At 38.1% G+C, this 57,671-nt stretch carries 54 protein-coding genes and 2 other annotated features (1 of these 56 only partly in view); of the genes, 49 read left to right on the plus strand and 5 right to left on the minus strand.

From position 1 onward, the window contains the following. The first annotated feature begins 273 nt into the window (after positions 1–273). From leuC to ASU02_RS05065, 11 genes are all read left to right on the plus strand, one after another. A complete protein-coding gene (gene leuC / locus ASU02_RS05015; RefSeq protein WP_057761614.1) occupies positions 274–1,686 on the plus strand; it encodes a 3-isopropylmalate dehydratase large subunit in 1,413 nt (470 codons plus the stop codon). An 18-nt stretch (positions 1,687–1,704) separates the two neighbouring features. After that, positions 1,705–2,295, plus strand: coding sequence for a 3-isopropylmalate dehydratase small subunit (leuD, locus tag ASU02_RS05020; RefSeq protein ID WP_057761616.1), 591 nt, complete (start codon positions 1,705–1,707; stop codon positions 2,293–2,295). A gap of 105 nt (positions 2,296–2,400) precedes the next feature. Beyond that, positions 2,401–3,423, plus strand: coding sequence for a tetratricopeptide repeat protein (locus ASU02_RS05025; protein WP_057761618.1), 1,023 nt, complete (start codon positions 2,401–2,403; stop codon positions 3,421–3,423). A 161-nt stretch (positions 3,424–3,584) separates the two neighbouring features. After that, entirely contained in the window at positions 3,585–4,868 is a 1,284-nt protein-coding gene (gene tig, locus ASU02_RS05030; protein WP_057761620.1) for a trigger factor, read from the plus strand. Positions 4,869–5,301: 433 nt separating this feature from the next. Next, complete coding sequence (gene clpX / locus ASU02_RS05035) at positions 5,302–6,567, plus strand: ATP-dependent protease ATP-binding subunit ClpX (RefSeq protein WP_057761622.1); 1,266 nt, start codon at positions 5,302–5,304, stop codon at positions 6,565–6,567. 332 nt (positions 6,568–6,899) lie between these two features. Beyond that, a complete protein-coding gene (gene lonB, locus ASU02_RS05040; protein ID WP_057761625.1) occupies positions 6,900–8,567 on the plus strand; it encodes an ATP-dependent protease LonB in 1,668 nt (555 codons plus the stop codon). 447 nt (positions 8,568–9,014) lie between these two features. Beyond that, positions 9,015–11,342, plus strand: a complete 2,328-nt coding sequence (gene lon, locus ASU02_RS05045) for an endopeptidase La (RefSeq protein WP_057761626.1) — start codon at positions 9,015–9,017, stop codon at positions 11,340–11,342. After that, a complete protein-coding gene (gene yihA, locus ASU02_RS05050) occupies positions 11,339–11,920 on the plus strand; it encodes a ribosome biogenesis GTP-binding protein YihA/YsxC (protein ID WP_057761629.1) in 582 nt (193 codons plus the stop codon). Before lon ends, yihA begins: the two co-directional genes overlap by 4 nt. A gap of 130 nt (positions 11,921–12,050) precedes the next feature. After that, positions 12,051–12,833 (plus strand): transporter substrate-binding domain-containing protein, encoded by a 783-nt coding sequence (locus ASU02_RS05055; protein ID WP_057761759.1) that lies wholly within the window; start codon positions 12,051–12,053, stop codon positions 12,831–12,833. A gap of 75 nt (positions 12,834–12,908) precedes the next feature. After that, entirely contained in the window at positions 12,909–13,556 is a 648-nt protein-coding gene (locus tag ASU02_RS05060) for an amino acid ABC transporter permease (protein ID WP_057761631.1), read from the plus strand. 16 nt (positions 13,557–13,572) lie between these two features. Next, positions 13,573–14,310, plus strand: coding sequence for an amino acid ABC transporter ATP-binding protein (locus ASU02_RS05065; RefSeq protein ID WP_057761633.1), 738 nt, complete (start codon positions 13,573–13,575; stop codon positions 14,308–14,310). A 40-nt stretch (positions 14,311–14,350) separates the two neighbouring features. Here ASU02_RS05065 and ASU02_RS05070 read toward each other — a convergent pair whose 3' ends face one another. Further along, complete coding sequence (locus ASU02_RS05070; protein ID WP_057761635.1) at positions 14,351–14,836, minus strand: LiaI-LiaF-like domain-containing protein; 486 nt, start codon at positions 14,834–14,836, stop codon at positions 14,351–14,353. Between the two features lie 244 nt (positions 14,837–15,080). Here ASU02_RS05070 and hemA point away from each other — a divergent pair, with 244 nt between their 5' ends. The 8 genes from hemA to ysxE all read left to right on the plus strand — a co-directional run bounded on the left by hemA (position 15,081) and on the right by ysxE (position 24,153). Next, a complete protein-coding gene (gene hemA / locus ASU02_RS05075) occupies positions 15,081–16,427 on the plus strand; it encodes a glutamyl-tRNA reductase (protein ID WP_057761637.1) in 1,347 nt (448 codons plus the stop codon). Between the two features lie 14 nt (positions 16,428–16,441). Then, complete coding sequence (locus ASU02_RS05080; protein WP_057761639.1) at positions 16,442–17,275, plus strand: cytochrome C assembly family protein; 834 nt, start codon at positions 16,442–16,444, stop codon at positions 17,273–17,275. 24 nt (positions 17,276–17,299) lie between these two features. Next, positions 17,300–18,235 (plus strand): hydroxymethylbilane synthase, encoded by a 936-nt coding sequence (gene hemC / locus ASU02_RS05085; RefSeq protein WP_057761641.1) that lies wholly within the window; start codon positions 17,300–17,302, stop codon positions 18,233–18,235. Then, entirely contained in the window at positions 18,232–19,005 is a 774-nt protein-coding gene (locus ASU02_RS05090) for a uroporphyrinogen-III synthase (RefSeq protein WP_057761643.1), read from the plus strand. Before hemC ends, ASU02_RS05090 begins: the two co-directional genes overlap by 4 nt. A gap of 17 nt (positions 19,006–19,022) precedes the next feature. Continuing rightward, the gene (gene hemB, locus ASU02_RS05095; protein ID WP_057761645.1) at positions 19,023–20,000 is read left to right on the plus strand and encodes a porphobilinogen synthase; all 978 of its coding nucleotides are present in this window, start codon (positions 19,023–19,025) and stop codon (positions 19,998–20,000) included. Positions 20,001–20,063: 63 nt separating this feature from the next. Further along, positions 20,064–21,353 (plus strand): glutamate-1-semialdehyde 2,1-aminomutase, encoded by a 1,290-nt coding sequence (gene hemL, locus ASU02_RS05100; protein WP_057761647.1) that lies wholly within the window; start codon positions 20,064–20,066, stop codon positions 21,351–21,353. A 294-nt stretch (positions 21,354–21,647) separates the two neighbouring features. Next, positions 21,648–22,784 (plus strand): stage VI sporulation protein D, encoded by a 1,137-nt coding sequence (spoVID, locus tag ASU02_RS05105; RefSeq protein ID WP_057761649.1) that lies wholly within the window; start codon positions 21,648–21,650, stop codon positions 22,782–22,784. 310 nt (positions 22,785–23,094) lie between these two features. Next, positions 23,095–24,153 carry a spore coat protein YsxE gene (gene ysxE / locus ASU02_RS05110; protein ID WP_057761651.1) on the plus strand — a complete coding sequence of 353 codons (1,059 nt, stop codon included), beginning with the start codon at positions 23,095–23,097 and terminating at the stop codon, positions 24,151–24,153. An 18-nt stretch (positions 24,154–24,171) separates the two neighbouring features. On the opposite strand, the gene ASU02_RS25690 is transcribed toward ysxE, so the two are convergent. After that, a complete protein-coding gene (locus ASU02_RS25690; RefSeq protein ID WP_082631697.1) occupies positions 24,172–24,363 on the minus strand; it encodes a hypothetical protein in 192 nt (63 codons plus the stop codon). Between the two features lie 193 nt (positions 24,364–24,556). After that, positions 24,557–24,793: a binding site (T-box leader), on the plus strand. 67 nt (positions 24,794–24,860) lie between these two features. Here ASU02_RS25690 and ASU02_RS05115 point away from each other — a divergent pair. From ASU02_RS05115 to ASU02_RS05125, 3 genes are all read left to right on the plus strand, one after another. Next, positions 24,861–27,506 carry a valine--tRNA ligase gene (locus ASU02_RS05115; RefSeq protein WP_057761654.1) on the plus strand — a complete coding sequence of 882 codons (2,646 nt, stop codon included), beginning with the start codon at positions 24,861–24,863 and terminating at the stop codon, positions 27,504–27,506. Between the two features lie 69 nt (positions 27,507–27,575). Next, positions 27,576–28,883 carry a bifunctional folylpolyglutamate synthase/dihydrofolate synthase gene (locus tag ASU02_RS05120; RefSeq protein WP_057761655.1) on the plus strand — a complete coding sequence of 436 codons (1,308 nt, stop codon included), beginning with the start codon at positions 27,576–27,578 and terminating at the stop codon, positions 28,881–28,883. Between the two features lie 97 nt (positions 28,884–28,980). Further along, a complete protein-coding gene (locus ASU02_RS05125) occupies positions 28,981–30,696 on the plus strand; it encodes a sensor domain-containing diguanylate cyclase (protein WP_082631698.1) in 1,716 nt (571 codons plus the stop codon). 220 nt (positions 30,697–30,916) lie between these two features. On the opposite strand, the gene ASU02_RS05130 is transcribed toward ASU02_RS05125, so the two are convergent. The 3 genes from ASU02_RS05130 to ASU02_RS05140 are packed head-to-tail and all read right to left on the minus strand — an operon-like array spanning position 30,917 to position 33,063. Continuing rightward, complete coding sequence (locus ASU02_RS05130) at positions 30,917–32,185, minus strand: type II secretion system protein (RefSeq protein WP_057761657.1); 1,269 nt, start codon at positions 32,183–32,185, stop codon at positions 30,917–30,919. A gap of 4 nt (positions 32,186–32,189) precedes the next feature. After that, a complete protein-coding gene (locus ASU02_RS05135; protein ID WP_057761659.1) occupies positions 32,190–32,624 on the minus strand; it encodes a prepilin-type N-terminal cleavage/methylation domain-containing protein in 435 nt (144 codons plus the stop codon). A gap of 10 nt (positions 32,625–32,634) precedes the next feature. Then, positions 32,635–33,063 (minus strand): type IV pilus modification PilV family protein, encoded by a 429-nt coding sequence (locus ASU02_RS05140; RefSeq protein WP_057761661.1) that lies wholly within the window; start codon positions 33,061–33,063, stop codon positions 32,635–32,637. Between the two features lie 274 nt (positions 33,064–33,337). On the opposite strand from ASU02_RS05140, the gene ASU02_RS05145 reads away from it, so the two are divergent. The 27 genes from ASU02_RS05145 to ASU02_RS05275 form a co-directional block, all read left to right on the plus strand. After that, on the plus strand, positions 33,338–34,285 hold the full coding sequence (locus ASU02_RS05145) for a hypothetical protein (protein WP_057761663.1): 948 nt from the start codon (positions 33,338–33,340) through the stop codon (positions 34,283–34,285). A 5-nt stretch (positions 34,286–34,290) separates the two neighbouring features. Continuing rightward, positions 34,291–35,628, plus strand: coding sequence for a G5 domain-containing protein (locus ASU02_RS05150; RefSeq protein WP_057761665.1), 1,338 nt, complete (start codon positions 34,291–34,293; stop codon positions 35,626–35,628). A gap of 26 nt (positions 35,629–35,654) precedes the next feature. Then, complete coding sequence (locus tag ASU02_RS05155; protein WP_057761763.1) at positions 35,655–37,316, plus strand: GspE/PulE family protein; 1,662 nt, start codon at positions 35,655–35,657, stop codon at positions 37,314–37,316. Positions 37,317–37,327: 11 nt separating this feature from the next. Then, on the plus strand, positions 37,328–38,368 hold the full coding sequence (locus ASU02_RS05160) for a type IV pilus twitching motility protein PilT (RefSeq protein ID WP_057761666.1): 1,041 nt from the start codon (positions 37,328–37,330) through the stop codon (positions 38,366–38,368). A 1-nt stretch (position 38,369) separates the two neighbouring features. Next, positions 38,370–39,575: a type II secretion system F family protein gene (locus ASU02_RS05165; protein WP_057761668.1), complete on the plus strand. Its 1,206-nt coding sequence runs from the start codon at positions 38,370–38,372 to the stop codon at positions 39,573–39,575. A gap of 131 nt (positions 39,576–39,706) precedes the next feature. Next, positions 39,707–40,153: a type IV pilin protein gene (locus ASU02_RS05170; protein ID WP_057761670.1), complete on the plus strand. Its 447-nt coding sequence runs from the start codon at positions 39,707–39,709 to the stop codon at positions 40,151–40,153. Between the two features lie 12 nt (positions 40,154–40,165). Beyond that, a complete protein-coding gene (locus ASU02_RS05175) occupies positions 40,166–40,933 on the plus strand; it encodes a prepilin peptidase (RefSeq protein ID WP_057761672.1) in 768 nt (255 codons plus the stop codon). A 15-nt stretch (positions 40,934–40,948) separates the two neighbouring features. Then, complete coding sequence (pilM, locus tag ASU02_RS05180) at positions 40,949–41,938, plus strand: type IV pilus biogenesis protein PilM (protein WP_057761674.1); 990 nt, start codon at positions 40,949–40,951, stop codon at positions 41,936–41,938. 2 nt (positions 41,939–41,940) lie between these two features. Continuing rightward, positions 41,941–42,591, plus strand: a complete 651-nt coding sequence (locus ASU02_RS05185; protein ID WP_057761676.1) for a hypothetical protein — start codon at positions 41,941–41,943, stop codon at positions 42,589–42,591. Then, positions 42,591–43,592, plus strand: coding sequence for a LysM peptidoglycan-binding domain-containing protein (locus ASU02_RS05190; protein ID WP_057761678.1), 1,002 nt, complete (start codon positions 42,591–42,593; stop codon positions 43,590–43,592). Before ASU02_RS05185 ends, ASU02_RS05190 begins: the two co-directional genes overlap by 1 nt. A gap of 143 nt (positions 43,593–43,735) precedes the next feature. Continuing rightward, on the plus strand, positions 43,736–44,833 hold the full coding sequence (locus ASU02_RS05195; protein ID WP_157684481.1) for a stage II sporulation protein B: 1,098 nt from the start codon (positions 43,736–43,738) through the stop codon (positions 44,831–44,833). A gap of 294 nt (positions 44,834–45,127) precedes the next feature. Continuing rightward, positions 45,128–45,700, plus strand: a complete 573-nt coding sequence (locus ASU02_RS05200) for a Maf family protein (RefSeq protein WP_057761682.1) — start codon at positions 45,128–45,130, stop codon at positions 45,698–45,700. 53 nt (positions 45,701–45,753) lie between these two features. Beyond that, positions 45,754–46,443: a RadC family protein gene (gene radC / locus ASU02_RS05205; RefSeq protein ID WP_057761685.1), complete on the plus strand. Its 690-nt coding sequence runs from the start codon at positions 45,754–45,756 to the stop codon at positions 46,441–46,443. Between the two features lie 145 nt (positions 46,444–46,588). Then, the gene (locus ASU02_RS05210) at positions 46,589–47,605 is read left to right on the plus strand and encodes a rod shape-determining protein (protein WP_057761687.1); all 1,017 of its coding nucleotides are present in this window, start codon (positions 46,589–46,591) and stop codon (positions 47,603–47,605) included. Between the two features lie 117 nt (positions 47,606–47,722). Next, a complete protein-coding gene (gene mreC, locus ASU02_RS05215) occupies positions 47,723–48,607 on the plus strand; it encodes a rod shape-determining protein MreC (RefSeq protein ID WP_057761689.1) in 885 nt (294 codons plus the stop codon). Next, positions 48,604–49,119 carry a rod shape-determining protein MreD gene (gene mreD, locus ASU02_RS05220; protein WP_057761691.1) on the plus strand — a complete coding sequence of 172 codons (516 nt, stop codon included), beginning with the start codon at positions 48,604–48,606 and terminating at the stop codon, positions 49,117–49,119. Before mreC ends, mreD begins: the two co-directional genes overlap by 4 nt. Positions 49,120–49,428: 309 nt before the next feature. Next, on the plus strand, positions 49,429–50,106 hold the full coding sequence (gene minC, locus ASU02_RS05225; RefSeq protein ID WP_057761693.1) for a septum site-determining protein MinC: 678 nt from the start codon (positions 49,429–49,431) through the stop codon (positions 50,104–50,106). Between the two features lies 1 nt (position 50,107). Continuing rightward, positions 50,108–50,911, plus strand: coding sequence for a septum site-determining protein MinD (gene minD, locus ASU02_RS05230; protein ID WP_057761695.1), 804 nt, complete (start codon positions 50,108–50,110; stop codon positions 50,909–50,911). 414 nt (positions 50,912–51,325) lie between these two features. Further along, the gene (locus ASU02_RS05235) at positions 51,326–52,108 is read left to right on the plus strand and encodes a M23 family metallopeptidase (RefSeq protein ID WP_057761697.1); all 783 of its coding nucleotides are present in this window, start codon (positions 51,326–51,328) and stop codon (positions 52,106–52,108) included. Next, on the plus strand, positions 52,101–52,967 hold the full coding sequence (locus tag ASU02_RS05240; protein WP_057761699.1) for a M50 family metallopeptidase: 867 nt from the start codon (positions 52,101–52,103) through the stop codon (positions 52,965–52,967). The genes ASU02_RS05235 and ASU02_RS05240 overlap by 8 nt, the downstream gene beginning before the upstream one ends. 20 nt (positions 52,968–52,987) lie before the next feature. After that, positions 52,988–54,424: an Rne/Rng family ribonuclease gene (locus ASU02_RS05245; protein WP_057761702.1), complete on the plus strand. Its 1,437-nt coding sequence runs from the start codon at positions 52,988–52,990 to the stop codon at positions 54,422–54,424. A gap of 70 nt (positions 54,425–54,494) precedes the next feature. After that, positions 54,495–54,590, plus strand: a sequence feature (ribosomal protein L21 leader region). Positions 54,591–54,603: 13 nt separating this feature from the next. After that, the gene (rplU, locus tag ASU02_RS05250; RefSeq protein WP_053477160.1) at positions 54,604–54,912 is read left to right on the plus strand and encodes a 50S ribosomal protein L21; all 309 of its coding nucleotides are present in this window, start codon (positions 54,604–54,606) and stop codon (positions 54,910–54,912) included. Positions 54,913–54,923: 11 nt separating this feature from the next. Further along, the gene (locus tag ASU02_RS05255) at positions 54,924–55,268 is read left to right on the plus strand and encodes a ribosomal-processing cysteine protease Prp (protein WP_057761704.1); all 345 of its coding nucleotides are present in this window, start codon (positions 54,924–54,926) and stop codon (positions 55,266–55,268) included. Then, on the plus strand, positions 55,269–55,562 hold the full coding sequence (rpmA, locus tag ASU02_RS05260) for a 50S ribosomal protein L27 (RefSeq protein WP_053477159.1): 294 nt from the start codon (positions 55,269–55,271) through the stop codon (positions 55,560–55,562). It begins immediately after the preceding gene. Between the two features lie 165 nt (positions 55,563–55,727). Then, positions 55,728–56,261, plus strand: a complete 534-nt coding sequence (locus ASU02_RS05265) for a sporulation initiation phosphotransferase B (RefSeq protein WP_057761706.1) — start codon at positions 55,728–55,730, stop codon at positions 56,259–56,261. 57 nt (positions 56,262–56,318) lie between these two features. Further along, positions 56,319–57,608: a GTPase ObgE gene (gene obgE / locus ASU02_RS05270; protein ID WP_057761707.1), complete on the plus strand. Its 1,290-nt coding sequence runs from the start codon at positions 56,319–56,321 to the stop codon at positions 57,606–57,608. A gap of 26 nt (positions 57,609–57,634) precedes the next feature. Further along, a protein-coding gene (locus tag ASU02_RS05275; protein WP_053477156.1) for an ACT domain-containing protein crosses the window boundary here: on the plus strand, positions 57,635–57,671 show its 5' end (the start). The gene runs 419 nt beyond the window's last position; only the first 37 of its 456 coding nucleotides appear in the window; the start codon lies at positions 57,635–57,637; its stop codon lies beyond the right edge, outside the window.

Raw genomic sequence — 57,671 nt, forward strand, 5'->3', positions numbered from 1 at the left:
CCCTTATTGAGTCTAGTTCGAGCTAAAACTCCACAATAAGAGGAATCAATAACCCCTATTAAGTCCAGTTTTATCTATTATTACTTATTAACTGGAATCAAGGTAAGCGAGGATTTACTTGATAGTTGTTCTCCCCTTCAAGTTGACTGCTTTGCTGATCCTAAAGGGGCAAGATAAGTAGTGTAGCTGCCATGCCAAAAAAGAGATTTATTAATAGGAAACACGACCAAATATGGTCGTGTTTCTTTTAAAAAAAGAAAGCAGGAGGAAAAAATGGGGAAAACTATTATAGATAAGATATGGGAAAAGCATATTGTCCATCAAGAGGAAGGGAAGCCTGAATTAATTTATATTGATCTTCATTTAGTACATGAAGTGACGTCGCCACAGGCATTTTCTGGATTAAGAATGAAAAACAGAACAGTAAGAAAACCTGAGAGAACGTTTGCGACAATGGATCATAATGTACCAACCGATAATCGTTATAAGATTGATGACCCAGTTGCACTAAATCAAATGACGACTTTAGAAAAAAACTGTTTGGAATTTGGTATTCCACTTGCTGGAATGGACAGTCCAGAACAGGGAATCGTTCATGTAATAGGTCCAGAACTTGGACTTACACAGCCGGGGATGACCATTGTTTGCGGCGACAGTCATACTTCTACACATGGGGCATTTGGAGCAATTGCCTTTGGGATTGGTACGAGCGAAGTGGAGCATGTGTTAGCAACGCAAACGCTTTGGCAAACAAAACCGAAAACATTAAAAATCGAAATAACTGGACAGCTTCGGAAAAGAGTTACGTCTAAAGATGTCATCCTTTATATTCTATCCCAACATGGTGTTAATTTTGGGCAAGGGTACATTATTGAATATTGTGGAGAGGTTATTGAAAGGATGACAATGGAAGAACGGATGACCATTTGTAATATGTCAATTGAAGGAGGTGCAAGAGCTGGTTTAATCAGCCCAGATGAAACGACATTTTCTTATTTAGAAGGCAAGAAGCACGTACCAAAAGGAGATGCGTTTAAAAAGGCTGTTATGCAGTGGAAAGAGCTTGCTTCTGATAATGATGCTGTATTTGATCGTACGATAACAGTTGATGCGAATGCAATTACACCGATGGTAAGCTGGGGAACAAATCCTTCCATGACATCCAGTATAAAAGATTCTATTCCATACGTAAAAGATTGTAAGAATGAACTGGAACAAAAGTCGCTAGAAAGAGCCATTGATTACATGGGTCTAAAAGAAGGTCAGAACATTGCTGACATTGAAGTACAACATGTGTTTATCGGTTCATGTACAAATTCACGTTTAGAAGACCTGCGTCAAGCAGCTGAGATTGTAAAAGGAAAAAATGTTCACCCAACTGTAAGAGCTTTAGTTGTACCAGGATCTCAGCAGGTTAAGAGACAAGCTGAATCTGAGGGATTAGATGCAATCTTTAAGAAGGCTGGGTTCGAATGGAGGGAATCGGGCTGCAGCATGTGTTTAAGTATGAATAATGATATTGTTCCAAGCGGGCAGCATTGCGCATCCACTTCGAACCGAAATTTTGAAGGGAGACAAGGAACAGGCGCTAGAACGCATTTAGTCAGTCCGGTGATGGCTGCTGCGGCTGCTCTATATGGACGGTTTGTAGATGTAAGTGAAAAGGTAGCTGTTGAAGTCATTTAAAATCGAAAGGAAGATAGTATGAGTGGATTTAGAACGATAGCAGGTAAAACAGTTGCGATGGATCGGGCGAATGTGGATACAGATCAAATTATTCCGAAGCAATTTTTGAAAAGAATTGAGAAAACAGGGTTTGGCCAATTTTTATTTTATGACTGGCGGTATACACAGGAAGGAGAGGAGAATCCGAATTTCGAATTGAACCAGCCGGCAAATCAAGGTGCATCGATCCTGATTGCCAATGAGAATTTTGGGTGTGGATCCTCAAGAGAGCATGCTCCTTGGGCCTTATCGGACTATGGCTTTAAAGTCGTGATTGCTCCATCATTTGCAGATATTTTTCATCAAAATTGCCTAAAGAATGGAATGCTTCCAGTCAAGCTGCAAGCAGAAGAAGTAGCCTATTTATTAGAAAAAGCAACAAATCAGCCGTACCACTTAACAATTGACCTCGAAAAGGAAACAGTAACAGATAACAATGGCTTTTCAGCCTCCTTTCCGATTACGGCGTATTGGAAAAGGATGCTTTTGAATGGGTGGGACGAAATTGAAATTACCTTGCAATTAGAAGGAGAAATAGCACAATTTGAGTGTTCCAATGCGGTCAAATGATAATTGACAAAAGGTTCACAGCAAAGGCAATAGCTGTGGATCTTTTTTGTTTTTTTTAAGTTTTCATGCTAAACTTACTTCAAAATTAAGTAGGGCGTGGACTGCATGAAGAAACGAGATCGGAAAAAATTAAATGATAAAGTAATCCTTTTTCCTGATCTGGAAAAAAGGCTTCTTGAAAAAGGGCTTGAGAAAATGCAGCAGAAAAGATTTCGAGAAGCGGTCGAGCACTTAGAAGAAGCAAAACGACTAGACCCAGAAAATAGCGATATATATATTGGATTAGTACTCGCTTACTTTGAATGGGGTTCATTGCAAAAAGCAAAGGAAATAGCAGCGGATATGCTGCAAAAAGGAATTGGGGAATACATTCAAATTATTGATCTTTATTTAATGATTCTCGTCCAGCTGCATCAATATGATGAAATTGTGGCCACGATAGAGATTCTATTAGAAGAGAAAGAGATCCCAACGGAAAAATATGAAAGCTTTACCCGAATGTTAGAATTTAGCCGGAGAATGGCAAAGGAAAAGCCTGAAATAGAATATGAAGAAGCGGCAATGGAAGAATTGGATAAAGACATTGATTTGTTTGCTTTCAAGACCCAGCAAGAGCAAATGAATTTGGCTGCCCAGTTAGCAGAGAGAAATATTCGCTCATATATTGCTGAAATAAATACATATCTCCACTCGGAGGAAGGATCTCCGTTCTTCAAGACGATGCTGCTTAATGTTTTAATAGAGCATGAATATGACAAAGAAGTCCTTATTGAAAAGTTGGGAAGAAAACTCTCAGTCATACCGGTTCAGCTTCCGCCTGTTCATAAGCAGCCAGAGATAGAGTCGCTACTTCGCGTTCTAAGCCGCCAAATTGAGCATGAGGACCCAATTTTGTTTGAGAATATAAAAAGTCTTATAAGCCGCCATTCTTTTATTCTCTATCCATTTAAGCTAGATACGTATGAGGAAAAGGTTTGGGCAGCTGCGTATCATACTCTCATAGCTGAATACTTAGGTTTAAGCATGGGAGAAGACCTCGTATTGCTATATGATGTAAAAATGGAAGAATTAAAAGATGCACTGGCAGAGTTAAAACAGCTTGAAGAAATTTCATCTTCCGATTTTTAGCTTCCATGTTGAAAGAAAAGGATCGTGTGGTATAATATAATGGTTGTATATGTAGATGGTATTTTTTATGTTAAAAATGTATAATGCTTGCTAAACAAGCCTTATCCATATCCATTTGTTACGTATGAAATGATAATAGATTGTTGGAGGGAATTAAATTTATGTCTGCAAAATTTGAAAAGCTAGAAGGGAACCAAGGGGTTCTTACAATTGAAGTAAATGCAGAAAAAGTAAACGAAGGTTTAGACGCTGCATTCAAAAAAGTAGTAAAGCAAGTAAATGTACCAGGTTTCCGTAAAGGGAAAATGCCTCGCGGAATGTTTGAAAAGCGTTTCGGTATTGAATCACTTTATCAAGATGCTGTTGATATTCTTCTTCCAGAAGCATACGCAAATGCAATCGAAGAAACTGGTATTGAGCCGGTTGATCGTCCTGAAATCGATGTAGAGCAAATTGAAAAGGGCAAGAGCTTAATCTTCAAAGCAACAGTAACTGTGAAGCCTGAAGTTAAATTAGGCGAATACAAAGGACTTGAAGTAGAAAAGTTTAATACTGAAGTGACAGATGAAGATGTTGATAATGAATTAAAATCTATGCAAGAAAGACATGCTGAGCTTGTTGTAAAAGAAGAAGGCAAAGCTGAAAACGGCGATACAGTCGTTATGGATTTTGAAGGATTTGTGGATGGAGAAGCTTTCGAAGGTGGAAAAGCTGAAAATTATTCTCTTGAGCTTGGTTCAGGTCAATTTATTCCTGGATTCGAAGAAAAATTAGTTGGTGTAGCTTCTGGAGAATCAAAAGATGTTGAAGTTACTTTCCCTGAAGAATACCATGCTGCTGAATTAGCAGGAAAACCTGCAGTATTCAAAGTGACTGTTCATGAAATCAAAACGAAACAACTTCCTGAGTTAAATGATGAGTTTGCTAAGGACGCAGATGAAGAAGTTGAAACTTTAGCTGCCCTTAAAGAAAAAGTGAAAACTCGTCTTGAAGAAAGCAAGAAGCATGAAGCAGAACATTTTGTTCAAGATACTGTAGTGGAAAAAGCTTCTGCAAACGCAGAAATCGATCTTCCATCAGTAATGGTTGATACAGAAATTGACCGCATGATGAACGAATTTGAACAGCGCCTGCAAATGCAAGGAATGAACCTTGAGCTTTACTTCCAATTCTCAGGTCAAGAAGAAAGTGCATTACGCGAGCAAATGAAGGAAGATGCTGAAAAGCGCGTTCGTATGAACTTAACACTTGAAGCAATTGCGAAAGCTGAAAACATCGAAGTAACAGATGAAGAAGTAACTGCTGAGCTTAATAAAATGGCTGAAATGTACAACATGACAGTAGAAAATATCCAAAAAGCATTAGGCAGCCTTGAAGGCCTAAAAGCAGATCTTCAAGTTAAAAAAGCAGTTGATTTCATTGTAGAAAACAGCAAAACTGTTTAATAAGAATATTTAAAGCTAGATTAAATATAATGAACAAGGCGCGATTGAATTCGTGCCTTGTTTTGTACAATAGAAAGAAATGACAGAACAAATACATACATATGAAGTTTTTGGATAAAATCTATTGACTTAACTTGACCATAATTGGTTAAGCTTATTTAGAATATCTTTTTTTACAGCCAACCTTTAACGAATCCGCTATGCAAACAGTCATACATAATCTAATCAAGTAATTAAGAGTTTTCATTTCCTGTCCAAAGTGGAAATGTGTTACAATGCAATACATAACAATTGTTGTAGAAAAGGGAAGTTTAAATAGATAAGCATGGGTACGTATGCAAGTCTATGAGCACAAACGGCTGTATATTATTTGTTTGCATATGATTCGCACAAGCTTAATATAATGATTTGAAGTTTTCAAGGGGTGAAGGATTTGTTTAAATTTAATGATGAAAAAGGGCAATTAAAGTGTTCATTCTGTGGCAAAACACAGGATCAAGTACGAAAGCTTGTTGCCGGTCCAGGTGTTTATATATGTGATGAGTGCATAGAACTCTGCACAGAAATTGTTGAAGAAGAGCTTGGCACGGAAGAAGAAGTAGAATTCAAAGATGTGCCAAAACCATCAGAAATCCGAGATATTCTAGACGAATATGTCATTGGTCAAGACCAAGCGAAGAAATCGTTATCCGTTGCAGTTTATAACCACTACAAGCGCATTAACTCTAACAGCAAAATTGATGATGTAGAACTTTCGAAAAGTAATATTGCCATGATCGGGCCGACTGGAAGCGGGAAAACATTACTTGCACAAACATTAGCCCGTATTTTAAATGTTCCGTTTGCAATTGCTGATGCGACTTCATTAACAGAAGCAGGATATGTTGGAGAAGATGTAGAGAACATTCTTTTAAAGCTCATCCAATCTGCAGACTATGACGTTGAAAAAGCGGAAAAGGGAATTATTTATATTGATGAAATTGATAAAGTAGCCAGAAAGTCTGAAAATCCTTCTATTACAAGAGATGTATCTGGGGAAGGTGTACAGCAAGCGCTATTGAAAATATTAGAGGGAACGGTTGCAAGTGTACCGCCTCAAGGTGGACGTAAGCATCCACATCAGGAATTTATCCAAATTGATACGACCAATATTTTGTTTATTTGTGGCGGAGCCTTTGACGGGATTGAGCAAATTATCAAACGCCGTTTAGGTCAAAAGGTCATTGGTTTTGGATCTGATACTAAGCAAAATGAACTTGATCAAAAAAGTCTGCTATCAAAAGTACTTCCTGAGGACTTATTAAGATTTGGGTTAATTCCAGAATTCATTGGTCGTCTTCCTGTTATTTCAAGTCTTACACCGTTAGACGAAGAAGCGTTAATTGAGATTTTAACAAAACCAAAAAATGCGCTTGTTAAACAATATCAAAAAATGCTTGAACTTGATGATGTGGAGCTTGAATTCGAAGAAGAGGCACTAACTGAGATTGCCAAAAAGGCAATTGAACGTAAAACAGGTGCTCGAGGTTTGCGTTCCATCATTGAAGGAATCATGCTAGATGTGATGTTTGAGCTTCCTTCACGTGAGGATATCAAGAAATGCATTATAACAAAAGAAGCAATCACTGATAATGCTTCACCAAAGCTCGTTTTAGAAGATGGAACAATCATTGACGAAGAACGAAAAACTTCAGCGTAAATAAAATTAAGAGAGGCCAAACCATTTTAGGTTTGGCCTTTTTCATGTGATATCGGAATTTTTAAGGTTGGAGTTAGAAAGATGTTCAGCGCAAGCGGCCTATCGCCTATTAAACTTCAGGTCCCCTCCCTGCGATAAGTCGGCATCAATTCGCACTTCTCATTTTATCTCCTTTATCGAAAGAACCGGCATTACCAGTTTGTACGGTGATGATCAAGGTGAGTCCTCCTTTTTTACAGCCCAATTTTTTACAGCAGATTCTTGTTTATTCCAACTCTGTGAAGGAGATACTAGCATTATCAGCGAGAACTTTTAATGCAGGAGGGAAAAGTATGAGTTGGACGGGGATCGCTCTATTTATTCAATTGTTTTTCGGAATCGTTATTGGGCTTTACTTTTGGAATTTGTTAAAAAACCAGCGCACTCAAAAGGTTTCAATTGATCGGGAATCAAAAAAAGAAATGGATCAATTAAAAAAGATGAGAGCCATTTCTTTAACAGAGCCTTTGGCGGAAAAGGTACGGCCATCTAGTTTTGCAGATATTGTTGGACAGGAAGATGGAATCAAATCTTTAAAAGCTGCATTATGCAGTCCAAATCCGCAGCATGTAATTATTTATGGGCCACCAGGTGTTGGAAAGACAGCAGCAGCAAGACTCGTATTAGAGGAAGCAAAGAAAACAGCCAAGTCTCCGTTTAAGCCATCTTCTGTTTTCATTGAATTAGATGCTACAACTGCTCGTTTTGATGAACGTGGAATTGCTGATCCTCTTATTGGGTCTGTTCACGATCCTATTTATCAAGGAGCCGGTGCAATGGGGCAAGCGGGTATACCTCAGCCAAAACAAGGGGCGGTAACAAATGCCCATGGGGGAGTACTATTTATTGATGAAATTGGCGAGCTTCATCCGATTCAAATGAATAAATTATTGAAGGTCTTAGAAGATAGAAAAGTTTTTTTTGAGAGTGCATATTATAATGAAGAGAACTCCCAAATTCCTAATCATATTCATGACATTTTTAAAAATGGCCTTCCAGCTGATTTCAGATTGATTGGTGCAACAACAAGAACGCCGAGTGACATTCCTCCAGCCATTCGTTCTAGATGTATGGAAGTATTTTTTAGGGAGTTATTAGAAGATGAAATTATAGAAATTGGAAGAAAAGCTGCTGACAAGGTTAATCTTACAATTAGTGAAAACGCATTATCAATACTAGCATCATACGCAAGAAACGGCCGTGAAGCAGTCAATCTAATTCAGATTTCGGCTGGATTAGCAATCACGGAGGATAGAGATTACATAAAGGATGAAGATATTGAGTGGGTAATCCAATCCAGTCAGCTTACTCCAAGAATGGAAAGAAAGATTAATGAGAAATCAGCAGTGGGTCTTGTTAACGGCCTTGCTGTATATGGACCGAATACGGGTGCCCTTCTTGAAATTGAAGTGACTGTCATTCCCGCGCTAGATAAAGGAAGTATCAATATTACTGGGATCGTAGAAGAGGAAAGCATTGGCGGACAAGGAAAATCGATACGGAGAAAGAGTATGGCAAAAGGGTCGATTGAAAATGTGATTACTGTGCTTCGTTCAATGGGTGTTCCTGCGAATGATTATGATATTCATGTGAATTTTCCTGGAGGTGTTCCAATTGACGGACCCTCTGCAGGAATCGCAATGGCTACAGGGATATACTCCGCTATCTACAAGCTTCCAATTGACCATACGGTAGCAATGACAGGAGAAATTAGTATTCACGGGCATGTGAAACCGATCGGCGGTGTGTATCCAAAGGTAAAAGCAGCGAAAAAGGCTGGTGCGAAAACGGTGATCATTCCAGAAGAAAACATGCAATCTATATTAAAAGAAATAACAGGAATAAAGATTGTTCCTGTAACCCATTTGAATGAAGTTTTTGATCTAGCACTTATAAAGAACATTCACTTGGAGCAATCAATTACAGCTTCAGTTGAACTGGCGAAAAAAGAAAGTATTTAGTTGGTGAAAAACTTCGGCTTGCAATGGATGCGAAAAGCCGAAGTTTTATTTATGCGTTTGTCTTATTAAGTTGGGGGTGACCGAGCCGCCTTCGCTTTTCATGATGTCTAGCTCCAACGGCTAGGGGCTCGAGGTCATAAGCCAACTCGTCAAGAAGGTTAAAGAACAACCTTCCTACCGATTCGTCTTATGCTTGTCGCCCTTTGGCGAGCCGCCTCCGCTTTTCAGATTGTCTAGCTCCGGCGGCTACCCCCTCGAGGTCATAAGCCAGTTTGGCTAGAAGGTTAAAGAACAACCTTCAATCCAGTCTGTCTTATGCTTGTCGGGGGTGACCGAGCCGCCTTCGCTTTTCAAATTAGACACTATCTTATAAATACGATAGAATTGTACAAAGAAATTATTAGTAATTTTATACTTATAAAGATTTACATTTGGAGGTGCTTTAGTTTGGCGAAAAAGAAAGAAATCATCGTCCCCCTCCTGCCGCTTCGGGGTTTGCTTGTTTATCCAACAATGGTCCTTCATTTAGATGTTGGCCGTGAAAAATCGGTACAGGCACTTGAAAAAGCGATGGTAGATGACCATTTAATTTTCCTAACTACACAAAAAGAAATCTCGATAGATGAACCAGGAGAAGAAGATTTGTATACAAGAGGCACATTAACACGTGTCAAACAAATGCTTAAACTTCCAAACGGAACGATTCGAGTGTTAGTAGAAGGTCTTCAAAGAGCAGAAATTATTGAATTTTATGATGAAACAAGTCATTATGCTGTTAGTATTGAAGCGTTTGAAGAGCCAACTACAAAGGATGTAGAAGACCAAGCGTTGATGAGAACGATGCTTGAATATTTCGAGCAATACATAAAGGTTTCTAAGAAAATTTCAGCTGAAACGTATTCAGCGGTAGCGGATATTGAAGAGCCAGGAAGAATGGCTGATATTATCGCTTCCCACCTTCCTTTAAAATTAAAGGAAAAGCAAGAAATCTTAGAGACAACCAATATAAAAGAACGAATGAATCAAGTCATCGAAATTATTCACAATGAGAAGGAAGTTCTTAATTTAGAAAAGAAAATTGGTCAGCGTGTTAAAAAGTCAATGGAACGAACGCAAAAGGAATATTACTTGCGTGAACAAATGAAAGCAATTCAAAAAGAACTAGGTGACAAAGAAGGAAAGACAGGAGAAGTTGCTGCCTTAACGGAAAAAATTGAAAAAGCCGGCATGCCTGAGCATATTCAACAAATTGCCCTAAAGGAATTGGACAGATATGAAAAGATCCCTTCCAGTTCAGCTGAAAGTGCTGTCATCCGTAATTATATTGAATGGCTTGTTGCTTTGCCATGGAGTCATGCAACGGAAGATGATTTAAATATTCATAAAGCTGAACGGATATTAAACGAAGATCATTATGGACTTGAAAAGGTGAAGGAGCGCGTTCTTGAATACTTAGCTGTCCAAAAGCTGACAAATTCGTTGAAAGGACCTATCCTTTGTCTTGCTGGACCGCCCGGGGTTGGGAAGACAAGTCTAGCTCGTTCAATCGCATCTTCTCTTAATCGGAAGTTTGTCCGAATATCTTTAGGGGGAGTGCGTGATGAATCTGAGATCCGAGGGCATAGAAGAACCTATGTGGGAGCAATGCCCGGCCGTATTATTCAAGGCATGAAAAAAGCGGGTACTATAAATCCTGTATTCCTTTTAGATGAAATTGACAAAATGTCGAATGATTTTCGCGGCGACCCTTCTTCGGCAATGTTAGAAGTGTTAGATCCGGAACAAAATCATAATTTCAGTGATCATTATATTGAAGAACCCTATGATCTTTCTAAGGTGATGTTTATTGCAACGGCAAATGATTTAGGAACCATTCCAGGTCCTCTTCGTGACAGAATGGAAATTATTACAATTGCTGGCTATACTGAGCTGGAAAAGATTCATATTGCGAAAGATCATCTTTTGCCGAAACAAATTAAAGAACATGGCCTTTCTAAATCACAGCTTCAGATAAGAGAAGACGGAATTCAAAAAATTGTTCGTTATTATACAAGAGAAGCTGGTGTGCGAAGCTTAGAACGCCAACTCGCAACTATATGCAGAAAAACAGCAAAAATCCTAGTTTCTGGTGAGAAGAAAAAAGTCGTGATAACTGAGAAAAATATAGAAGAGTTTCTTGGGAAAACCAAGTTCCGTTATGGGCAGGCAGAGCTGGAAGACCAAGTTGGAGTAGCGACTGGGTTAGCCTATACTACGGTTGGCGGTGATACACTGCAAATTGAAGTTTCTCTAGCTCCAGGAAAAGGGAAGCTCGTTTTAACAGGGAAGCTTGGCGATGTAATGAAAGAATCGGCACAAGCTGCATTTAGCTATGTCCGTTCGAAAGCAAAGGAATTAGGAATAGAAGAAGACTTCCATGAAAAATATGATATTCATATCCATGTACCTGAGGGAGCGGTTCCAAAAGACGGCCCATCTGCTGGAATTACAATTACAACCGCACTCGTATCTGCACTTTCCGGAAAACCGATACGTAAAGAAGTAGGAATGACAGGTGAAATAACATTAAGAGGACGTGTTCTTCCAATTGGCGGTTTGAAGGAAAAATCATTAAGTGCTCATCGAGCAGGGCTAACAAAGATTATTATTCCAAAGGATAATGAAAAGGATATTGATGATATCCCTGAAAGTGTCAGAGAAGATCTTAATTTTGTCCTTGTTTCTCATGTTGATGACGTACTAAAACATGCATTGAATGGCGGTGAACAAGGATGAAAGTAAATTCGGCTGAAATCATAATCAGTGCGGTAAAACCAGAACAATATCCTGTTGAAGATTTACCAGAGTTTGCCTTAGCTGGCAGATCAAATGTTGGGAAGTCTTCATTTATTAATAAAATGCTCAATCGAAAAAATTTAGCAAGAACATCTTCGAAACCAGGTAAAACACAGACATTAAACTTTTATCTCATTAATGAAATCATGCATTTTGTCGATGTACCTGGATATGGCTATGCGAAAGTCTCCAAGAAGGAAAGAGAAGCTTGGGGGAAAATGATTGAAACATACTTAAAGGATAGAGAGCAGCTTAAGGCTGTTGTTCAAATTGTTGATCTTCGCCACCCGCCATCAAAGGATGATGTAATGATGTATAACTTCTTAAAGCATTATGACATTCCGTGCATCATTATCGCAACAAAGGCTGATAAGATTCCAAAATCCAAATGGCAGAAGCATTTGAAAGTTGCTAAAGAAACATTAGAATTAGACCCAAATGATCATATTATTCTCTTTTCTTCTGAAACAGGACAGGGAAAAGACCAGGCTTGGGCTTTATTACAAGCATATATGTAAGTATAGAATCCCATTGCAAATTTGCAATGGGATTCTTTTTATTATGCAAAATGCGAATTTTAGTGGATTCAAAAACATAGAATGGGGTAGGACAAATATTAAGCTAAAACAAAAGGGGGTATTTACACTAGTGAAACATTTTTGGAAAGGCGCATTTTTGTTATTGCTTATAGTTGTACTAGCTGCATGCGGATCAAAAGAGGCATCGAATAAAGGAATGAAACTAGTAGATGATGGCAAGTTTACTTATGCATCTTCAGGTGAGTTTAATCCATTCAGTGTAACGAATAAAGATGGAACAATGAGTGGGTTCGATATTGAGGTTGGAGAAGCTGTTGCAAAGGAATTAGGACTGGAACCAGTCCAGCATAAATTTAAGTTTGGCGGCATTGTCGAGGGTGTTAAATCGGGTCGATTTGATGCAGCAGTTGCCAGTCATACAATTACTGATGAAAGATTGGAAGCTGTTAATTTTTCAGTCCCATATTATTTTTCCGGTCCGCAAATTTATGTTCGTCCTGATAGCTCTGTGGAAACACTTGAAGATTTAAAAGGGCTGGAAGTTGCCGTAGCAAAAGGCACTACATACACTGCAGAAGCAGAAAAGGCTACCAATAATATTAAATTCTATGATAGTGATGTCGTAGCACTTGAAGCATTAAGCAAAGGAAAGCATGATGCGGTTATTACGGACTTTGTCACGGGGAAAGAAGCAATCGGTGCTGGAATGAATATTGTCGGCAAAGAATTGCTTGGCCGCAGTGAACAAGCCATTGCGGTTGCAAAAGAAAATACAGAGCTTCTTGAAAAAATTAATAAAGCGCTTGAAAAGCTACATGAGAATGGAACTCTAACGGAAATAAGCAAAAAATATATTGGTGAGGACATTACTGTTGTTCCAGAGCAGAAATAAACATACCGGGCGAATGTAGCAGAAATTACATTCGTCTTTTTTCATAAACATAACATGTATTAAAGGAGGAAACCTGTGGACTTATTAACAAAGTTTATCGACACATATCCAGTCTTTTTAAAAGGAATGCTTCTCACATTTGAAATAACAATTGTTTCTATTTTTATTGCCATTTTTATAGGTTTATTTTTTGCCTTTTTAAAAATATCCAATATAAAAATACTGGAATGGATTGCTGATCTATACATCTTCTTAGTTCGTGGGACACCGCTAGTTGTCCAGATTTTTATCTTCTACTTTGGTTTAACCGCTTTTAATATTTCTGATTTTCTGGCTGTTGTTCTAGGACTAGCCTTTCATAATGGGGCCTATATTGCAGAGATTTTCCGAGGGGCTATTCAGTCGATAGATCATGGTCAAATGGAAGCAGGCCGTTCACTTGGAATGACAATAGGCTTAACAATGAGAAGAATTATTTTGCCGCAAGCTAGCCGCAGAGCACTTCCGCCGCTTGGAAATCAATTCATTATTGCCTTAAAAGACTCCTCGCTCGCCTCGTTTATTGGCATGTATGAGCTCTTTAATGTAGCAACCACACACGGTTCACTTAAATATGACTATATGAGCTACTTGCTTATTGTTGCTGTTTATTATCTCATTCTCGTTCTATTCTTCTCTATTATCGTAAGAATGATTGAGAAAAAAATGTCTAGCAGTGATTAAAGGAGGAAAGATGAGTATGAACAATGGCATTATGATTAATGTAGAGAAGCTGAATAAAACCTTTGGTGATTTACATGTTTTAAAGGATATTGATATGACAGTTAAGCAAAGTGAAGTGGTTTGTTTAATTGGTGCGAGCGGTTCTGGAAAGAGTACACTTCTTCGCTGCATCAATTTTTTAGAACTAAAAGATAGCGGTCTTGTAATGATTGGCGGAGAAAAAATTGAGAAAGAAACCCATGATCTTAATGAAGTAAGAGCAAAAGTTGGGATGGTATTTCAGCATTTTAATTTATTTCCGCATAAAACGGTATTAGAAAACGTAATGGAGGCGCCTATTTACGTTAAAAAGTGTCCAAAAGAAGAAGCGAAGATGGAAGCAAGAGCATTATTGAAAAAAGTAGGTCTCTCTGATAAAGAGGATGTATATCCGTCAAAACTTTCCGGTGGGCAAAAGCAGCGAGTTGCAATAGCAAGGGCACTTGCAATGAAGCCGGAAATAATGCTATTTGATGAACCAACTTCTGCGCTTGATCCTGAATTAGTAGGAGAGGTGTTAGCAACAATGAAGGAACTGGCTGAGGAGGGAATGACAATGGTTGTCGTTACTCATGAAATGGGCTTTGCGAGAGAAGTGGCAGACTGGGCAGTGTATATGCATGAGGGTAGAATTGTTGAAGTTGGACACCCGGAACAATTATTCTCGAATCCAAAAGAAGAAAGAACGAAGAACTTTTTAGATTCAGTACTGTAATCAAAAAAGACAGGGAAAACTATATATCCCTGTCTCTTTTCTATTTTTTCTTAATAAAGAGGAAATAGCCGCCAATTAGAATGAGGATGACAGGCCAAAATTTCCAAACATTAGATACTCCATTTTCTAATAGACCGAACCAGACAATTACACGATCATAGAAAAGAAGCAAAATCGATAATAATAAGAAGAGAAGCCCTTGAAATAAACCTGACCCAGTCTTTTGATGCTGCAGAAGCAATCCAAGAGCTAGAATTAAAATAAATATACCAATATGATCTGGCCATATTTCCAGCCGATTGACTATATGAAAATGCAGACCAAATCCAGTAAGAATAACCCCAGGCAGGATGGCGTGGTATTCTTTCGCTCCGTAGCCTTGAAATAAAAAAGCGACGCCAATAATGATTAGTAAGGTAGGCCATGTGAAATAAGGCTGCAAAACAGGTATATTGGATTGCTCAAGATAAAAGTAGGCTCCAAAGCCAATTAGGATAATTCCAATAAAAAAACGTTGATTTTTCATCGTTACACCCTTCCAATAAGGTTCACTTGAATCTGCTATGTTTTTTTGTTACTGTACATATGGGAGGATTTTGTCGAATGATAGAAAGTGGATAGAGTATTGGATTCTTTCCATCATGCTATATTACTTTATTTTACCATATGAATTCACTATCTGTTCACATTTTACCATTGGATAAAGGGGTAGAAATGTTACAATTATAGTAGTATTTTTGTGCAATTTAATTGGGGGGGTCAATTGAAACATGCATATTTTAGTTGTCGGTATAAATTATAAAACAGCCCCTGTCGAAATTCGTGAGCGTTTGACATTTAACCCGTCTCAGCTTGCAGATGCTATGAATACACTAAAGAATAAGAAGAGCATCTTAGAGAACGTGATATTGTCAACATGTAATCGGACTGAGATCTATGCAGTTGTTGATCAGCTTCATACAGGCCGATATTATATTAAAGAATTTTTGTCAGAGTGGTTTCAAATAGAGAAAGAAGAATTTTCACCATATTTGTTTATATATGAGCAAGATGGCGCTATGGAGCATTTATTTAGTGTGTCTTGCGGGTTAAACTCCATGATTCTTGGAGAAACCCAAATTTTAGGGCAGGTTCGTACCAGCTTCTTGCAAGCACAGGAAGAGAATACGACAGGAACCGTGTTCAATCATCTGTTTAAGCAAGCTATTACGCTTGCAAAACGGGCCCATTCAGAAACAGAAATTGGTGCAAATGCAGTGTCTGTAAGCTATGCAGCAGTTGAATTAGCGAAGAAAATTTTCGGATCCTTAGAGAATAAGCATGTCCTTATTTTAGGTGCGGGGAAAATGGGTGAGCTTGCCATTCAAAACCTTCATGCCAACGGTGCAAGTAAGGTAACGGTTATTAATCGTACGTTTGAAAAGGCACAGGACCTAGCGAACCGTTATGAAGGACAAGCAAAAACATTGAAAGAGCTTCAATGTGCACTACTCGAAGCTGATATTCTCATTAGCTCAACTGGAGCAAAAGAATTTGTCATTACAAAATGTATGATGCTTCAAGTTGAAAAACTGCGAAAAGGCAAACCATTATTCATGGTCGATATTGCTGTACCGCGTGATTTAGATCCGCTTCTTGCCGAATTGGATAGTGTGTTCCTTTATGATATTGATGATCTTGAGGGAATTGTTGAAGCAAATCTCCAAGAACGCAAAAAAGAAGCAGAAAAGATTCAGCTCATGATAGAAGGAGAAATTGTTGAATTCAAACAATGGCTGAATTTGCTTGGAGTGGTTCCCGTGATTTCTGCTTTGCGTGAAAAAGCGCTAGCGATTCAAGCAGAAACAATGACAAGCATTGAAAGAAAGATGCCGAATTTAAGTGATCGGGATAAAAAGGTATTAAATAAACATACGAAGAGCATTATTAATCAATTATTGAAGGATCCGATTTTACAGGCTAAAGAAATGGCTGGCCAAAAAGATGCAGACAAGGCATTGGATCTTTTCGTGAAAATTTTTAATATAGGAGAACTTGTTAATGAGCAGCAGGAAGTGCGTGTAGCTGAACTGAGGCACACGGCTGTTCAATCGCCACAGGCTTCCTTTCAATCATAAAAGGAGTACTGTCCATGCTTGATATTTATATGACGCGGCTGCATGAGTTTACAGTCGTTCTTTATGCCTTATGTGTCTTATTATATTTTGTTGATTTTCTGACGTCTAACCGGAAGGCAAACCGAATTGCCTTCTGGTTACTTGCATTTGTATGGGGTTTACAAACTTTATTTCTGCTTTTGTATATGTTAAAAACAGGAAGATTCCCTGTTTTAACGATTTTTGAAGGGCTTTATTTCTATGCTTGGGTACTGATTACTTTATCTTTAGTCATTAATCGTTTACTACGAGTAGATTTTATCGTTTTCTTTACAAATGTTCTTGGGTTTATGATTATGGCAATCCATACATTTGCACCTATTCAATATGAATCCCATGTCATGGCACAGCAGCTGATTTCAGAATTGCTGCTTATTCATATTACTGTAGCCATTCTTTCTTATGGGGCCTTTTCGCTCTCTTTTGTGTTTTCAGTGCTATATTTAATTCAGTATGACCTTTTAAAAAGAAAAAAATGGGGAACCCGTCTGAAACGGCTGGCTGATCTATCAAAGCTTGATAAAATGTCTTTCGTCTTAAATCTGATTGGGGTTCCGATGCTGATTATAAGCCTTATTCTTGGCACAACTTGGGCGTACATAAAGGTACCTGATATGATTTGGTACGATCCTAAGGTGATCGGCTCATTCATCGTACTCGCAATTTACAGTATTTATTTGTATTTAAAGGTTGGCAAAGGTCTGACGGGAAACAAGCTTGCTTTATGGAATCTTGCATCCTTTCTCGTTGTTCTAATTAATTTCTTCTTATTTGGCAAACTTTCATCTTTCCATTTCTGGTATTCATAATCGCTTTAAATTTAGGAGGCAATCATGAGAAAAATTATCGTTGGTTCGCGCAGAAGTAAACTTGCATTAACACAGACTAATTGGGTTATTAAACAGTTAAAGGCACTGGATCCCTCTTTTGAATTCGAAGTAAAGGAAATCGTAACAAAAGGTGATCGCATTCTTGATGTAACGCTATCAAAAGTTGGCGGAAAGGGCCTTTTTGTGAAAGAGATTGAGCAGGCTATGCTGGATAAGGAGATTGATATGGCTGTACATAGCATGAAGGATATGCCTGCTATACTTCCAGACGGTCTCGTTATTGGCTGTATACCTGCAAGAGAAGATCATCGAGATGCGCTGATTTCAAAAAATCATATTCGATTTGATGACCTTAAACCTGGCGCTATTGTCGGTACAAGCAGCTTAAGAAGAGCAGCCCAGCTGTTGGCTCGCCGTCCGGACATCGAGATTAAATGGATTCGCGGAAATATCGATACAAGACTGGAAAAGTTAGAAACTGAAGACTATGATGCGATTATTTTAGCTGCTGCTGGTCTTTCAAGATTAGGCTGGGCATCAGATGTAGTAACAGAGTTTCTAGATCCAGATATTTGCCTTCCTGCTATCGGACAAGGTGCATTATCTATTGAATGCCGTGGGGATGATGAAGAACTGCTTGAATTATTAAAGAAATTTACATGTAATCAGACAGATTCGACAGTTAGAGCGGAACGAGCTTTCCTTCATAAAATGGAAGGCGGCTGTCAGGTGCCGATTGCAGGATTCGCAGAACTTAGCGACAAAGGAGAAATCGTATTAACTGCACTTGTCGGTTCTCCAGATGGAAAAATTATTTATAAAGAACAGATCACTGGTACAAATCCAGAAGAGGTGGGAATTGCCGCCGCTAATAGCTTAATTAAACTTGGAGGAAAAGAATTGATTGATCAGGTTAAAGTGGAGATGGAAGGAAAATGACCCCCTCCACCCTTCCTTTGCAAGGAAAAAATATTCTTGTTCCAAGAAGTAAAGGGCAGGCACAATCCTTTTCGGATTTAGTGAAGCAATATGGAGGAAATCCTGTTGAAATCCCTCTGCTCGCCTTTAGACCTGCTAGTACTCCAGAAATATATGCAATCATCAATCAGCTACATACGTATGATTGGCTTATTTTTACGAGCAGTATTACTGTTGAAACGTTTCTTTCCTTCCTTCATCCATCTGATCGAAAGCATTTGCCGAAAATTGCTGCCATTGGAAAGAAGACAGAAAGCTTTTTATTGGATAAAGGGCTTCAAGTGGACTTTACGCCAGAGGAATTTGTTGCTGAAGGATTTGTTGAAGAATTTAAGCCAAGCGTGAAAAAGGGAATGAAAGTACTTATTCCGAAGGGGAATTTAGCTCGTAATTATATTGCTGATCATTTAACTAATTATGGTGCTTTTGTTGATGAAGCAATCATATACGAAACATATTTTCCTGAGGAAAGCAGAGAACTAATTAAAGACAAGCTGACCCATGGCCAATTAGATATTTTAACCTTTACAAGTCCATCGACGATTGACCATTTAATGGCTGTTGTGAAAGAAAATAATCTTAACGAGAAGGTTGAAGCATGTGTCATAGGCTGTATCGGTCCAGTTACGAAAGAAAGAATTGAGTCATATGGGCTTAAGGTTCATATTGCACCTGATGTATACACTGTCCACCACATGATAAAAAGTACAATTGACTATTTAAAAAAATGAATATTGGAGGCATTCTAATGGATTTACAATTCACCCGTCATAGACGTTTACGCCAAAATGCAAATATGCGTGCACTTGTACGTGAAAATCATTTATCAATAGATGATTTCATTTATCCTCTTTTCGTAGCAGAGGGAAAGGATATTAAGAAAGAAATTACATCAATGCCTGGCGTTTATAATTTATCATTAGATCATCTTGAAGAGGAGATGAATGAGGTTGTCGCTTTAGGCATTAAATCGGTTCTCTTATTCGGTATTCCTTTAGAGAAGGATGAATGTGGCGGACAAGCCTACCATGATCATGGGATTGTCCAAGAAGCAACTCGCTTAATTAAAGCGAAGTTTCCTGAGGTGATCGTTATTGCTGACACATGTCTTTGTGAATACACTAGCCATGGCCACTGCGGTTTAATTGAAGGAGACCAAGTATTAAATGATGCCTCACTTGAATTGCTCGTTCAAACTGCTGTAAGCCAAGCAAAAGCAGGGGCGGATATTATTGCACCCTCTAATATGATGGACGGTTTTGTTGTAGCTATTCGTGCAGGGTTAGATGAAGCGGGTTTTGAAAATGTGCCAATTATGTCTTATGCGGTGAAGTATGCATCTGCTTTCTATGGCCCTTTCCGTGACGCGGCTGATAGCACCCCGCAATTTGGTGATCGAAAAGCCTATCAAATGGATCCTGCAAACCGGATGGAAGCATTGCGTGAGGCGGAGTCTGATTTAATGGAAGGCGCCGATTTCCTAATTGTGAAACCTGGTTTGCCATATCTTGATATTGTTCGTGATGTGAAAAATAATTTCAATCTTCCACTCGTTATATATAATGTGAGCGGGGAATATTCCATGGTTAAAGCAGCAGCTCAAAACGGCTGGATTGATGAAAAAAGAATCGTCATGGAAATGCTTACTGGGATGAAACGCGCTGGCTGCGACCTAATCATTACATACCATGCAAAAGATGCAGCTAGATGGCTGAAAGAACAATAATTTTTATTATACCTACTAAAACCGTATTATTATCAACGATAAAAAAGTGAAAAGAGGGATTAAATGCGCTCTTACGATAAATCCATTCAAGCTTTTAAGGAAGCAAAACAATTAATGCCAGGTGGAGTAAACTCTCCTGTACGTGCATTCAAATCAGTGAATATGGACCCAATCTTTATGGAAAGAGGAAAAGGGTCGAAAATCTATGATATCGATGGCAATGAATATATTGACTACGTTTTATCATGGGGACCGCTTATTTTAGGACATACAAATGATCGTGTTGTAGAGGCTCTTAAAAAAGTAGCGGAGTTAGGTACTAGCTTTGGTGCACCGACAGTTACTGAAAACGAGCTTGCTAAGCTTGTAATAGAAAGGGTTCCTTCCATTGAAATCATTCGTATGGTTTCCTCAGGAACGGAAGCAACAATGAGTGCCCTAAGACTTGCACGTGGCTATACAGGCCGAAATAAAATTCTGAAGTTTGAAGGCTGCTATCATGGACATGGTGATTCCTTGCTGATTAAAGCAGGTTCTGGAGTGGCAACACTAGGTCTTCCAGATAGTCCTGGGGTGCCAGAAGGAATCGCAAAGAATACAATAACTGTTCCATACAATGATTTAGAGAGTGTTAAGTATGCTTTCGAGCAATTCGGCGAAGACATTGCTGGAATTATTGTAGAGCCTGTTGCGGGTAATATGGGCGTTGTCCCACCACTGCCAGGCTTTTTAGAAGGACTAAGAGATATTACAACACAATATGGGGCATTGCTGATTTTTGACGAAGTGATGACTGGCTTCCGTGTCGGATATAACTGTGCCCAAGGATACTTCAATGTAACGCCAGATATTACTTGTTTAGGAAAAGTAATCGGTGGAGGTCTTCCTGTAGGTGCTTATGGCGGTAAGGCTGAAATTATGGAACAGATTGCTCCAAGCGGCCCTATCTATCAAGCAGGAACATTATCAGGTAACCCGCTTGCAATGACAGCTGGATATGAAACATTAAGTCAGCTGACCCCAGAGGCGTATACGGAATTTACACGTAAAGGCGATATGCTTGAAGCAGGCATTAAAGAAGCTGCGATAAAGTATGAAATTCCGAATACCGTTAATCGTGCAGGCTCAATGATTGGCTTCTTTTTTACGAATGAGCAGGTTATTAATTATGATAAAGCAAAAGCATCAAACTTAGACTATTTTGCAGCATACTACCGTGAAATGGCAAATCAAGGTGTCTTCTTGCCACCTTCCCAATTTGAAGGCTTGTTCTTATCAACGGAGCATAGTGACGAAGATATCGAAAAAACACTGCGAGCCATCGAAATTGCATTTTCAAAATTAAAAGGTTAATCTCCTAGACACTCATCTTTATGGATGAGTGTCTTTTATATTTGCGGGAAACAAAGTATATTTGCACTTCCAAATTTTTTAAAAAATACTTTTGCCAAGACCAATGTATCCTTGCTAATATTAAATCGAATTTTTTAAACTCCAAATGAAATTCACAATTCCCCTAACTAAAGCTCCAAGAATATGTATTCTTTTCCTCTGTACTATTATTTCAGGTCATAAAAGAAATAACTTTTTCATAAAGTGTAAATGACATAGTGATTAAACGTGAAGGTTATGAAAGGAGGAGTCGCTTTGTCTCAAGGGAACCAATCGTGTTTACGATTTTCTTTAGAAGAGTCTGTCTGGTTTCAAAAAGGACAGGAAGTACTAGATTTGATTTCTATCTCGTTAGACCCTGATATTTTTATTCAGGAAGATGAACAATATGTTACGATTCAGGGAGCGCTCGAGCTATCGGGTGAATATAAACGCAATGAAACAGAGACAGCTGAAGAGGAAGAAACGTTTGCCGCTCCAAAATTCATTCAAGTGGTCGAAGAAAGAGAAGAAGGAGTTTTTGAATTCAGTCATTACTTCCCAGTTGATATAACCATACCGATCAATAGAATTCAAAGCGTTAATGATATTGATGTACAAGTAGAATCCTTTGATTATGTTTTTCCAGAGAGAAGCTGTTTGAAGCTATCTGCAAATCTGATGATCACTGGATTATATGGTGAGCAGCAGCCATCCTTCGAAGAAGATACACAGGATGAAGATGAATTAGAGCCGTTACTGAATCGATCGTCCGATACAGAAGTTGAAGTGGATGTGAGTCTATTAGAAAAGGCTTTTGAAGAAGAACAAGAAGAAAATCGTACAGAAATTTTTGTTAGTTCTATAAACGAAGTTGAAAAGCAGGATGAGTATAATGAGGAAGACTATAGTCTCTTTGAAGCAGAGGCACGGAAAGAACCTGAACCAGAGCCAAAGGTGAAAGAAGAAGTAAAAGTAAGTGAGCCCGAAATTACATTTTATTCTTCAAAAAGAGGTGAAGAGCCGCAGCCAACTGCTGAAGATATCTTTGAAATCCCTGTAGATGAAAGTCCAGTCCAGAATGTGAACGTCCCTGAGGTCGAAAGCCCCGAACAGGAAGAAAAACAAGAATCTCCAGAGGTAAAAGATGAAAGTCCTGAGAAAACAGATAAGAAAAAGAAGATATCGAAAAAGAAAAGCATGACCTTAACGGAATTTTTTGCCCGTAAGGAAGAGTCCGAACATGTGGCAAAATTAAAGGTATGCATTGTTCAAAACGGAGATACACTTGATCTCATAGCAGAAAGGTATGCGATTGGTGTGAACCAGCTGCTTAGTGTCAATCATTTAGAAATTAGTCAAGATATATATGAAGGGCAAGTGCTTTATATTCCAGCTGTTGTAGCCCGTTAGAAAAAATGCAAAAACAGGCTGGGCGGGTTAGCGAACACCTGCTTAGGCTGTTTTCTTTTTTTAGAATTCTAATAGGTTGTTGCTGCGGCATAGTGAATAAATTAAGAACAAAAAGATGTTGGCTGAAGCGTAAGGTGCGAGACCTCAGCATGAAGAGTGGGATAGATGGAGCATATGCGATGAGCAGGCACAGCGCGCATCCTGTAACAAAGCGAGCAGCATGAAGCGGAAGTCAGTCTTTTCCCACTAGTTTTTAATTAGCAACGATATAAGAGGAAACAGCCTTTTTTTAGAAAGAGAGTGGGTTCTTATGGTAAAGGAGAATCGTTTATTAAAGGTTGCACCGATAGTAAAGAACTATGCTCTTGAGCCGCATTTTGTTGAAGAGCGTGGGCGTATACGGAAAATTTATACGAATAAAGGGGTATTTGCCTTAAAGAAAATTGATCCAAAGCATGGCGGTGATTTCATACGCCATGTTCAGTCTCTCTTTCAAAAAGGCTATAACCGAATTGTCCCTATATTCCCTGCAGTTGATGGGAGATATGCGGTTTTACATGAAAACGAACTATATTACTTAATGCCATGGTTAGCAAATGAAGTGAAGGAAAATCGATTTGAGCGGAATCAGCAGCTGTTTCGTGAACTGGCAAGACTTCATACTTTGTCTGTAAGGGAGGTAACAATCAGTAAGGAGGATCGAGCAGAGCATTATGAGAAAACCTTGCTTGAATGGGAGAAAGAAAATGAATTTTTATTAGGGTTTATAGAATCATGTGAAAGAAGAGAGTATCTGTCTCCCTTCGAGCTAATGTTTTCTCTTTCTTATCATGACATTAGCCAGGCATTGCAATTTTCGATCAAAAGATTTAAAACGTGGTATGAAAAAACGGAGGAAAGTGAAAAGGCTCGTACGGTGATCATTCACGGAAAGGTCTCTACTGAACACTTCTTATTTGATGATAAAGGCCATGGTTACTTCACGAATTTTGAAAAGTCAAGACTAGGCTCCCCTCTTCATGATTTATTGCCGTTCTTATCGAGAACGTTAAAAACGTATCCGAAACGATCTGAGGAATGCATAGAGTGGATATATACGTATTTAAAGTATTTTCCGTTTAAAGAGGATGAGTTATTGCTTTTTCAGAGTTATTTTGCCCATCCAGGGGCAGTTATACGATCCGCAGAAAACTATTTTAAAGCATCGGATCGTAAAGGTGAAAGGAAATCAGTCTTGCACTTCCAAAGACAATACTGGCTTCTGAAAAATACAGAATATATATTAATGAGAATTGAAGAGATTGAGGCACAAAAGAAGCAGGCAAAGGCTATGGAAGAGGCTGAAGGGCAAGGTGGAGCCCAGAATTGAAATACGAATTTTGGGCTCCTATAGTAATTCGAAGTGAAAAGCAATGGCTAATAATATTAGCACGGTTAGCAGCAATACATCGAGCGTAAATGGAAAAAGGATCGTTCGAATTCCTTGAAAAACACAAATAGGTATAATAAATTGCGCACAAACACCTCTGATTTTTCTTAACCACGGTGGAAGAATATACGGATTGTATCTTCTTTTCAATTGGCAAACCCCTTTCTTAACTTCCTTTCCATACTATTCTATGTTCACTTTTCTTTGTTAGTGCCTATATTTTAATGAGCGCCTTTTTTATAAAAAAAGTAAACGAAAAAATTAAAATGAATAAATTATAAATAAATCGGCAATTAATATTGACTATAGCCATCATTTTTCGGTAGTATATTTATAAATTAAATCATAAGCGAAGACAGGGAAGAGTACAGTAGCCATTTGCTTTAAGAGAGGAAAACCATCAGCTGAAAGGTTTTCTAAGCGGAACTATTGGAAGGTCGCCCTCGAGCTTCTTTCGCGAAAGGACAATCGTCCAAGTAGTGAAAGACGGGAAATCCGTTATCTATTTAAGAGTCAACTGCATCTCTATTGCAGTTGAAAAAAAGGTGGTACCGCGAAGCAAACTCCATTCGTCCTTTTAAGGCGAATGGGGTTTTTTTTATTTTCTTTTGTATTGAATGATCATTGATTAGAAAGGAAGATTGACGATGGAAACGAAGGAACTGACAATGCCGACAAAATATGATCCACAGGCAATTGAACAAGGGCGCTATGATTGGTGGCTAAAGGGGAAATATTTTGAGGCGAAGGATGACGAAAAGAAGGAGCCTTATACGATTGTTATTCCGCCGCCTAACGTAACAGGAAGACTGCATCTTGGGCATGCATGGGACACGACTCTCCAAGATATTCTCACTCGTATGAAGCGGATGCAGGGCTATGATGTATTGTGGCTGCCTGGTATGGACCATGCTGGAATTGCCACACAGGCAAAAGTCGAAGAAAAGCTGCGCAATGAAGGAAAGAACCGCTACGATTTAGGCCGGGAAAAATTTGTTGAAGAAACTTGGAAATGGAAAGAGGAGTATGCAAGCCATATCCGCCAGCAATGGTCGAAGCTTGGTTTAGGGCTTGATTACAGCCGTGAGCGTTTTACGCTTGATGAAGGGCTATCAAAGGCTGTTCGTGAAGTATTTGTTTCCCTTTATAATAAAGGGCTGATTTACCGCGGCGAGTATATTATTAACTGGGACCCATCAACGAAAACGGCTCTTTCTGACATTGAGGTTATCCATAAAGATGTTCAGGGAGCGTTCTATCATATGAGATATCCGCTTGCTGATGGATCAGGACATATTGAAATTGCGACAACCCGTCCTGAAACAATGCTTGGCGATACAGCTGTAGCTGTTCACCCTGAAGATGAGCGTTATAAGCATTTAATTGGCAAAACAGTAAAGCTTCCAATTGTTGGCCGAGAAATTCCAATTGTTGCTGATGATTATGTAGACATGGAGTTTGGATCAGGTGCTGTAAAAATTACGCCTGCTCACGACCCGAATGACTTCGAAATCGGAAATCGCCACAATCTTGAACGTGTTCTCGTAATGAATGAAGATGGATCGATGAATGCAAAGGCTGATAAGTATCAAGGTTTGGATCGTTTTGAATGCCGTAAGCAAATTGTTAAAGACCTGCAAGAGCAAGGTGTCCTATTTAAAATTGAAGAGCATATGCATTCGGTTGGACATTCTGAACGAAGCGGTGCAGTAGTAGAACCATATCTTTCTACTCAATGGTTTGTAAAAATGCAGCCATTAGCTGATGAAGCCATTGCCCTTCAAGCAAAAGAAAATAAAGTAAACTTTGTTCCAAACCGTTTTGAAAATACGTATCTTCGCTGGATGGAAAATATCCGTGATTGGTGTATTTCACGTCAGCTTTGGTGGGGACACCGTATCCCAGCTTGGTATCATAAGGAAACTGGGGAGGTATTTGTTGGACATGAAGCACCTGCTGATATCGAAAACTGGGAGCAGGATAAGGATGTTTTAGACACTTGGTTCAGTTCGGCATTATGGCCTTTCTCGACAATGGGATGGCCAGATACGGAGTCTGAAGATTATAAACGATATTATCCAACGGCGGCTCTAGTTACTGGCTATGACATTATCTTCTTCTGGGTATCAAGAATGATTTTCCAAGGGCTTGAATTTACAGGCGAACGTCCATTTAATGATGTTCTCATCCACGGGCTTGTTCGTGATTCAGAAGGCCGCAAAATGAGTAAGTCGCTCGGAAATGGCGTTGACCCAATGGATGTCATTGATAAATACGGTGCGGATTCACTTCGCTACTTCTTATCAACAGGAAGTTCACCAGGTCAGGATTTACGATTCAGCATGGAGAAGGTTGAGGCGACATGGAACTTTGCGAATAAGATTTGGAATGCATCCCGTTTTGCGTTAATGAATATGAACGGCTTAACCTATGAAGAAATTGATCTAAGCGGAGAAAAATCAGTGGCTGATAAATGGATTTTAACTCGTTTGAATGAAACGATTGAAACCGTAACAAGACTATCAGACCGCTATGAGTTCGGTGAAGTTGGCCGTATTCTTTATAACTTCATTTGGGACGATTTCTGTGACTGGTATATTGAAATGGCTAAGCTTCCTCTATACGGAGAAGACGAAGCAGCGAAGAAAACAACTCGTTCTATTTTGGCTTATGTCCTAGACAATACAATGAGATTGCTGCATCCGTTCATGCCATTCATTACCGAGGAAATTTGGCAAAACCTTCCTCATTCAGGTGAATCGATTACAACTGCTTCATGGCCAGTAGTGAATCCTGAATTCACAGATGAGAAGGCGGCTGATGAAATGAAGCTTTTAGTTGAAATCATCCGCTCAGTCCGTAATAGCCGTGCGGAAGTAAACACACCAATGAGCAAAAAGATTAAGATGATTTTAAAAGCAAAAGATGAAGCAATTCTGAACACATTAGAAAGCAATCGCGGCTATATTGAGCGTTTCTGTAATCCGGAGGAATTGACGGTAGCGATTGATGTTGAAACACCTGAGAAGGCAATGACTGCAGTTGTAACAGGGGCAGAAATTATTTTACCGCTTGAAGGCTTAATCAATATTGAAGAAGAAATTGCCCGCTTAGAAAAAGAATGGGATAAACTGAATAAAGAAGTCGAGCGTGTTCAGAAGAAATTAAGCAATGAGGGCTTTGTTAAAAAAGCACCGGAAAAAGTAATAGAAGAAGAGAAAGCGAAAGAACTTGATTATAGTGAGAAACGAGCGGCTGTTGAAGCGCGTATTAAAGAATTAAAAGGCGAATAACAAACGTATTTGAAGGCGAATCCAAACTATATTGGATTCGTCTTCCTATGTGCAGTAAGGAGGGCTAGTATGTTTACAACTTATGATGAGGCAATTTCATGGATTCATTCGCGATTAAGACTTGGGGTGAAGCCTGGATTAAAAAGAATGGAATGGATGATGGAGAAGCTAGGTCATCCTGAAAGAAGAATGAAATCTATTCACATCGGCGGAACAAACGGTAAGGGTTCGACTTTAACGTATCTTCGCCATATTCTTCAGGAATCTGGCTGTTCAGTAGGGACTTTTACCTCTCCATATTTCGAGCAATTCAATGAAAGAATTGCATTGAATGGTGTTCCGATTAATGATGAGGATATTGTTCGGCTGGCTAATGATATTTATCCGCTTTCAGTGGAACTGGAAGCAACTGATCTTGGCGGTCCGACAGAATTTGAAATCATTACAGCGATGGCAATGCAATATTTTGGTCATGTACAGCCAGTAGATATTGTTTTATTTGAGGTTGGGCTTGGCGGAAGGTTCGATTCCACTAATATAATTTTTCCGATTTTATCCATTATTACAAATATCGGCTTGGATCATACGGGCATACTTGGATCCACACATGCAGAAATTGCCTTTGAAAAAGCAGGGATTATTAAACCAGGTACAAGCATCATTACGGCAGTAAAGCAAGAAGAGGCTAAGAAGGTCATAGAGAATAAGGCAATTGAGATGAAGGCACCAATATATTCTCTTGGAAGCCAGTTTGCAATCGAAGAACATCACTCAACATCAATAGGGGAAATGTTTTCGCAACAAACGCCATTTCGCAAATGGAGTCACTTGGAAATATCTATGGCAGGCAGCCACCAAACAGAAAATGCTGCTTTAGCAATCATGGCTGTGGAGTTGTTAAATAAATACTATTCCTTCTTAATAGAGGACGAGCATATCTATTCCGGACTGAAAAAAGCTTATTGGCCTGGACGATTTGAAACGATTTCGAAGGATCCGATGATAATCATTGATGGGGCCCATAATGAAGAAGGGATCACATCATTAGTAAATGAATTGAAGAAGCGTTATTCTAATAAGAAAATCAGAATTATTTTTACTGCACTTGCTGATAAAAAATTGGATAAAATGATTCTGAATCTGGACGCGGTTGCAGATAAGATCACTTTTGTAAGCTTTGATTTTCCAAGAGCAGCTGGTGCAGAAGAGCTATTCAATATAAGTCAAAATGATAATAAGCATTATAATAAGGATTGGAAAACAGCAGTAGATGAGGAAATCCATTCCCTTCAAACTGAGGAAGTCCTCGTTGTTACAGGGTCTCTATACTTTCTATCTGAGGCGAAGCCATATTTATTAGAAATTGTAAAGAGGTAAAATAATGAAGGATTCGTGTGACATCAGTTTGGAAATTTGATAAGATATTCATGTTATATGACTAATGGCCTATGAACCAATGATGGGGGGGATATAGATGGTGAGTTTACTTAAGAAAAGAATGACTTGGATTATTTGGCTGCTTATATTTCCTTTAAGTTTATGGTTTACTTACCAGAAGTATCCTCCTCAAATTTCTGGTCTTGAAGCAGATGTACTGCTATTTTTACTGCTAGCATCATTCGTAGCTGCTACACCAATGATTATTAATAGATCTCCTGTATTCTTAATCCAATGGGTTTCCTGGGCGGTCTTTTTATCATTTGGTCTGTTTGTTGAATTAGTAATCATCCAGCTTGCGCTTATTGTTTTATTTATACGCATTAAGCTTCCTATTACTGAATTTTTTCGAATTCCGTTAAACTCGCTCATGTTCTTTATTGTTTCTTTTTTGAGTGGTACTTTTTACTACTCACTTGGTGGTAAAACGGGGATCCAAATAGGTGAGTTACATGATTCTTTTTGGCTTATTATCATCTATCCTATTTTTAATTACCTTTTGAACCATTTCATGATTATTATGTTAAATTTGCTAGTCTATAATGGCCGTAAAGTTATTTTTGGAAAAGACTTTGTTTGGGAAACGGTTGCAACACTAATAACCTTTCCAATCGGTTTTGTTTTATATACGCTATATGTGGAAATTGGACTAGCTGCAGTTTTATTCGTAGGAGTTCCATTCTCTAGCCTATCAATCATTTTAAATCTCTATTATTCTAGCGATAAAATAAACGGTTTTTTACAAAAGGCCACTGAAATTGGACATCAGCTTGCAGAAAAATTAATTGTAAATGAAGTTCTCGACCTATTTATTGAGAAGTTAACTGAGATGCTTACCGTTGATAGCGCATATATACTTGATGTGGTAGATGAAATGGAATTAAAGGTTCTTCGTTATATAGAAAAAGGACAAGTCATATCATCAAATGCTGGCTCGCTTACAAAGAAAGAAGGAATAAGCGGACAAGTTTGGGATCAGCGAAAGCCGATGCTATTTCATAAGAAGGAAGAATGGAGCCATCTTTCGAAAGGCTATTTGCCAGAAACAATTGAGAGTGTCTTAAGTGTTCCAGTGATCCGAAATAATCAAGTAACCGGGGTTTTGATACTTGCTTCGACACAAAAAAGAGCATATGAGAAGTCCCAGCTCATGATTATCGATATCCTTTGTTCACATTTTGCAGTAGCCATCGAGAATGCTAAACATTATGAAGAAACAAAAGCACAAAGTGAGCGCTGTGCGTTAACACAGCTTTATAATTATCGTTATTTTGAAAATCTATTAAGCAAAGAATTTGAAAGACTAGGAACCTCTGAAAGAGAGCAGTTATCACTGCTCATTCTAGACATAGATCACTTTAAATCAATAAATGATACATACGGTCATCAAAGCGGCAATGAAATTCTTTGCCAGCTTTCCGATAAATTGGTGCAATTAATAGGGGACAGAGGTACTGTAGCGCGGTATGGCGGAGAGGAGTTTGTCATTCTTCTTCCAAATGCAGCAAAAGACGAAGCCCTAATAACAGCTGAAACCATCAGGGGTACAATCGCCGTTCATACATTCACACTGACTCAGCATATGGAGTGGGATGGGAACCCGCTTGGTGTAAACATAACAGCGTCAATTGGGGTTGCATCTGCTCCACTTGATGCAGAAGATTCACTTTCCATCATCCGTCATGCTGATCGAGCTTTATATGTTGGCGCGAAGAGAGCTGGACGGAACCGGGTGGCGGAGTATGTGAGGTGAAGGCCCCAGTGTGTTGGGGTCTTTTTTAGGTAGAAAACCCCAGGCTATGCCTAGGGTTTAAAAGAGTTCTTAACAAGGAATAAAATGCTTTTCGGAAGCTAGCCAAATAAAATGGGGTTCGCTAAAGCGTAATAATGTGTTTATATATCAAAACATGTGTGTAAATACAAATAATAATTACTGCTCTAGATATTACTGCAATTTTTTTTGAAATACCTCTTTAGTATTTATAATCATAATCTGCAATTATTGAAGGATCACCCCAAGAAATTGATGGACCAGTATTTCTGGAGCATGCACCACCATCTTTAAATGCTTCATCACCTTTAATTACTTTATTGTTGTTACTGTTCTTAGCATAAACTTTACTATTAGAGTTATTATTAAAATTATTTTCAATTTTTAGGTATCCGTTGATACAGACGATAGAATTAGATCCTATATCTAATCCTTTTATTACGGCATCAGAATTAACAAAAATCTTGGAATCATTCATTCCATTTATTTGCCCAAAATTTGCTTTATATTTATCTACATAAATGGTAGACCTTAAAAGTTTCATATTATCAAAACTGGCATTTCCCCCGATTTCTATTATTGAATCAGTTAGCCCATTTCCATTAAAATGGCCGAAATTTGCTGCTCCGTCTACATGTATTTTTGAATTATTAAGGCTATTCATATTGCCAGTTGTCATACTTCCAAGAATATAAAGTGTTGAATCATTCATATCCTTGTTATTCATATTTTGAAAATGTAATGCCCCGGTAACTTTAAAAATTGATTTGTCAAAATCTAATTTATCATTTTGGTCAAAGGTTTTACTTCCATTTATTTGACACACTGTATTTGTAAAGTCAGACTGACTGTGGCTGCAGATTTTTAAATTTCCTGGATCAGCAATGTCATTCCCGGAGGGTAATTTTAAATCTTGGCCTCCATTACTTTCTTCACCCTTGCCGTCTGAAGACATTAAATTACTAAAGTCAATCGTCATTGTTGTGCCTATTGTAGTACTTTTGTCGTTCTCTGTACCTACACTATTAAAAGTAATCATGATTTCCTTACCGCTCGAATGAATATCATTTTCACTATATTGAATATTAAATTTTGCATTTGGTTTTTCATCAATAGAAATTGATGTTTGTTTCAATTTAGATTTAAATTGTTCTATCATTAAGACAATTGCATATTGAATATATTCATCATCTGCTTTAAAGATTCCATTCTTTATATCTCTGTTGCGCGCCTCTTTTACTTGGGCGATAATTGATTGTTGATTAGATTTAAAAACATTTTGAACTGCTAATTGAAAATACGTAACACCCATTTCCGCAAGCGCAACAGACTGTGATTTCGTTTCAATAACCTTATTCTGTTTTATACTATTTGCTGCTTGCCCCATGAATGAAAAAGCAAGAATCATAAATATAGTTATTGTTAATAGAACAGCAACTAGTGCATATCCCTTTTCATTAGAAACCCGCATTTTATTATGCCCCACCTTTCAAGCGGTATAGAACAGTATCTATAGAAATGGTATTATTTGATTTTTTTTCATTAACAGTGATAGTTAATGGAGTATCATTTTTATTTGGTATTACATTATTCATAGATTGTGTGAAAAAATCTAAATGGCTATCGTCAAATACAATTTTATGTGTCGCACCATTGTTATCTTTATAGTCAACAGTTATGTTTCCACCTTTTGAATGAATGGAATAGCTTTCTGCTGTTTGATGAATTTTAGTTAATTTGGAGATGATAATATTTGCTTCTTGCTGCATTTGATTTTTTGTTACAGCTATATTAGAGTACTTTGTACCTTGAAAAAAAACACTCCAAATAATTACGCCGACTATTGAAAGAATGGCTATTGTTGCTAATAATTCAGCTAAAGTAATTCCGCGTTGATTTTGTCTAAGCATTGCTAACCTCCTAGTTAACAATAATATATCCATAAGTTTCACTGATTGTTGTTTCACGATCGCTTTTAAGTTTAATATGAACTAAATATGCTTTTGAAGGATTAGTATTTAAGTCAGGAGTCTTTTTGATTTTAATTTCTGCATCTAATTTTCCTTTTTTATTTTTAAAATAATAGTAATTAGCATCATTGTGGTCATAACCAGATATAGCACCGCTCGATGGATCTGCAAGAAATGTTTTTAAATTATCCCCTTTTTTTTGCCAATCGATTAATAATTCTTTTACATCATTCACTGCTTGCTGTTTGGTCTCATTCTGGTTGTTCATCATTCCCATCTGTGGGAAAAACTTCATTGCCGTTACAAGGATAATCGAGAGAATGACTATGGATAAAAGGATTTCTATTAGTGTCATTCCTTTTTGATTACGTAGAAGCATAATATATATCTCCTTAAATTCTCTGTTTTATTAACGAGAAAGTAGAAATTCTTTGGGTATGATAAATCTTGATTAATCCTTCATTTTTCTTCCTCTTCCCATCTTACTAACTCTATTATACAATAACTAGTATATTAAATTTATGAAAAAATAGGATAAAAGTAATATTTTTTTGGAAAATTGACACAATTTATGTGTATATCAGTTATTCAAAATTATATACTCTTTATATGTTTATTCAAATATAAGATTTACATCTTTTAGGGAGGTAGAAATGGAGAATTTATTATTAGCAACATTATCCTTAGTTATTCTAGTCCCTATTATCTATTTTTTACCGCTAGGTCTTTCATCGAAGGGGAAAATAGTAGTTACCTTTGTTTCCTTTTTTCTAGCAATTATAGGATTGTTAGCTCAATTATCATTTCCATTATGGCAGACTAGTTTAGTTCTGTTGGTTCTAGTTTTTTTGTCCTCAATTGTGATAGATTCAAGACTGAGAAAAATTATTTATCCACTTTCTGAGAAAAAAAACGTTCATTCTCATGATGAGAAAACTCAAGATTTGATAGAATCCGAAAAAGGTTTGGATAATGAAGTGCCCGCTTTGCAAAATGTAAATGCGGTTTCCAGCAGTAAACCATTAAATCTTGATAAAATAACCGCTTTCCCTTTTGAACTGAAAATAGATGATGATCGAGAAGAAGTATTTGTAGATGAATTTACACCGAAAGCAGAAATGGAATTCCTAGAAAAACAATTATCATTCGAAAAAGATAATATATCAGAAGAAATAAATCTACTTGAAAATAGTGGCGAAGAAATCGAAGAAGATATCTCGTTCCTACATAACAGAGAGGTTCTTTTAGAAGAAAGTCTGAACGATGATCACTATCACTATCATTATCAAAAGAAGGAAGAAGTACTGGGATATATGTCAGAAATTGAAAGAATGATAGCGGAAACAGATAATCTCGAGCAATTTGAAAAGTTTTTAGATTATCAATTGGAAGAAGTTGCCGCAACGAAAGAAGTTAATAATGACAATAGCAATAAAACATCCCTATATGATGATGATGATATTCCATTATTAAAGCTTGGAAAATTAGAACCAAAGACCCCGAATACAGATACGGATGAAGAAGATGAACTGATCATTTGGGAAGATGACATTGAACCGTTAAAGGAATTTAAAATAACTAACAGCAATCAGGGAGGGTAGTTCATATGGGAAATAAGCAGCCAGTAAAATTGTTTCTTGTAATGATCTTCTCTACCGCCTTTATTTTCTGTTTCTCCCATTTAGGTGTTTCAGCTTACGATGCCATGATGAATAAAAGCAATTCATTTGATAAAGGCACATTTATTGGAACGGTAGATATATCAGGCAAAACAAAGTCTGAGGCAATGAGGATGGTTGATGAACAATTAACGATGTGGCTGAATGAAACCACTATATCTGTTCATTTTAAAGAAAAAATAAATGAGTTTGACGTTCACGCTATTCACTTTGATATTGAGAAAACTGTCAATAATGCTCAGCAAGGAAAAAAAAATAAACTAATGGTTACTACTGATGAAGTAGGGGTAGTATTAGAAGAACTTTCACCTACCATTACTGCTGATGATTATAATATTGAAAAAATTAATAGTGAAATTTTAAATCTAGCTAGTTCATTACAAATAGAGCATTTTAATCTTAAAATAGAAGATTTTCTCTTGGATACAGCTTCTCGAAATATTCAGGTAATTAATCAGGTAACATTGGACATGAATACAATAGATTTTGATGAGAAATATATGGAGCAACTGAAAGATTTTGATATTGAACCATCTTCTCAATTCTCCCTTCTTTCACAAATGGATGATTTAGGATTAGGCAATACTTCAAGTGAAACGATGAATATCATAGCTTCAAGTATTTATGAACTGATATTGCCAACAAACTTCTTAGTTATTGAAAGGCATATCAGTGAAAACCTGCCAGCATATGCAAAGCTGGGGTATGAAGCAAAGGTGAATCCTGAAATGGATATGGACTTCATTTTTATGAATGAGAATGATGGATCCTATAAAGTTTCCTTTGAAAAAACGAACTCAAATTTAGTTATTTCGTTAAAAGGTCCTAGTTTTTTAAATCAGTATAAAATTATTGAGAAGGATGAGAAAACCTTTAAGCCAAAAACAATTGTTCAATTTAATCCACAACTAAGTCCAATTGAAAAGAGTGTCAAAACCGAAGGAAAAGAGGGGCGTTTCGTACGGATATATCGCGAGACATATGATGAAAAGGGCGAAAGGTTAAAGGAAGAGAAGATGTCTGAAGATTTCTATCCTCCAGTCCATCAGGTTGAGGTTCGCGGATTAATAAAAGATGAAAGTACTTCCAGTACCGAAAATCATGATAAAGCTGATGAATTAGAAAATAAGACAAGTCAATCAACGAATGAAGCGGACATAAATCAAACCGATAACGAAGAGGAATCTGCTCATCAAGAAACACAGGAAATGAATGCTAATAATGATAATGATCTGTGGGGAAAGCCTAATGAGACATTTAAATAATGATCATCGAAAAGCGTGGTGATAGCATGCAGCAAACCCGAAAACGGCTTGGAGATTTACTTATTGAATCTGGCCTGCTGACCGAAAATCAATTGCAAACAACATTAAAAGAAAAAAGCCAAGGACAAAAGCTTGGAGATGCATTGCTGCAAAGAGGCTACATTACAGAGCAGCAATTAATTGAGGTATTAGAGGTTCAGCTCGGTATCCCTCATATTAGCTTGTATCGCTATCCGTTCGATACGAAACTTTTCAATCTGGTACCAAAGGAAATAGCAAAAAGAAATCAATTAATTCCATTAAAAAAAGAAGGGGACAAGCTTTTTGTTGCAATGGCTGACCCGATGGACTTTTTTGCTATTGATGATTTACGTCTTTCGACAGGATTTCAAATTGAGACAGCGATTGCCACAAAGGATGATATTTTAAGGGCAATCAATAAGTATTACGATATTGATGAGGGCTTTGAGGAATTAATGGGAACCCTTCCTGAAACAAGATCTACTCAGGAAGAAAAAATTAACGATCAGGACTCTCCAATTGTTCGTCTAGTAAATCAGCTTCTATCTAATGCTGTAGTATTGAAAGCAAGTGATGTGCATATTGATCCGCAGGAAACTAAAGTAGTCATTCGCTATCGTATTGATGGGATTCTTAGAACGGAGAGGGTACTGCCAAAGCATATGCAAAGTTTGCTTATTGCTAGAATAAAAATTATGTCCAATCTTGACATTACAGAGCACCGGATTCCACAGGATGGCAGAATTAAGGTTAATTTAGATTTTCACCCCATTGATCTCCGTGTATCTTCTTTACCGACTGTTTTCGGTGAAAAAATAGTTATGCGGATACTAGATTTAGGAAGCTCCTTAAATGATATAAACAAACTAGGGTTTAATAAATTGAATTTAAATCGATTTATGAAGATGATCGAAAAACCAACAGGGATTGTCCTCATTACTGGTCCAACAGGGTCAGGGAAATCTTCTACCTTGTATGCTGCTTTAAATAAGCTTAATAGTGAGGAAGTAAATATTATAACTGTTGAAGATCCAGTCGAATACCAGGTAGAAGGGGTTAATCAAATCCAAGTAAATCCTAATGTCGGGATGACATTTGCAACAGGGCTTCGCTCCATTCTCCGTCAAGACCCCAATATTATTATGGTTGGGGAAATTCGCGATAAAGAAACGGTGGAAGTTGCCATCCGCGCATCACTGACTGGGCATTTAGTGTTGAGTACAATTCATACAAACGACTCATTAAGTACAGTGACCAGACTTGTTGATATGGGAGTAGAACCATTCCTAGTTGCTTCCTCGTTAAGTGGGATTGTCGCACAGCGGTTAATACGGAGAGTGTGCAGAGACTGTGCTGAAGAACAGGTTCCCTCAAAGCGTGAGGTTGAAATATTTGCAAGACGTGGAATGAGAATTGATAAAATCATTCGTGGCAGAGGGTGTTCTTCCTGCAGTATGACTGGTTATAAAGGTCGGATTGCCATCCATGAGGTACTTGTCATTAATGATGAAATGAAACAAGTAATTATGAATGGAGAATCCTTTACAAAACTTCGAGAATTAGCCATTAAAAATAAAATGATTTTTCTTATTGATGATGGATTGTTAAAGGTAAAACAAGGATTAACAACTACTGAAGAAGTATTAAGAGTGGCAATACCTGAATAGAGGTGCAGATGATGAAAGAAATGATTGACCATTTGCTTCATGCAGCCTTTGAACTGAAAGCATCAGATATTCATTTAACGGTGGGAGTACCGCCGATTATGAGGATAAATGGAGATTTAAAGAAATATGGGAAGGAATCGCTGAAGCCGGAAGATACGGAAGGGATGGCAAGAGCGATCATTCCTGATAATATGTGGGAGCATTTTAAAGAAAAAGGTGAATTAGATTTTTCCTATGGGATTCCGAAAGTATCCAGATTTCGCGTGAATACGTATTTCCAGAGGTCATGTATTGCCCTGGCAATTAGAATCGTTCCGACAAGAATACCGACAATAGAGGAATTGGAATTACCGAATGTATTAAAGCGAATTGCGGAAAAACCACAAGGGCTAGTGTTGGTAACAGGCCCAACCGGGAGCGGGAAATCAACAACCTTGGCATCGATGATTCAATATATGAATCATCATATGAGAAAGCATATTATTACGCTTGAAGATCCAATTGAGTTTCTTCATAAACATGGAAATTCAATTATCGATCAGCGTGAAGTTGGTTTTGATACAAATAATTTTGCTAATGGACTTAGAGCATCCTTAAGACAAGATCCTGATGTCATACTTGTTGGGGAAATGAGAGATTTAGAGACGATCCAGACGGCGATCACTGCAGCGGAAACGGGGCATTTAGTTTTTGGAACCTTGCATACGTCAAGCGCACCAGCAACAATCAACCGAATTATTGATGTTTTTCCGCCGTCTCAGCAGGCACAGGTTAGAATTCAATTGGCATCTGTTCTCGTATCCGTTATTTCGCAGCGCTTATTTCCAACGATTGATAAAAAAGGGCGGAGAGCTGCAACAGAGATTTTGATTAATAACTCAGCTGTTGCTAATTTGATTCGCAATGAAAAAATCTATCAGATTGTTAATATTATGCAGACTTCAAGAGCATCTGGCATGCATACGCTTGAAACAAGCATCAAAGAACTTGTTCAATCAGGGGTTATTTCAAAAGAAGCAGCAGAACCATTCATACAGGAGATGCTGAGTTAAAATGGCAAGATTTAAATATACTGGACGGGATAGGAAAGGAAAGCAGCAAGGGGTAATAACAGCTTCTTCGAAGAGAGATGCCATGCAAAAGCTTGGGAAAAACGGAATTAAAGTATTAGAAATGGTTGAAGTTCAAGAGTCTATTTTGACAAAGGAAATTTCGATCGGTTCTCCAGTGAAACTTGAGCATATGGTCATTTACTTGCGACAGTTTTCTACCCTTCTTAAAGCAGGTGTTTCTGTAGTTGATTCAACCAATATACTTGCAGCACAAACGGAAAGTAAAGGCTTAAAGAAAGCCCTGCTCGATATTGAGCTAGAATTACGTGAAGGGAAGCCGTTATCAGATTCTGCAGCTAAACATAGAAAAATATTTTCCTCGATGTTTGTTAATATGGTACGTGCCGGTGAAGCGGGAGGAAGTATGGATGAAACGCTTGAACGTTTAGCTATTCACTACGAAAAGCAGCATACCACAAGGTCAAAAATTAAATCGGCACTTGCCTATCCGATAGTTGTCGGGATAATCGCTATAGCCGTTGTTATATTTCTTCTTGTATCGGTTGTTCCGACATTTGTGGACATGTTTGCTGATTTCGGCGGAGAGCTCCCTGCTATTACTCAGTTTGTCTTAAATGCCAGTGAATTTATGCAGCGCTTTTGGTGGCTGGTCATACTCTTGTTTGGCGGCTTTATTGGAGGGATAATTTTTATTCAACAGAATAAAAAGACAAAATATTATCTCGATTATTTCGTCCTGCGAATTCCAATATTCGGGAAAATGCTGCAAAAAGCAGTATTGGCTCGGATGACGAGAACATTAAGTTCGTTGTTTACAAGTTCTGTTCCTATCCTTCAAGCAATGTCCATAGTTGAAAATGTCGTCGGAAACGAAGTCGTTTCCCGAGTAATCCGTGCGTCACGGGATTCACTAGAAAGAGGAGAGTCCTTAACAGATCCAATGAGAAAGCACTGGGCATTTCCTCCACTTGTTACACAAATGATAGCGATTGGAGAAGAAACAGGGTCCTTAGATGCCATGCTTGGAAAAGTAGCAGATTTCTATGAAAGAGAAGTAGACACGAGCACAGATCGGATAAAATCTCTAATCGAACCATTAATGATTGTTGTTTTAGCTGGCGTGGTTGGTGTAATTGTCTTGGCAATCATGGTACCGATGTTTGAAATTTTCAATCAAGTAGGATAATAGATTCAGCAGATGGAAAATGATAGAAAAAAGTAATAATTTTACTGGGAATAATGTGATATTGTTCATAGAAATATGGTAGAGTAAAATTGTAATAGTAAAATATGACTAGTGAAAAGGGAGAGGAAAGTATGCTAAAGAATTTGAAAAAACGTTTAAAAGACCAGCGTGGATTAACATTAGTAGAATTGCTTGCAGTTGTTGTAATTTTGGGGATTATTGCAGCGGTTGCGGTGCCTAGTATTGGGAAAATTATTGAAAAATCTCGTTTCGATGCAGCAAAATCCGAAGCAATTTTAACTATAGAAGCTGCAAAACTGTTTGCAGCAGGTGAAGGTACAAAAACAGAATATACAACGGCAGATTTGAATAAATACCTAGATAAACCCTCATACTGGACTTCATATAGTGTAACTTATAATAGTGATACCGATACTTATACTTTTAATGGGACTGCTGTAGCAGATAAATTTAATAATACTCCTCAGATTAATGGTAATACTGAAGATATAATCCCAAGTCTTCAGTATACTAAAAAGGAAAAAAATGAAAATGAAGATACTAATACAAATCAGTAAAAGATTCTAAATATGGATTATATAATTGGGAACATGTATCTTTTATTATTAGGAATGACACTCGGCTCCTTCTACAACGTAGTAGGCCTGAGAGTCCCTATCAAACAATCAATCGTCAAACCACGCTCATCTTGTCCAAACTGCAAACATCAGCTAACAGCAATTGAGCTCATCCCTGTACTATCCTATATAATTCAAGGGGGGAAATGCCGCCAATGCAAGGTGCGCATTTCTCCTATTTACCCAATGATGGAGCTGATAACAGGGCTTCTATTTGTTTCAGCACCGCTCGTGATAGGATGGACTTCAGAGCTGGTTGTGGCATGGACGCTCATTTCATTATTGATTATTATCTTTGTCACTGATATTACTTATATGTTGATCCCTGATAAAATTTTAGCAGTGTTTGCAGGGATTTTTTTAATAGAGAGACTGCTGATCCCTCTCTCCCCGTGGTGGGACTCCCTTTTAGGTGCAGCAATTGGTTTTACCCTGCTGCTCGTTATAGCCATCATTAGTAAAGGTGGCATGGGTGGAGGAGATATTAAACTATTTGCTCTTATTGGTTTTATTATCGGTACAAAGGCGATGGTGCTAGCTTTTTTTCTTGCTACTTTATATGGTGCCCTTTTTGGAATAGTCGGGTTACTATTGAAGAAAGTAAAAAGAGGAAAGCCAATTCCTTTTGGCCCATTTATTGCAGCGGGTACTTTAACAGCTTATTACTTTTACGATGCAATAATTGAAGCGTATTTGCAATATTTAACATCAGGATTTTAATGAGGGGTTTAAACTATGTCTCCTAACTTCTTTTCTTCCAAAAAACGTGTTATAAATATCATCATTAACGATCATTCCATTCGTTATTTAGAGCTAAAGCAAGCAAATCCCCCGATCCCTTTTAAATGGGGAGAACGCTATCTTCCGGCAGGGATTATTAACAATGGGAAAATTAATGATTATGAAACTCTTTCCACTATTTTAGAAGAGTGTATAAAAGATTGGAAGCTTCGGAATCGACAAGTCCGTTTTTTAATCCCTGAATCATTTGTTATCATTCGAAAAGTCACCATCCCTGCTGATGTGAAGGATGATGAAATCAAAGGCCATTTATATTTAGAGCTAGGTACGAGCATCCATCTTCCGTTTGATGAACCTGTTTTCGATGCAGTTGTTGTATCTGAGGACAAAGAGAAAAAGGAAATACTAATTTTTGCTGCTCAAGAGGAAAGTGTTAAAGAATATTCTAATCTATTGTCTGACAACAGATTAAAGCCATTCGAAGCTGAAATTTCACCGCTTGCGATCTATCGTCTTTTCTATCATCTAAACCAAGCAAAGAAGAATGAAGATTTACTTGTTGTTCAATTTGAATTAAACAACGTCAATATTTCTATATTTGAAAATCAATTTCCAATCTTTATGCACCATATGCCAATTGAATTTAATGATTCAAAATGGGAAAAACAGCTGAATCGGAGCGGAGCATATGAAATGACTTATATTGGTGAACCGGATGATTTGGTTTATCAATTTGATGATATCTACAAAGAAATTAGCCGTCTGATGGATTTTTACCGTTATTCTTTATACAAAGGACAAAAACAAGTTTCAAGGATTTTATTAAATGGGGATTATCCATTGCTAGCAAAGATAAAAGTGGACTTGGAAAATCGTTTTGAAGTTCCATTAGAAACATTTGCTTATGATGAACTTGTACCTTTGGAACAAAAACTGCCTCCAACACATTACCTGGCTCTGGGGCTTGCATTAAAAGGGGTGTAAACATGTTAGTAGAAATTAACTTATTGCCTCAAAAAGAGGAGAAAAATAAATCCCTTTTACTGCTTGTCATTATTTCCGTCATCCTTCTTCTTATTGGCGGATTTTTTGCATACTGGGTCAATCGTTCCAATAACATCAAATTAAATACATTAGATCAGCAAATTGCTGCAAATGAAGAGTTAGTTGCATATGAACAGGAAAAAAGTAAATCCGAGGAGTCTTCTGATTCTTATACAAAGCTAGAAAATACCGTAAAATGGGCTGAGGAATATCCGGCCAAAACGGTTCCGGTGCTGCAAAAATTGACTGCACTTTTACCAGAACGGGGATTTATTCAAACTTTTAACTATGTAGAGACTGGGATCATTCATGTAGGTATTCAATTTGAATCAAGTCGAGAAGCCGCATACTATTTAAATTCCTTACAGGAATCTAATTGGGTAGAGGAGTCAAAACTTCTTTCAGTGGATGCAATTACTAGTTTCTATGATAAAAAGTTTGGTGAATCCGAAGATGAAATCGATAAAAGTAAATTGAAAAATGAAACATACCTTCCGCGATATTTAAGTCAATTTGAAATTAGCCTAGACAGAGATGTAATGAAGAACGAAGCAAATAATCATTCCTCCAATGAATTAGGAGGAGATGAATAATGAATAGACCCTTGCCAAAAAATAATATTTTATTGATCATCCTATCGATTTTCCTGTTGACTGCTTTTTTTGTAGGTATATACTTTTTTTGGTTTTTTCCTAAAATGGAAAAAGTTAAGTTGAAGGAAATGGAATTACAATCACAAGAACAGCTTTTATCAGCTCTCAAAAATAAAGGGGAAAAGACTGTAAAACATCCTGTTGAAAGCACAATCCACCTGCAAGAGCAGGTTCCTGTAAAACCAATGGCACAGCAGTTGCTGCTGGATATAGAAAAAGCTGAAGTTGTTTCAGGAAGCTTTGTAGCTAATATGACCTTCCAGGATGGCGAAGCAATTGAATTGGATGACAGTCAAAACGTGGACGCTGAGAATTCTGAGGAAGCTGAAACGGATGGGACAGCAGAAGAGGAAATTTCAACTCCACTTCCGGTAGGCGTTGAAAAGATTACTGTAAATCTAACAATAGAATCACAAAGTTATTTTGAGTTCGAGTCCTTTTTGCAGATACTAGAAAACTTAAATCGGATAGTTGTAGTAGAAGCTATTGATTTTACTGCAAACGAGGAAATTATCGAAGAAAGTCAAGAGAATACACCTATAACCTATCAGGTGACACTTTCAGCTTTTTATATGCCAACATTATCAGATTTACTTGAACATCTGCCAAAGATTGAGACACCAAAGCCAGCAAATAAGAAAAATCCTTTTAGTAGCTTTGGGGAATATTCCAATGAAAAAGTGCAAAATAATCAATCGAAATCAATAAACTCATCGAACAACTCAAATGTTGAGAGTGAAAATGGAGAAACAGCTATTGTTAATGAATATGAAAATACAACTAATCATGTTGTTAAGCCTGGAGATACAATTTATAATCTGGCAATGAAATACTATAATTCAAACAAAGGGATAGCGATTATAAGAGAAGCCAACCAATTAAAGGATAATAAAATTATCACTGGTCAAGCTTTAATCATTCCTCTTGCCAAAAATGAATAATCCATAATCACAAATCTAAACTAGTAAAAAATTTGACGAAAATCCCAAGTAACAAGACGACAAAAGTCTTGTTATTTTTTTTTGCCATTATGATAGGATGGAACAAAATTAGCAATTGATTAAGAAGAGAGGAGGAGGATATGGTGGACAGAGAGGAGAAAGGAAAAACGATTACGATTAAAATAAATGGCAAAAACCATACGTTTCTTGAAACGGCTAGAAAAGAGAATGAAAAATTGAAAAAGGAAAATAAAAGCGAGAAATTGTTAGAGGAGACTGTTCAAAACAACAAGTATGACTATTCCTCTGCGATTGAAGCAGCTGCCTCAAAGGAAGCGGCAGATGAAGAAAACTTTGACTGGATATTGCCGGATGAATCATCGGATTTCGATAAGGATGTGCAAGAATACAAAGTTACAAAACAACCGAAAAAACAAAGTCAAAAAGGGATCGGGGCGATTAGTAAAAACTTTAAGAAGAATCGCAATGGGATGCTTTCTTCTGTGTTTCTGACAGTGTTTTTTGCTATTCTCTTAGGGACAAGTTTTGGACTGCTTTTGTTAAAGCTAGTGATTACTGAAAATGAAACCCCTGTTGATCAGCCAGTGATTGCGGAACCAGCCCCAGAAAAAACGGAGGACACTCCTGCTAGTGCTGGAGAGAAAGAGTCAGTAGCTCTTGACCCATTATCTACTTTTATTGTACAAGGAGGGGTGTTCTCAAATAAAGGAGCAGCTGAACAGATGAAGGATGGGACTATTCAATTGGGGGCTCCTGCTCAAGTTGTTGAAATGAACGGCCAAGCTTTTTTATATGTAAGTGTTGCAGACAGCATTGAACATGCGAAGGAAATCGGTGTCAAGTTAAAAAGTAAGGGAATAGAAGTATTTGCAAAGCCAATTACTTTTGAGGGGAAAACACTTAAAGACCTTCAAGGAGAAGAGAAAAAGGTAATGGAGGCAGTTGGAGCAATTTATCAATCATTGGCTGCGGGCGCTTCCGAAGCTGCTGTGGGTCAAACTATTTCCGCATCTACTCTAGAAGAGGCAGAAAAGCAAGGATCGATCCTGAAGAATATTTCTGAGGACAAGCTTAAACATGAAGGAGTTATTGCAATAAAAACAGAACTTGATCAAGCGATTGAGCAGCTTAGAGCGTATAAGCAAACACCAGAGCTTTCTATCCAAACTAAGCTGCAACAGCATTTGCTCGGTTTTCTTGCTGTTTATCAATCGTTGTAGATTACTTTTTCAATTAATGACAAAACCTTTCAACTTTCGAATATTTTCTGGGAAATAACACATGTTATTGAAGTCTGTTCGAAGATTTTCGACAGGCTTCTTTTCAATTGGCTGATGTATTGGAGGAGGGGAATTTTTAACCAAACAAGTATTTTACGATTACAGGTATATTTTGGCGTTATGTTATGAACTTTTTCGCTATTTGTCGGTTTAAAAATTGTTTGTCCTGCTGAATTTTGGTACGATGATGATGTATCTCCCAAATCGATACAAAAATTAAGGTAAGGTGATGAAATGCAAAACCTCATTTTAGCCTCTTCTTCTCCACGACGAAAAGAACTTCTTGAAAACCTTCATTTAACATTTAATGTATCCAGCAGTGATGTTGATGAAAGCTTTAATCCCGACCTAGCACCGGGAGAAATTGTCATGGAGCTCAGCAGTAGAAAAGCAAAAGCGGTGAGCAAGAAATACCCAGGCTCATATATAATTGGAGCCGATACCGTTGTAGTTTTAGATGGGACGATATTAGGAAAGCCGCAAGATAAAGCAGAAGCATTTTCAATGCTGAAAGCTTTAGCCGGAAGAACACATGCAGTTTATACAGGAGTTTCAATTATCGCTCCTAGTAAGGAAACTAATTTCAATGTAAAAACAGATGTGGTGTTTTGGGAGCTAACAGATGATGAAATCAACGCTTACATTAACACCGGTGAACCGTTTGACAAAGCAGGTGCATATGGCATTCAGGGCCAAGGCAGTGTACTCGTGAAAGAAATAAAGGGAGATTATTTTTCTGTTGTTGGTCTGCCTGTATCAAAAACTGTTCGAGAATTAAGGAATGCAGGCTTAGAGATTCCTTTCTGAATTTTTTCTCATCTTCAGAACCCTTACGCCCGGAATAGGGAGGAATAAGCTACATGCAAACTGAATCCTTGATGATTAAGGATTTTCCACAGGATGAGCGTCCACGGGAACGCTTTATCCAAAATGGTCCGCAAAGTTTATCCACGCATGAACTTGTGGCTATTCTGCTAAGGACCGGAACAAAAGATGAATCAGTGCTGCAATTATCTAATAGGCTCATTAATCATTTTGAAGGACTCTGGTTATTAAAGGATGCCTCCTTAGATGAAATAACGGCCATAAAGGGAATTGGGAAAGCAAAGGCTATTCAGCTTCTTGCTGCAGTTGAAATTGGCAGAAGGATATCGAATCTTTCATTTGATGATCGCTATGTCATCCGCTCACCAGAGGATGGAGCGAAATATGTAATGAATGATATGAGATTTCTTTCGCAGGAACACTTCGTATGTCTTTATTTAAATACAAAAAACCAAGTCTTGCACAAACAGACCATTTTTATTGGCAGTCTGAATGCTTCCATTGTTCACCCGCGCGAGGTGTTCAAAGAAGCATTTAGACGATCTGCAGCATCAATCATTTGCCTTCATAACCACCCGAGTGGAGATCCTTCACCAAGCAGAGAGGATATTGAAGTAACAAAACGTCTTTCTGAGTGTGGGAAAATTATTGGAATTGACGTGCTCGATCATCTGATTATCGGGGATAATAAATTTGTTAGCATGAAGGAAAAAGGGTATTTATAACACTTTAGTTTTGTCCGCTAATAAGTTATAATATTATCTATGCTTTTTTACGTCTAATTAAATAAAGTTAGCGTTTTTAGCTAAATAAACAAATGACATTTTATCTTAATTAATTGCATTTCGTATCAGAAAGGGAGATACACTTATGTTTGGAACAAAGGACCTAGGAATCGATTTGGGGACTGCTAATACACTCGTTTATATTAAAGGAAAAGGCATCGTAGTAAGGGAACCATCAGTAGTTGCTTTACAAACGGATACGAAAAACATTGTAGCTGTAGGTAATGACGCCAAGAATATGATTGGCCGAACACCTGGGAATATTGTCGCGCTTCGTCCAATGAAGGATGGGGTTATTGCGGATTATGAAACAACAGCTGTGATGATGAAATATTATATTAATCAAGCAATTAAGAATAAAGGATTATTCTCTGGAAAGCCATATGTAATGGTTTGTGTTCCTTCGGGAATTACTGCTGTTGAACAGCGTGCCGTTATTGATGCAACACGCCAAGCTGGGGCAAGAGATGCTTATCCGATTGAAGAGCCATTTGCTGCAGCAATTGGAGCCAATCTTCCTGTTTGGGAGCCAACAGGAAGTATGGTCGTAGATATTGGCGGCGGAACGACAGAGGTTGCAATCATTTCATTAGGTGGTATTGTAACAAGTCAATCAGTTAGGGTTGCTGGGAATGAAATGGATGATGCGATTATCAATTATATTAGAAAGCACTATAACCTTTTAATTGGTGATAGAACAGCAGAAATTATAAAAATGGAAATTGGTTCTGCTGGAGAGCCTGAGGGAATTGATAATATTGAAATTCGCGGACGTGACCTTTTAACTGGACTTCCAAAGACGATTGAAATTACAGCAGAGGAAATTTCTCGTGCTTTACATGACACGGTATACTCTATTGTAGAGGCAGTAAAAGTAACACTTGAAAAAACACCGCCAGAATTAGCAGCAGACATTATGGATCGTGGAATTGTACTAACTGGCGGCGGTGCATTGCTCCGTAATTTAGATCGAGTGATCAGTGAAGAAACAAGCATGCCTGTTCTAATTGCAGAAAATCCATTAGATTGCGTGGCAATCGGTACAGGTAAAGCCCTGGATCATATCGATTTATTTAAAAACAAAGCGAAGGACTCTCGTTAAGCAGAAATAGAAAATGTATGAACAAGAAGTGTATGCTCGTCCACGAATATGTTGTGGCGAGCACCTTTCTTGTGAATTAAATTTTTAAGAGAGAAAAAATATATCGAGGTGTAGGGAATGCCACAGTTCTTTTTGAATAAACGCCTGATTATTTTGCTTGTCAGTATCATTATTCTAGTGGCATTGATTGGGTTTTCTTTAAGTGGGCGTTCTAAATTAAGCTGGCCAGAACAATTTATTAAAGATACAACTGGCTGGGTGCAAACAGCCGTTTCACGCCCAACTCATTATGTTGCGAATTTTTTTGAAAATCTGAAAGACTTGCAAAATACATATACGGAAAATAAGGAATTAAAATCAAGGTTAGATGAGCTGGCACGGCTTGAATCAGAGGTACAAAAGTTAAAGAAAGATAACACTGAGCTTCAAGAGATTCTAGATATAAAGGATTCATTAAGTGCTTTTGAGCCCAAACAGGCAACTGTTATTGGGCGAAATCCAGATAAATGGACGGAATTGCTTATTATTAATAAAGGTTCAAGGGATGGAATAGAGCAAAATATGGCAGTTATTACGGCAAAAGGCTTAATCGGCAAGGTAAAAAATAGCCAGCCCTTTACTTCTACTGTTCAGCTTCTTAGTTCAATGGATCCTACGAACAGAATATCTGCAGAAATTCAAGCGGATGGGGAAAGTATTTTTGGTTTTATTGAGGGCTATGACGATGAAAAAGGTCTTCTCATGATGAAGCGAATCCCATCAGATGCGAAGGTTAAGAAGGGTCAGACGGTAATTAGTTCTGGTAAAGGCGGTGTATTCCCTAAAGGTCTTCTCATTGGGAAAGTGGTGGAGGTTGCTCCTGCAGAGTATGGCCTTACACAAACAGCCTACATTGAACCAGGTGCGAATTTTGATGATATCGAGCATGTCATGGTAGCAAAGAGAGGTTCGGTACAGCCTGATATAAAAGATATGATCGATGATAAGGAGGAGGAGCTGTGAGAAAATTCCTTCTTCCTCTTCTATTAATGCTTTTTTTCATAATCGAAAGTATATTTGTCGAGTTAATGCCTCCTAAGGTGTTTGGAAATGAGTATATCCTTGTTCCGCACTTTTTAATGATTGCGATTATCCTTCTTACAGTGTATGGGCCGAAAAACTATGGAGTACTCTATGGTTTTCTCTTTGGATTATTGTTCGATATAGTCTATACGGAAATCATGGGAATTTATTTATGTCTGTTTCCATTAGTGGCGTACATATGTTACAAACTAATGAAAATCCTGCAAACGAATATTGTAATGGTAACGTTTATTTCAATTGTAGGCGTAGCTCTCTTAGAGCTGGGTGCATATGAAATGAACGTAATAATCAATCGAACAGATATGACTTTTGCTTCCTATAGTATGGATCGATTAATACCAACACTTACCCTCAATTTTATTTTTATTATTCTTACTGTTTATCCGTTTAAAAGGCATTTTGAGAAGTTAGCTTTGAGCTTAGATGCATAAAAATTAAGACTGAATATTGCATTAGAGTAAACTTGCAAATGATTCATTAATTTTATATACGATTGGCCAAATTATTTGAAGCAAAAAAGGATTTTTTTATGTCCGTGTCGAATTGTAGTAAAATAAAGTTTAGGAGCAGGGGTATATGTAGAAATAGCTCATACTGTAGCTGAAATCTACTAGTTTCTCTTGCCTCCTGCTTATGAAAAAACGCGATGCGTTTTTTCTTAGTGTTTAGCAATAGCGTCTCACTCTTTTTTTATAGTGTGACTGGCGCTTACGCATTTGCTCTGAGGTGAACAGCTTGTTATGAAGAAATTCCAAAATGTAACCATTAAAGGGACAAAGGATGGGTTGACTCTTCATCTTGATGATTCCTGTTCCTTTGTAGAATTAAAGGAAGAATTAGACCGAAAGCTATCAGAAAGCTCTCAGTCTCGTGAGGACCGTTTAATCTCTGTCCATGTTCAAGTTGGTAATAGATATTTAACAGCTGAGCAGGAAGAGGAAGTAAAGGACTTGGTGCGACAAAAGAAAAATCTTGTCGTCGATTCTATTAGCTCCAACGTTATGACTAAAGATGAAGCAGAGAAGATAAAGAAAGAAAATGAAATTGTACCTGTTGCAAGAATCGTTCGATCGGGACAGATTCTTCAAGTGCCTGGTGATTTACTTCTTGTTGGTGATGTAAATCCAGGAGGTACGGTTATTGCTGGCGGAAACATTTATATCATGGGTGCATTAAAAGGGATTGCCCATGCTGGCTTTAACGGAGATAAGGAAGCAATCGTCACAGCATCCATTATGAAGCCTTCACAAATCCGAATTAGTGATTGTATTACTAGAGCTCCTGACCATTATCAGGAGGATGAAAAAAGAGAAATGGAATGTGCTTACATAAATGATTTAGATCAAATAACTGTTGATAGATTACAAGTTTTAATGCATATTAGACCGAATATTACTAGATTGGAAGGGGGATTCTAGAATGGGAGAAGCCATTGTGATTACATCCGGTAAGGGAGGGGTCGGTAAAACGACGACAAGTGCGAATGTAGGAACAGCCCTAGCTTTGCAAGGAAAAAAAGTTTGCCTTGTAGATACAGATATCGGCCTTCGTAATTTAGATGTTGTTATGGGACTTGAAAATCGGATTATTTATGATCTTGTCGATGTTTTGGAAGGCCGGTGCAAAATTCACCAGGCACTAGTAAAAGATAAAAGATTTGAAGATCTTTTATACTTATTGCCAGCCGCGCAAACAAGTGATAAAACAGCTGTTACGCCAGAACAAATGAAGGTACTGATCGATGAATTGAAGCAAGATTATGATTATGTCATCATTGATTGCCCTGCAGGGATTGAACACGGCTACAGAAATGCAGTAGCTGGAGCGGACAAAGCAATTGTAGTGACAACTCCAGAAGTTTCAGCTGTTAGAGATGCGGACCGTATTATTGGATTGCTTGAAAAAGAGGAAAATGTTGAGTCACCTAGACTCATAATTAACCGAATTCGTAATCAAATGATGAAAAACGGAGACATGCTTGATGTGGATGAAATTGCTACTCATCTATCGATTGATTTAATCGGTATAGTAGCTGATGATGATGAGGTTATAAGAGCTTCTAATCACGGGGAGCCCATTGCGTTAAATCCGAACAGTAAGGCATCAATTGCTTACCGGAATATCGCCCGCCGAATTTTAGGCGAGTCCATTCCCCTACAGCCGCTGGAAGATGATAATCCAGGTGTCTTTTCAAAACTGAAAAAGTTTTTTGGTGTAAAATAGAAAGATTCAAAAGTCAGGGGTCCCCTGGCTTTTTTTAATCTATCCTACTTTCATTAAACTTGTCGCCCCTGAGCAAGCCGCCTCTGCTTTTCGGTTTGTCTAGCTGCGGCTCCTAGCCCCTCGAGGTCTTAAGCCGTTCTGGCTAGAAGGTTAAAAATCAACCTTCCATCCAGCCTGTCTTAAGCTTGTCGGGGCTGACCAGTCGCCTCCGCTTTTCAGTTTGTCTAGCTGCGGTGGCTAGGGGCTCGAGGTCTTAAGTCATTCCGTCAAAAAGGTAAAGATCAACCTTTCTTTCTGCCGGCCTGTCTTAAGCTTGTCGCCCCTGAGCAAGCCACCTCCGCCTTTCAAAGTTGTCATACTCTTTTTGGACGGGTCATAGACTTGTACAAAAGATAAGTAGGGGAATGGTGAGAGATGAGTAATCGAGCGGATGATATTCGGAAACGGGTTGCACGAAGAAAACGAGAACGTGAAAGAATGACAAAGAATATTAATAATCGTGTTCTTTGGGCAGAGGATGAAGAACGCTATGGCTTCGATAAACTTTCATCCTATGATGGGGGAAGCAGTGAGGGAAATCATCCTTTATTTCGAAAGGAATGGTTCTTATTTAAGCTGCTTGCTTCAGCCTGTTTATTTTTGGTGGTAGCGATTATGTTTAAAAATAATGCAGCGACTTTTGATTCTGCTCGAGACTTTGTTAAAACTTCGATGGAAAAGGACTTTCAATTTGTTGCTGTTTCCAACTGGTATGAAGATCAATTTGGTAAGCCGTTAGCTTTATTGCCTTTTAAAGATCAAAAAGATGATGAAGGAAAAAAGAGCACTGCCTCGAATACAGAATATGCATTACCCGCATCCGCGAAAATTCTTGAGGAATTTAGTGTGAATGGTCAAAGGATAACGATTGAAACTGGTAAAGACACTGCCGTTCAAGCAATGAGTGAAGGGCTTGTCAGTTTTGCGGGAAAAAAGGATGGCTTTGGAAAAACGGTGGTCATCAAGCATGCGGATAATAGTGAATCATGGTATGGGAATTTGGAAGAAATAAGTGTGGAATTCATGGAATATATCGAAAGTGGAACTGAGGTGGGGATACCGACTGCAACTGATGACGGCAGCAAAGGGTCTTTTTACTTCGCGATTAAACAAGGGGATGATTTCGTCGACCCGATACAGGTGATCCCATTTGATTAAATTGGCAGGATTGATAAAATATATTTATATTCATCCGCTCTTATGGGTAGTGATCGGTCTAGCGATTATGACTGCTCATTTTATTGAGCTATCGCTGTTTCTATTTATTATCCTTGTACATGAACTGGGACATGCAGGTGCAGCGTCTTTTTTTTCGTGGAGGATTAAAAGGATTGCCCTTTTGCCATTTGGCGGGGTTGCTGAAATGGAGGAGCATGGGAATCGGCCTTTAAAAGAAGAAATGATTGTGATTTTGTCTGGTCCGCTACAACATCTTTGGATGATGGGTGCAGCTTATATTTTATTTCAGTTTTCATTGCTGCCTGACGTGATTTATCAACATTTTATTCAATTTAACCTAATGGTTTTATTATTTAATCTTCTTCCGATTTGGCCGCTAGACGGAGGAAAGCTCATTTTCCTCTGGCTGTCGCTTTATCATCCATTCCCTGATGCTCATCGGAAATGTTTATTATTATCGGTTGGGAGCATAGCTGTTTTTATCATAATCACCCTATTTATTTCCCCGTTTAATTTAAATATATGGGTGGTTGTTTCATTTTTGCTGTTTGCTCTTTATCATGAATGGAAGCAGGGCAGATATGTGTTTATCCGCTTTCTCCTCGAACGGTACTACGGGAAAAATCGGGCCTTCCGTACATTAAAGCCCCTTGTTGTCAAAGAGGAGGAAATGGTGATACATGTGCTCGAGAAGTTTCAGAGAGGGTATAAACATCCAATTATTATTGAAAAAGACGGTCAAGAAAAAGGTTCCTTAGACGAAAATGAGTTATTGCATGCTTATTTTGCTGAAAAAATTGTGACAGCACGCATTGGGGATCTGCTATACGTGTATTAATCTAAAAGTGAGGAAGTATATTGAAGACAATAATTGTTAACCATCTTAATCGCGAAAAGCGTTATGCTGTTTTGAATGATCATGTAGTTGAAAAACTATCCATTGATCAGCCAAAACAGCATTCTTCTGTAGGAAATATTTATTTAGGAATCGTTGAAAAGGTACTTCCTGGGATGAATGCAGCATTTGTATCCATTGGGGAAGAAAAAAGCGGGTACTTACATAGAGATAAGCTAGCTTCCTTTGTCCAATCGAATGAGGAAAAATCGGTAAAAGCTGCTCGCAGCATCTCTGCATTTGTCCATCAAGGGGAAAAAATCCTAGTTCAGGTTGAAAAGGATGCAGCTGGAACGAAAGGCCCGAGATTAACTGGCATTATTGAACTCCCTGGCAATCACCTCATTTATATGCCGCAAGGACGCTATGTGGCTGTGTCAAAAAAATTTGAAGAAGAACGTATCAGAGAGGATTGGCGCAGATTTGGCCAACGAATGAAAGAAGCAGAAGAAGGTCTTGTTTTTCGTACATCCTGTGAAAAACAAACAGAAGAAGAGCTAATAAATGAATTGCGGAATTTACGTCTGGAATACAAAGAATTGGTAACAAAGTCCGGGAAGCTTAAGAAAGTGGGAAAGGTGCTTGAACGCAACTCTTTTGCTGAAGAAATTTTGGAAGAGTTAAAGAAACTTGATTCCGGCGAAGTGATTGTTGACGACCTGGAGATGAAGAAGCTGCTTCAAAATAACAGTCAACTCCCAATCAAACATTATACTGGCAAAGAAAATATTTTTTCAGCATATCGGCTGGATCATGAAATTGAAAAAGCTTTGAAACGAATTATTTGGCTTGATAATGGGGCTTATTTAATTATTGATGAAGCAGAAGCGTTAACAGTTGTCGATGTAAATACAGGGAAATTTGCTGGCAAGACAGATCAGCGTGAAACCATTCTAAAGACAAATAAAGCTGCAGCGGAGGAAACTGCAAGGCAAATTCGCCTTCGTGATATTGGCGGGATGATTTTGGTTGATTTTATCGACATGAAAGAAGAACGTGATAGAAAATCTATCTTAAATATAATGGAAGCTGCATTGAAAAAGGACGAACGAAGGACTAATTTGATTGGTTTTTCGCCACTTGGCATTCTCCAGCTGACAAGGAAGAAAACGAAGCCGGCCATCTCTGAAGCTCTAACGGTAAAATGTCCTTCCTGTGAAGGAACGGGAAGGGTGTTAAGTTCAGAAACGATTGCTTTCCGTCTAGAAAGAGAGCTTTGGGAGCATCGAGGAGCTGATTATGAGGCTGTGCATATTAACACAACTGAAGAAGTAGCAAAGATATTTTCCGGAGAACAGGAGATACATAAGAACCGGATAGAGGAACTGCTAGGGCTGAAAATTAGTTTTACAGTGATTAACAATGATAAACCTTTTTATGAAATTCGTCAGTTGCAGTAGCAGTTAGGAAAAGTATATTGACACAACGGAATAAGTTATGTTAGTATTTTCATGTTATGTTTGTAGCGCACCTGTGCTACAACCGCACAGAACAGGTAATAAGATTTTACTTGTGGCAATATGCATGCAAGTAAAGCGCCTGAAGATGGCGAGTCTTAGTCTAAGAGGAGGTGCAGTTCATGTACGCGATTATTGAAACTGGTGGTAAGCAAGTAAAGGTAGAAGAAGGTCAAACAATCTACATTGAAAAGCTAAACGCAGAAGCAGGCGAAACAGTTACTTTTGATAAAGTTCTTTTCGTTGGCGGAGATAGTGTGAAAGTAGGAAGCCCTGTTGTTGCAGGTGCTACTGTTACAGCTAAAGTTGAAAAGCAAGGTCGTCAAAAGAAGATCATTGTTTTCAAGTATAAAGCGAAGAAAAACTATCACAAAAAGCAAGGTCATCGTCAGCCATACACTAAAGTTGTGATTGAAAAAATCAACGCTTAAGGCAATCTTCGATGATTGATGTTACGGTTATTCGTAATAAATCCGATAAGATTCAATCATTTGTAATAAGCGGCCATGCCTTTTTTGCCAAGCGGGGCAAGGATATCGTCTGTGCGGGCGTATCTGCTGTATCGGTTGGTGCAATTAATGCGGTGCACGCCATAACTGGAGTGACCCCGTTGATTGAACAGAAGGATGATGGATTTCTTAGCTGTGAAATTCCGGACAATCTTCCGGATGATACATATGAGAAGATTCAGCTTCTTCTAGAAGGAATGGTTGTCTCATTGCGGACAATTGAAGAAGAATACGGACAGCATATAAAAATTACCTTCAAAAAGCAGGAGGTGGAATAAATGTTACTAAAATTAGATCTTCAGTTATTTGCTTCTAAAAAAGGAGTAGGTTCTACAAAGAACGGTCGTGATTCAATCTCTAAGCGTCTTGGCGCTAAGCGTGCGGATGGACAATTCGTAACTGGCGGTTCTATCCTTTACCGTCAGCGTGGAACAAAAATCTACCCTGGAGTAAACGTAGGTAGAGGCGGCGACGATACACTTTTCGCTAAAGTTGATGGCGTTGTTAAATTTGAACGTCTTGGCCGTGACCGTAAGCAAGTGAGCGTATACCCTGCAGCTCAAGAGGCATAAGCAATTGATGGGAAAACTCTAGCCATTAAGGTTAGAGTTTTCTTTTTGGGTATAAATAGGTAGTGAAAGTTTTCAGTATTTCCTAATAAATGCTTACGAGCTCTCATCTTTTTGGTATACTTACAGCAGGCAGTCTTCACAAAATAACCGTGTAGGAGTGCATGTATGAATAAGGACTGGAATGTGATCGAGGTGCTGCGCTATGCACGCCACGACTGGCTAAATAAAATCCAATTAATAAAAGGCAATCTTGCCCTTAATAAAATTGATCGGGCAAATGAAATTATCGACGAAATCGTCGCCTGCGCCCAACAGGAAGCAAAGCTTTCTAATTTGAAAATTCCTCAATTCGCCTCGCTGATTCTTACATATAATTGGGAAAATCATATGTTTCAATTGGAATACGATGTGTTGGATGGTTCAAAATGTGATTATTTGGATGATGATTGGCTTGTTAGCTGGACAGGATCTTTTTTTGAATGTTTAAATTCATCCATTAAGCAGTATTATGACAACCATTTATCTGTGACAATTGAGCCTCAAATGGAAGGTACTCGTTTCTTTTTCGATTTTAGAGGAATAATAACAAATAAGGAACAGATTGAACGTTTCTTTGAAAAAACGGTTCCTGCTCCAAAAATTAATTATCATCTTTTTACAGAACAAGAACTCTCGCTTGAATTTTTTCTACATAAGTGAAAACAATCAGTTCTTGCTGTCTTTTAGGATAAAGACAGCCAAGGCAGGAGGAATAATATGTTTGTCGATCAGGTCAAAATTTATATTAAAGGCGGAGATGGAGGCAATGGAATGGTAGCCTTCCGCCGTGAAAAATATGTACCAAATGGAGGACCCGCTGGCGGGGACGGAGGTAAAGGTGCGGATGTCGTTTTTGAAGTAAATGAAGGCTTAAGAACGTTAATGGATTTCCGCTATCAGCGTCATTTTAAAGCCCCTCGCGGGGAGCATGGGATGTCTAAAAACATGCATGGCAAAAATTCAAAAGATATGATTGTTAAAGTTCCGCCTGGTACGGTAGTTACTGATGCGGAAACCCATGAAGTGATTGCCGATCTTGTTGAGCATGGCCAAAGAGCAGTTATCGCTAAAGGCGGCCGTGGCGGCAGAGGAAACACAAGATTTGCCACGCCAGCAAATCCAGCACCAGAATTGTCGGAACATGGGGAGCCAGGTGTTGAAAGAGAAGTTATTCTTGAACTGAAGCTTTTGGCTGATGCAGGGCTAGTAGGTTTCCCGAGTGTTGGAAAATCAACGCTTTTATCTGTTGTCTCTTCGGCAAGACCAAAAATTGCTGAATATCATTTCACGACTATTGCGCCAAATTTAGGAATGGTTGAAACAGAAGATGGCCGGAGCTTTGTTTTGGCAGACTTGCCAGGTTTAATTGAGGGGGCTCACTCAGGAGTAGGATTAGGTCATCAGTTTTTAAGACATATTGAACGTACAAGGGTAATTGTTCATGTAATCGATATGGCAGCAATCGAAGGCAGAGATCCATACGAGGATTATCTAACGATTAATAAAGAATTGAAAGAGTATAACCTGCGACTGACAGAAAGACCGCAAGTGATTGTCGCGAATAAAATGGAAATGCCTGGTGCGGAAGAGAATTTAGAGAAATTTAAAGAGCAGCTGGAAGAAGATTATCCTATTTTTCCAATATCAGCGGTTACACGTCAAGGTTTAAGGGATTTATTGTTTGCAATTGCTAATAAAATTGAAGAAACTCCTGAATTCCCGCTCATCCAAGAGGAAGAAGAAACAGGTGTTCATCGTGTCCTTTATAAGCACGAAGCAGAACAGACAGAATTTGTCATCACTAGAGATTCCGCTGGAGACTTCATTGTTTCAGGGGATGCGATTGAAAAGCTCTTTAAGATGACAGATTTCTCAAGAGATGAATCGGTTAGACGTTTTGCCAGACAGCTTCGCGGGATGGGTGTTGATGATGCACTTCGTCAAAAAGGGGCAAAAGACGGCGACATCGTCAAGCTGCTTGATTATGAATTCGAGTTTATTGAGTAACCACTAGGGGCAGGTGGAGTGGAGAAATGAGACATGAGAAACTGGATAAAAAATTTTTCTTAG

Origin of the sequence: Cytobacillus praedii, assembly GCF_001439605.1 — a bacterium.
GTDB classification, from domain to species: Bacteria; Bacillota; Bacilli; order Bacillales; family Cytobacillaceae; genus Cytobacillus; species Cytobacillus praedii.

What these genes read in the sequence shown, in the direction of transcription:
- pilM (WP_057761674.1), top strand. Translation starts at nt 40,949, where the DNA reads ATGTCTCCTAACTTCTTTTCTTCCAAAAAACGTGTTATAAATATCATC.
- ASU02_RS05140 (WP_057761661.1), bottom strand. Translation starts at nt 33,063, where the DNA reads ATGCTTCTACGTAATCAAAAAGGAATGACACTAATAGAAATCCTTTTA.
- ASU02_RS05135 (WP_057761659.1), bottom strand. Translation starts at nt 32,624, where the DNA reads ATGCTTAGACAAAATCAACGCGGAATTACTTTAGCTGAATTATTAGCA.
- hemA (WP_057761637.1), top strand. Translation starts at nt 15,081, where the DNA reads ATGCATATTTTAGTTGTCGGTATAAATTATAAAACAGCCCCTGTCGAA.
- hemB (WP_057761645.1), top strand. Translation starts at nt 19,023, where the DNA reads ATGGATTTACAATTCACCCGTCATAGACGTTTACGCCAAAATGCAAAT.
- obgE (WP_057761707.1), top strand. Translation starts at nt 56,319, where the DNA reads ATGTTTGTCGATCAGGTCAAAATTTATATTAAAGGCGGAGATGGAGGC.
- ASU02_RS05160 (WP_057761666.1), top strand. Translation starts at nt 37,328, where the DNA reads ATGAAAGAAATGATTGACCATTTGCTTCATGCAGCCTTTGAACTGAAA.
- lonB (WP_057761625.1), top strand. Translation starts at nt 6,900, where the DNA reads ATGAGTTGGACGGGGATCGCTCTATTTATTCAATTGTTTTTCGGAATC.
- hemC (WP_057761641.1), top strand. Translation starts at nt 17,300, where the DNA reads ATGAGAAAAATTATCGTTGGTTCGCGCAGAAGTAAACTTGCATTAACA.
- ASU02_RS05170 (WP_057761670.1), top strand. Translation starts at nt 39,707, where the DNA reads ATGCTAAAGAATTTGAAAAAACGTTTAAAAGACCAGCGTGGATTAACA.
- ASU02_RS05130 (WP_057761657.1), bottom strand. Translation starts at nt 32,185, where the DNA reads ATGCGGGTTTCTAATGAAAAGGGATATGCACTAGTTGCTGTTCTATTA.
- radC (WP_057761685.1), top strand. Translation starts at nt 45,754, where the DNA reads ATGCAAACTGAATCCTTGATGATTAAGGATTTTCCACAGGATGAGCGT.
- leuD (WP_057761616.1), top strand. Translation starts at nt 1,705, where the DNA reads ATGAGTGGATTTAGAACGATAGCAGGTAAAACAGTTGCGATGGATCGG.
- ASU02_RS05185 (WP_057761676.1), top strand. Translation starts at nt 41,941, where the DNA reads ATGTTAGTAGAAATTAACTTATTGCCTCAAAAAGAGGAGAAAAATAAA.
- ASU02_RS05145 (WP_057761663.1), top strand. Translation starts at nt 33,338, where the DNA reads ATGGAGAATTTATTATTAGCAACATTATCCTTAGTTATTCTAGTCCCT.
- ASU02_RS05125 (WP_082631698.1), top strand. Translation starts at nt 28,981, where the DNA reads ATGGTGAGTTTACTTAAGAAAAGAATGACTTGGATTATTTGGCTGCTT.
- ASU02_RS05080 (WP_057761639.1), top strand. Translation starts at nt 16,442, where the DNA reads ATGCTTGATATTTATATGACGCGGCTGCATGAGTTTACAGTCGTTCTT.
- ASU02_RS05070 (WP_057761635.1), bottom strand. Translation starts at nt 14,836, where the DNA reads ATGAAAAATCAACGTTTTTTTATTGGAATTATCCTAATTGGCTTTGGA.
- ASU02_RS05090 (WP_057761643.1), top strand. Translation starts at nt 18,232, where the DNA reads ATGACCCCCTCCACCCTTCCTTTGCAAGGAAAAAATATTCTTGTTCCA.
- yihA (WP_057761629.1), top strand. Translation starts at nt 11,339, where the DNA reads ATGAAAGTAAATTCGGCTGAAATCATAATCAGTGCGGTAAAACCAGAA.
- rplU (WP_053477160.1), top strand. Translation starts at nt 54,604, where the DNA reads ATGTACGCGATTATTGAAACTGGTGGTAAGCAAGTAAAGGTAGAAGAA.
- ASU02_RS05200 (WP_057761682.1), top strand. Translation starts at nt 45,128, where the DNA reads ATGCAAAACCTCATTTTAGCCTCTTCTTCTCCACGACGAAAAGAACTT.
- ASU02_RS05265 (WP_057761706.1), top strand. Translation starts at nt 55,728, where the DNA reads ATGAATAAGGACTGGAATGTGATCGAGGTGCTGCGCTATGCACGCCAC.
- ASU02_RS05175 (WP_057761672.1), top strand. Translation starts at nt 40,166, where the DNA reads ATGGATTATATAATTGGGAACATGTATCTTTTATTATTAGGAATGACA.
- leuC (WP_057761614.1), top strand. Translation starts at nt 274, where the DNA reads ATGGGGAAAACTATTATAGATAAGATATGGGAAAAGCATATTGTCCAT.
- ASU02_RS05150 (WP_057761665.1), top strand. Translation starts at nt 34,291, where the DNA reads ATGGGAAATAAGCAGCCAGTAAAATTGTTTCTTGTAATGATCTTCTCT.
- tig (WP_057761620.1), top strand. Translation starts at nt 3,585, where the DNA reads ATGTCTGCAAAATTTGAAAAGCTAGAAGGGAACCAAGGGGTTCTTACA.
- ASU02_RS05025 (WP_057761618.1), top strand. Translation starts at nt 2,401, where the DNA reads ATGAAGAAACGAGATCGGAAAAAATTAAATGATAAAGTAATCCTTTTT.
- ASU02_RS05120 (WP_057761655.1), top strand. Translation starts at nt 27,576, where the DNA reads ATGTTTACAACTTATGATGAGGCAATTTCATGGATTCATTCGCGATTA.
- ASU02_RS05255 (WP_057761704.1), top strand. Translation starts at nt 54,924, where the DNA reads ATGATTGATGTTACGGTTATTCGTAATAAATCCGATAAGATTCAATCA.
- ASU02_RS05115 (WP_057761654.1), top strand. Translation starts at nt 24,861, where the DNA reads ATGGAAACGAAGGAACTGACAATGCCGACAAAATATGATCCACAGGCA.
- ASU02_RS05165 (WP_057761668.1), top strand. Translation starts at nt 38,370, where the DNA reads ATGGCAAGATTTAAATATACTGGACGGGATAGGAAAGGAAAGCAGCAA.
- ysxE (WP_057761651.1), top strand. Translation starts at nt 23,095, where the DNA reads ATGGTAAAGGAGAATCGTTTATTAAAGGTTGCACCGATAGTAAAGAAC.
- ASU02_RS05210 (WP_057761687.1), top strand. Translation starts at nt 46,589, where the DNA reads ATGTTTGGAACAAAGGACCTAGGAATCGATTTGGGGACTGCTAATACA.
- ASU02_RS05190 (WP_057761678.1), top strand. Translation starts at nt 42,591, where the DNA reads ATGAATAGACCCTTGCCAAAAAATAATATTTTATTGATCATCCTATCG.
- minD (WP_057761695.1), top strand. Translation starts at nt 50,108, where the DNA reads ATGGGAGAAGCCATTGTGATTACATCCGGTAAGGGAGGGGTCGGTAAA.
- minC (WP_057761693.1), top strand. Translation starts at nt 49,429, where the DNA reads ATGAAGAAATTCCAAAATGTAACCATTAAAGGGACAAAGGATGGGTTG.
- ASU02_RS05155 (WP_057761763.1), top strand. Translation starts at nt 35,655, where the DNA reads ATGCAGCAAACCCGAAAACGGCTTGGAGATTTACTTATTGAATCTGGC.
- ASU02_RS05235 (WP_057761697.1), top strand. Translation starts at nt 51,326, where the DNA reads ATGAGTAATCGAGCGGATGATATTCGGAAACGGGTTGCACGAAGAAAA.
- hemL (WP_057761647.1), top strand. Translation starts at nt 20,064, where the DNA reads ATGCGCTCTTACGATAAATCCATTCAAGCTTTTAAGGAAGCAAAACAA.
- mreC (WP_057761689.1), top strand. Translation starts at nt 47,723, where the DNA reads ATGCCACAGTTCTTTTTGAATAAACGCCTGATTATTTTGCTTGTCAGT.
- ASU02_RS05065 (WP_057761633.1), top strand. Translation starts at nt 13,573, where the DNA reads ATGAACAATGGCATTATGATTAATGTAGAGAAGCTGAATAAAACCTTT.
- rpmA (WP_053477159.1), top strand. Translation starts at nt 55,269, where the DNA reads ATGTTACTAAAATTAGATCTTCAGTTATTTGCTTCTAAAAAAGGAGTA.